Raw genomic sequence first — 55534 nt, forward strand, 5'->3', positions numbered from 1 at the left:
TTCACCCTGGCCTGCGCCAACAACCTCGGCATCTACCTGCGCGGCAGCGGCGACGTCCAGGGCGCCATCGAACGCGGCCGGCTCACCGTCGAGGGACTGACGCGCTCGGTCGGGCCCGAGCACCCGTACACCCTCAACGCGATGATCAACCTGGCCAACGCCTACGGCGACGACGGGCAGCTGGCGCTCGCCGAACAACTCGGCCGGGCCGCCCACCAGGGCCTGTGCGAGCGCTACTCGGCGCAGCACCCGGATCGCTCGCTCTCCACTACCAACCTGGCCGTCACCCTCCGGAAACTGGGCAGGAACACCGAAGCCGACTCCCTGCGGTCACTCGGACTGACCATGCTGATCCGGCAGTTCGGGGCCGAGCACCCCTACGTGGTGTCGGCGCGCAACTGGCAGCCGATCAACCGCGATCTGGAGCACCAGCCGATCTGATCCATGGCGTCGAGACCGGCAACCGCTTCGCCTCGCGTCACCACAACGTGCGGTCAGAACACCACCCAAGGAGCAATCGTCCCCGTCTCCGCCCGGCGGTCGTCCTACCGGACCCGTAAGCCCGGCAGGGTGACCGTCACGGCTCGACCGTCAGCTGTCGGCCCGAAACGTCCCGTGGACGAGCAGGACGGCGGCCCGGCTGGTCGAGGCCGCGGCAACCGGTGTCCGCCGCATCAGGGCGAAGATGGCCGACGTTGTCGCGCTCGCCAAGCTCTACGGGACCGCCGACGTCGACCACGCACTCAGCGCTGCGGCGACGGCCGGTCGGTTCACAGACGGTGATTTGCTGTCAGTCCGCGGCCACCAGGGCGAGCGCGATCGCGCCGAGCCGATCCGCCGCAGCGAGACCCACAGCCTGCCACCGGGCACATCCGCCTGGTCAGGCATCGGCTCGACCTGAGTCCCTGCGCTCCTCTTCGACAAGACCGCAGGAGAAGGGGAAGGCTTCCAAGAACCCCCGCCGGCCCGGGTCCTGCTCGGCCCCGGCCAGGTCCGCCAGCACCGTCAGGAACCGCTCACGCTGGTCCTGCGGCAGCCGCCCCAGCACCCAGCTCACGCTCTCCGTCATCTTCACCGCGGAGTCAGGGTCGACCTCGTCGTCCTCGCAGCTGTCGAGGAACCAGAGAACGTCGACGACAAGTCCGGCGAGGACGGGCACCAGCGGGTCCGTGTCATTCATCCGGGCAACCTATCCGACCCCAGCGACAGCGACTCCACCCCCGCGACTCCGGACCGGATGGCCGGCCTGTGGACCGGTGACCCGTCCCCGAAGCCACCACGCGGTCAGCGGTCGCCGACCTGGGCCTGGTCGTGCTCCCCATCCCGTTCGAACTACCTTCGGCGCTGATATACCTGTCATGACATCAGCGCTACGACACCGCCCACGCCCACGCCTGGCTGCGCGCTCTGGCGCGACCCGCGCTGGCCATGGGCGGAACGTCGTCGTAGTCGGCGCCGTCCGGCCGCAGTACGCACTCCCCGGCGGGAGGCAGGGCGGCGCGGCGGCGATCTGCTCCGACGTCAGCAGCGGCTTGTCCGTGCGGGTGCCGGCCGCGGGGGTGACCAGACCGACGCCTGCGGCTCACGATCGCGGTTCCGGGGCCCTGCTCACTCGGTCGGCTCCAGGCCGGTGAGCAGGTCGAGCAAGCCGGCGGGGGCGTTGTCGCCGAAGATGAGCCGGTGGTTCCTGTCGGATTCGGCGGCGAACCGGGCGCTGCGGGGGAAGAGAGCCTGCTCGTACTCCGCGAGGGCGGCTTCGATGTCGTCGGGGTGTGCGGCGATGGCTTTGCCGAGTTCGGCGCCGTCGAACATGGCGAGGTTGGCTCCCTCCCCGGCGAACGGTGACATGAGGTGGGCGGCGTCGCCCAGCAGCGTCACTCCGGGAACGCGGTCCCAGCGGTGGCCGATCGGCAGGGCACTGATCGGGCGCGGGGCGAGGGCGGTTTCACCGTCAGTGATGAGTGCGGTGAGCTCCGGCGCCCATCCGGTGAATTCTGCCGCGACCTGGGCCGCCGCCGTTTCGGGGCTGGCGAGGACGGCGGCGATCCACTCCTGCGGCTTGGTGAGCGCGACGTAGGTGTGAAGAACGGCATGGGCCTCTCGATGGCCGAGGATCCCCTTGCCGGCCGTGACGGCGAACAGGGAACCGTCGCCGGTGGCCTTGGCCGCGGCGGGGTGGCGTTCGTCGGCGTCGTACAGGTACGTCTCGATGAACGACGTGCCGACGTACTCGGGCTTCGCGTCGGAGAGCAGCGGCCGGATCCTCGACCAGGCGCCGTCCGCGCCGACGAGGAGGCCGGTCGTCACGGTCGGCCCGTCGGCGAAGGCCAGCTCGTGCCTTCCGTCTCCGAGGGAGCGGACACTGGTGACCTTGTGTCCCCATCGGATCATCTCGTCGGGCAGCGAGTCGAGCAGGATCCGACGCAGGTCTGCGCGGAGAACCTCGGGGCGACCGCCCGTGCCCTCGTCGGGCTGGTCGAGCAGTACCGCGCCGTGCTGGTCGAGCACGCGCAGGGCCTCGCCGCCTTCGTGGATGATCGCGCGGAACTCGTCGGTGAGGCCGGCCGCTTCGAGGGCGAGCTGCCCGTTGTACTCGTGGATGTCGAGCTGACCGCCCTGGGGGCGGGCGTCCGCCGATGTCTCGGCTTCGTAGACGGTCGCCGGGATGCCGCGCAGGTACAGGACCCGCGCGAGGGTAAGGCCGCCGAGCCCGGCGCCGACGATCGTGACGGGAGTGGTCATGGTGGTTTCCCTTCGCTTGGACACCGCTCTACCGCGATACAGTGTTCGCAGTAACAACGCCACAGTAGCACTACTGCGAACAGTGAGCGCAGTAGCGAGGAGGAACATCCATGGACGACGCTCACACCGTGATCTGGAACCGGCCGGAGCGGGCCGCGAAAGGCCCCGCGCCGTCACGCACCCGGGCGGAGATCACCAGCGCCGCCATCGCGATCGCCGACGCCGAGGGCATCGAGGCACTGTCCATGCGGCGCGTCGCCAAGGAACTGGGAACGGGCACAGCCTCGCTCTACCGCTACCTGGCGTCCAAAGACGACCTGCTCGATCTCATGCTCGACGCCGTGACGGCCGAAGACGGCGGTCCGCCCGCCCCCACCGGCGACTGGCGCAGCGACCTGCGAAGCCTGGCCCGTCGTTCCCGAGCCACCATCCACCGGCACCCCTGGATGACCTCCCTCGCAGCAGGGCGCCCATCACTCGGACCGAACTCCCTCGATGCCACCGAACACGCACTCGCCGCCCTCGATCCCCTCGGCTTCGACATCGACGTCATGATCACCATCGTCAAGACGCTGCAGGCCTTCGTCCGCGGCTACGCCATCGGCGAGCTCGCCGAACAGGAAGCCGTCCGACGCTCCGGAGTCGGCGTCCAGGAATGGATGGACGCCCACAAGCCCTACCTCGACAAGGTCGTCAAGGACGGGCGCCACCCACTCCTCACCCGGGTCATTCGTGATGCCGAGCTCCCCCACGCGGCCGACAGCGCCGAACGCGGGTTTGAACTGGGGCTCGAACGACTCCTCGACGGATGGGAAGCCAACCTCCCCGGCCGGTCCTGACGATCCGGCAACGCCGACCAGTGACCTGAGTCGGAGATTCGCCGGCAGCAGGCGGCGACCCCGGCGGGGTCCCGGCCTACGGTCGGTCGACCATCCACACGTCCGGCGTCTCCGCAACTCTGCTGGCGAGGCACATTGCTCCGCCACATCGGCCGCAGCTGGCCGAGGCCGGTCTCGGAGGCGAGATTGCTGCCGCGCTCCTCCTGCCGCCAGTGCTGTCGTCCGACGAACAATGCGCCACGGGCCCTCCCCGGCGGTCATGGCCATGCTCGCCGCCCAGTCGACGTGCTCTGTCCAGGACGGTACAGGCTTCGGGCGCATCGGCCCTGGGGGGCGGCACCGAAAGGATCACCAGGGCATCGTCGGACGCGATCACCCTCGACCACCTCGCCGAAGAACACCACCGCCCCACCCACCGGTCCGACGCCGACCGCCCGGCCCGAGGTGACCGTCGCGTCCGGGCGGTTTTCGTCAGGCCGGATTGCGCTTGTTGATGGCTGCCAACGCTGCGACGATCATGGGATGGATGGCATGGATGGCATCGACAGTCGAGACGTCGACCGGGCTGTGGACGAGATGGTTCGGGTCCTCGGCCCGCACGGTTCCGCGGACTGGCAGGCCCGCGCGGGGTCGCTGGAGTGGAGTTGCCGGCAGACCGCCGCGCACGTCGCGCACGACCTGCTGGCCTATGCCGGGCAGTTGGCGGCCCGTCCGACGGACACCTATCTGCCTTTTGACCTCGCCGTCGACGCCGACGCCCCGGTGCATGAGGTGCTCAGGGTGGTGACCGCCTGCGGAAGGCTGCTGAGTGCTGCGGTCGCCGCAGCCGCACCCGATGATCGCGCTTGGCACTGGGGGCCTTGCGATCCGGCAGGGTTCGCCGCGATGGGGGTCGCGGAGACGCTCCTTCACACGCATGACATCACCCAGGGGCTGGGGATTCCGTGGCGGCCCCCGGAGGATCTCTGTGCCGCGGTGCTCAGCCGGTTGTTCCCTGATGCTCCGTCTGGTGACCCTGTCCAGGTCCTGCTGTGGTCCACCGGCCGGGGCGAGCTCGCTGACCGGCCGCGCGTCACCTCGTGGGTCTGGAAAGCCGCGGTCTCGTAAGGAGGAGCTGGGGCTCGGCCCCCACGGGACGGACCGCCTCGAAGCCTTGTCGGGACCGGAGCCCGCGGCGCGGCAGGGCAGCGGGGCGATGACGGCAACGGCCGGGAAGGGCGGGCCGGGTGAAGACGGCGCAGCCGGGGCGGGGCAGAGGGTGCAACCGGCCGCAGCAGGCGTCCTCACGCTGACAGAGCTCACCGCCGCAGACGTCGCCGACCCCATCGACGTCGATGGTTCAGGTCAGCGCTGCCGCTACCGCGGACGTCCAGGTGGCTGTGGCGCGGCGGGCCAGCCGGCTGGTCGGGGCGTAGCCCTCGAAGAGGTGGAAAGCGCCGGGGACTACGTGGAGTTCGGTGTGGATGCCGGCGGCGATCAGGCGGTTCGCGTAGACGAGGGCCTCGTCGCGGAGGGCGTCGGCCTGGCAGATCTCCAGGTAGGCGGGCGGGAGGGCGCTGAGGTCCTCGGCGCGGGCGGGGGCGGCGTAGGGGTCGGCTTCGGTGGAGGCCAGGTAGGGCTTCCACATGTTGCGCACGACGCGACCGTCGACGATCCGGTTGTCGGTGCACTCGTCGACGGAGGTGTGGGCGCAGCGGTCGTCGAGGGCCGGGACGAGCAGGAGTTGGTAGGCGAGGGCGGGGCCGCCTCGGTCGCGGGCGGCGAGGGTGACGGCCGCCGCGAGTGCGCCGCCGGCGGAGCGGCCGGCGACGGCGAGGCGGGTGGGGTCCACGCCCAGGTGGGCGGCGTTGGCGGCGGTCCAGCACAGGGCCGCGTAGCAGTCGTCGAAGGCGGCGGGGTAGGGGTGTTCGGGGGCCAGGCGGTAGTCGACGGAGACGACCACCGCGCCCGCGGCCAGGCAGAGGTCGCGGCAGTTGCCGTCGCCGGTGTCGAGGTCGCCGGAGATGAAGGCGCCGCCGTGGAAGTAGAGGATGCCGGGGCGCGCGCCCGTCGCCTCGGTCGGCTGGTAGATGCGGACGGTGAGGTCGCCGGCCGGGCCGGGGATCGCGGTGTGGCGCACGGTGATGCGTGGGTCGTTCGCCGGGGGCTTCGCGGCGAGCAGTGACCGCAGGTAGGCCCGGGTGGCCGCCGGGTCGGCCAGCGGGTCGAAGGGCGGGACGCCGTCCAGGACGTCGGCTATCTCGGGGTGCAGGCGCATCACGGCTCCACGACTCCATAGTCTCATTGATATGGTTGCAGCGCGATGACGGTAATGGTCTCAGTGATATGGTGTCAATTGGTAAAGTGAGGGAGGAAACGCCATGGCGAAGGACCTGACGCCGTCGCAACTCGTCGTGCTCGGGCTGATCGCCCGGAACGGGCCGATGACGCCGTACGACCTGAAGGCCAAGGTCGAGGGATCCGTCGGCCACTACTGGCCCATCCCGCACGCCCAGCTCTACCGCGACCCGCCCCGCCTGGCCGAGCTGGGGCTGCTGCGCGAGGCAGCGGAGGACCACGGCCGCCGACGCCGGGTGTTCCACCTCACCGACGCCGGCCGGCGTGCGCTCCGGGACTGGCTCGCCGACCCCGCGACGCCCGAGCCGGAGACCCGGAATCCCGCCCTGCTCAAGCTGACCTTCGCCGACCTGGGCGCGCCGGGCCAGGTCGCGGAGCTCGCGGCGGCCCAGGCCGCGCAGCACCGGCGATCCCGGGACACCTACCAAGAGCTTCGCGACCGCCTCGATCCCGACGCCCCGGACACCCCGGCCCGCACCCGGCTGATCACGCTCGGCATCGCTCACGAGCAGAGCTACGTCACGTTCTGGGAAACGCTGGCGGCCGATCCGGACGGGACCGGCACACCGCCCTCCTAGTCAGTCGACCGGCCGACCTTCCCGGCTTGTCGGCCGGTCCGATCAGGCTGTTTGGTCATCGGTCAGCAGCGGCTCAGGCCCTGGTGCTCCAGCCGCGCCTCTGCCTTCCTGCCGGTCGACGCCCGCGGAGCGGGGAGTGCCCTGGCGCCGAGGAGGGCGGGGGGCCGTCTTCGCCGGGCCCTCCCACCATCGGGTGACCCACCGCGTCGCACGCAGTGGCCTGGCGGGCCTGGCGGGAGAGCAGAAGAATCTTGGCCTTCTCCTCCCGGGCCTTCTGCCGCTCGTCGTGGGGGGCGGGGTTGTGGGGCTGCCACATCGCGTTTGTGCCGAGTGCTGTACCCCGGCCATGATGTGCCCTCCCTCCCGAACAAAGGAACGACCATGAACGTCCAGGTGGAGTACGAGGCAGCACCCGAGGAGCTCGCCACTGCGGTGAGGGCCAACTTCCCCGCACCCGCGATTCGCTGGGCCGTCGCCGGCGTGTGGTTGCTGCTCGCACTGCTCTGCCTCGCTGCGGGGGGCGTCCTGTTCGCGATCGCCGCGCTCATCGCCTGTCTGATCCAGGTCCAGAACATCACGGTGGTCGCCAAGAAGCTCGCCGCCCGTGCCGCCCAGCGCCAGGCGGGTCCCACATCGGTCGCGATGACCGATCAGGAGGCTGTCATCCGTACGGTGTCCGGGGAGTTGAGGTTTCCGTGGACGTCGGTCACCCGAGCCACGGACACCCCCCTGGCCTGGTCGATCCTGGTGAAGAGACCGGGCGGAGCGCCCGTTTCCGCGACCATCCTCAAGACCGCCTTCACCGACGCTCAGGCCGCCGAGGTCACGGCCGCGCTCACGCGGTTGACCAAGGCCAAGGTCAAGGTCCGCAGGTCGAATGCCACCGGCGTCGCGTCCGGAGCCCCGACCCCGACCCGGTAGCAGGAGGCCCTGCCCGTTCAGGCCACACGCGCCGACCGTTGTTCACCGCGTCATACGTCGCGCGCAGCACCCGACCAGGGATCATCCGGGACGCAGACGTGCTCGCGCGTAGCCGGGACGGGCAGCACCAGGCGGGCCCGGATCTCCTGGCGGCACGGGCCCGCTCGCTCTGGACCCGCCAACCACAGCGGAGCGCGCGGCCACCGACGCGTTCCTCCCCCGTTCCACGGCGGCTCCGCCGGAATCAGGCAGGCCCGGTAGTGGCTGACCCGGCTCCAGGCCGAGGGCCTGGCAGAGTTCGTGGCCCTGCCGCAGGCCGGCCGGGCGAAGGCCTGACACCTCACCGCAAGCCGGCCCCGCCATCACCGCCACCTTCCCCGAAGCCCTCCGCCAGACCGCCCCGGTGCCCGGCACGGAGAAGCCCGCGGTGAGGCGCGGACGCGAGCACCTGCTCGACACCGGCCGGATCCACGCCGCCTTCGTCACCGACGCCCGCACCCGCACCCGCGGCGAGGGTGGAGGCGTGCTTCGTCACGCCTGGTGGAGATGGGGCCCGAGCAGGCCGGGCGGGCCTGGATCGCCTCCTGCAGGGCGGCGAAGGCCTGTTCGGCATGGGGGCGGGGCCGGGATTGCGGAGCCATCGGGTACGGTCACGGTTTCACGTCCGCTCAGTTCCGGTGACGTTCCGTCCGGATCGCCACCGGGAGAGCGGTGAGTCCCACCCGAACCGTGTACAACTCCTAGGGAGCTTCCTCGTGCACCAACTCCTGCGCCGGAGCCTTCCGGCCCTCGCCGCCCTCGGCATAGCCGTCGGCGCTCCGCTGCTCACCGCCGGCACCGCCCAGGCCCACTCCGAGCACGGGTGCGGCGCCGTCGGCGTCGAGTTCTCCGTCGACGGCGGCAAGGGCTGGATCTCCGACGGCCGGATGTCCCAGCCGCACGGCGTCATCCAGGTCCGCCTGGCCGGCGACGTCGCGGACGGCTGCGACTACCGGGTCTCGCTGGCCTCCTACGAGACCCAGGGGCCGACCTGGGCCACCTCGGGCAAGCAGACCTTCCTCGGCTGGGCGACCACGACGCTGCGCAGCGGGAACCGCCAGGCGACCCTGGACGTCTCCGCCCACCTGCCGAAGTGCTACGGCCAGATCGACCTGTACAACGGCGACAAGAAGTTCGACGGCGTCGCCAACCCCGCGCCGAGGTACCCGGACGGCGTCTTCCCGGACAACCTGATCTCGGCCTGGAACGGCGGCAAGGCCTGCGCGCCGACCCCGACCGGCACGCCGACCGTCCCGGTGCCGACCTCCTCGGCGTCGCCCACGGCCACCGCGACCCTGCACCCGACCGGGACGCCCACCGCCACGACGACGCCTTCGGCCACGGCCACCGCGACGGCCACCGCCTCGCCCTCCACCACCGCCAAGCCGTCGGCGCCGTCCACCACCGGGACGCCGTCGACCGCCCCGGCCGTGCCGGCGCCGTCCGCCCCGGCGGACACGACCGGCCCGGTCGGCAAGCCGACCGCCAATCCGGTCTCGACCACGCCGGCCAGCACCCTGGCCAGCACGGGTGGCAACAGCAGCCAGATGATCGTCTACGGCGCCGGTGGGGCCGCGCTGCTCGCCGTCGGCGGGGGCGCGCTGGTGATCGCCCGCCGTCGGGGCGCCCGCCGCTGACGCGGCACCGCTGAGGTACCCAGGACGCCCGCGCTCCCCCGGACCGCGGGCGTCCGTCGTCCGTTCACCCCCGGACGGTCCGCAACCGGCGCCGGTACTCCCCCGGCGCCACGCGGACGGCGGCGGGCGGCGCCCAGGACGGCGCCGGACCGGGCGGCAGTTTTACGGCCGTAAAACTGCCGCGCAGCGGGAACGGGCATCGGACAGAGGCCCGGACGGGAGGCGACGACGGGGGCGAGGCGGCGACACCGAGCAGGACCCCGCGGGGCCGAACGGGGCAGGAGTGGCGCCGTGTGGCCGGAAGGCCGGCTGAATCATCTGCTGGGCGAGTGGGAGGTTCCGGCCTCGCCGAAGCCGACGCCGGCCGCCGTGGTCAGCGGAGTGGCCGGCGGAGAGGCCGGCGGGCCCGGGCCCGGTGGGGCGGGCGGTCACGCGTGGGCGGGCGGTGGTGCGCCGGGGGTTGCCGGGGGTGGTGCGCGGTCGCCGCCGGGGCCGGTGTCGAGGACTTCCCGGATGGCGAAGCCGAGGACCACGAAGAAGGTGATCCACAGCACCACGGCCCAGGTCGGGTAGGACCAGGTGGCCAGGACCACGGCGGCGATCAGCAGGATCGCCGCGCCGATCCAACGCTTGAAGCGGTGCACGAAGGGCCCGACCGGGCCGAGCTTCATGCCGAGCGAGTACAGCGCGTCGCGCAGCGAGCCGAGGATGCGCCGGCAGGCCGTACGGACGGCGACGGCGGGCCGGGACGGGCCGATCAGGAAGGCGCCGACGGCGGTGACCACGGCGACCGCGCCGACCGCCCGGATGCCGGCCCGCATGAAACGGATCAGGGTGTCGTAGAACGTGCCCGCGGCCGCCTGGTTGGCGCCCGGTGGCAGGTGGTCGAGGTAGAACGAGCGGAAGACCGTCAGCACGAGGCCGAGCAGCAGCATCGCCAGCGCCACCCCGACGGCGGCGCCGATCAGCGCGCGGCGCCGGTTGACGGCCAGGAACACGCCGCCCGCCGCGATCAGCACGGTGACGACCGGCAGCCAGGCCCCCATGATCTCCAGCAGCCGGAAGTACGTCCTGACCTTGCCGATGTCCTTGGACTGGAACACCACGAAGTTGGTGTGGACGTCGGGGATCTTGGCGGCCGGGGCGAAGCCGGCGTTGACGAGTTCGTCCTTCGCCTTGGCGACGATCGGTGCGATGTCGATGGAGACCTGGTTGTTCTCCAGGACGACTGCGCCGCCGCCCTTGCCGGTCAGTGCCTTGTCGAGGGCGGTGTGGATGAGCCGGTTGGCGTCGACCCACAGGGTGGCGAACTGGTCGCTGGTGACGACCTTGTTGACGACGGTGCTCACCAGCTGGGTGAGGCCGCTCTTGATCGGCCCGCTCAGATTGTTGATCAGATTGGCGGCGTTCTGCGGCACGCCCTGTTCGGCGGCGGCGTCGGAGAGCTGCTTGACCAGGGCGTTGACGTCGATCTGGTCGAGCACGACGGTGGTGACGCGGTTGGTGACGGCCTGCTGGATGTCGGGATCGGTGGCCAGCGGTGCCATGGTCTGGACGTAGCGGTCGGTGTTGCCGACGAAGTCGGACGTCCAGACCGCCAGCACGGACAGCAGGGACAGCAGGGAGGCGATCACGATCAGCACCACCGCACCGGAGGTCCGCCAGCGGTGGTGCTCCCGCTTCTTCGGGGCGGCCTCCAGCACGGCAATCCGCTCGTGCAGCCGGGCGAGCTCGTCCGCGTCCCCGGCCGCCGGTGCCGCGGGCCGTCCGGGTTCAGGCGGTGCCGCGGGACGGTCGGGGGCAGGCGGTGGCGCGGGACGGTCGGGGGCAGGAGGCGGTGTCGGGGACGGCTCAGACGGACCCGCGTGCTCCCCGCCGCCGGCGGATTCGCCCGGGCCGGATTCGCCCGGGCCGGGCTCGCCTGCGCCGGGCTCGGGTGGGGTCGCCGCCATCGCTCCTCCTCGGGTGGGCGGCCGGCCGTCGGCTGCCGAATGCCCTTCCAGGAGAAGCGGGGTCCGGCACGCGCACCACCGGGAGTCGGCACTACGGGTGGTCCACCCCGGCCGGCCGGGCGACAGCACACCCGTCCGCGGCCGATTACGGGCGCCTGACGACGCGGCAGCCTGGACAGATCTCCGGAGCGGTCCGAGGCAGGACGGCAACACCGCGACGGACGACGGCAGGCGGTGCTCCGGGGGAAGGAGCGCGACCCGGCCGCGCGCCCGCCCCGGCGACCGGCCCGGGGTGCGGCCGGTCACCGGGCCCGGGGTGCGGCGGCGCCCCCGGCGCGGGCCACGGCGGCGCACAACTCCCCCGTGCGCCCGTGTGTTTCCGATCGCCGGCCGATCCGGCAGGGCGGTCTGCCTGCGGGAACGTCCCCGCCCGTGCCTGCCCCGCCGCACCGGCGGTTCGGACGGCGCCGCACGGGGGAACCCCGGGCCTGCGCGGCCGCGTCGGTCGCAGCGGCCGCGGTCCGGTCGGCGGCCACCGGACGGGACGAGGCGTGGGGGTCGGCGATGGACGACGAGGCGGTACGGGAACCCGGCGACTGGCAGCTGCCGGACTACACCCACCTGCGGGAGCTCGGCGCGGGAGCCGCCGGTCGCGTGGTGCTCGCCCACCACGACCTCACCGGCACGCCCGTCGCCATCAAGTACCTGCACGACGCGGCCGCCGGCCCCGCCCTGCGCACCGAGGCGCAGACGCTGGCCCGGCTCGACTCCCCGTACGTCACCCGGCTCTACGAGTACGTCGAGGGCGGGCCGCACGCGGCCCTGGTGATGGAGCTGGTCGACGGCGTCTCGCTGCGCACGCTGCTCAAGGAGGAGGGGGCGACCACGCCCGAGGCGGCGCTGGTCGTCCTCAAGGGCTCCCTCCTGGGGCTGGCGGCCGCCCACGCGGCCGGGCTGGTGCACCGGGACTACAAGCCCGCCAACGTCCTGGTCGCCACCGACGGCACCTCCAAGCTGGTCGACTTCGGCATCGCCGTCCCCCGCGGATCCGACCGCGACGTCTCCGGCACCCCCGCCTACCTGGCGCCCGAGCAGTGGGCCGGCGCCCCGGCCTCGCCCGCCGCCGACGTCTACGCGGCCACCGTCACCTTCTTCGAGTGCCTGACCGGCGAGCGGCCCTTCACCGGACGGACGATCGGCGCGCTCGCCGTGCAGCACCAGGAGTCCCGGATCCCCGACGAGCTGGTGCCCGACCACGTCCGCCCGCTGGTCCTGGCCGGGCTCGCCAAACGGCCGCAGGACCGGCCGGCCGGCGCGGCCGAGTTCGTCCGGCTGCTCGACCGGGCCGCGACGGCCGGTTACGGCGAGCGGTGGGAGGAACGCGGCCACGAGGACCTCGCCGCGCTGGTCGCCCTACTGGCCCTGCTGCTGCCCCGGGGCCCCGGCGGCCCCGCGCCCGCCGGGACGACGGCGCTCGCGCACACCCGGCTCGTCGGAGCCGTCGTCGCGCCCGCCGGCCCCTCGGCTCCCACCGCTCCCACCGCCGTACGGCGACCGCTCCTGCGAAGACGGGCCCGGCTGACGGTGGGCGTGGTAGCCGGCGGCCTGGCGCTGGCCGTCATCGGCGGGGTCGCGCTGGCCGGCGTCACCGACCGGGGCGAGCGGACGCTGACGGGCAGTCCGATGCCCTGGATCACCACCTCCCTGGACCCGACCCGGTCGAGCGCCCCGCCGCCCGGCCCGACACCCTCCCCCACCGGGCGGCCCTCTCCCTCGCGCTCGTCGTCGCCCTCGCCCTCGCCGACCCTCTCCCCCACGCCCTCCCCCTCCGGCCCGCCCACCACCGACCCGGCGCCCGGCCCCACCCCCACGACGGGCCCCGGCCCGGGCCCCGGTCCCGGCCCCAGCGGGCGGCCCGCCCCCACGCCGTCACGTGCGCCCACCGGTCCCACGACCGCCGCGCCCCCGCCGCCACCGCCCCGGACCGCCCCGACCAGCCCCCCTCCGAGCCGCTCCACCCCGCCCACCACGCCCCCGGCCGGCACGCCGCCCACCACGACCCCGCCGCCGGTCCGGGTGGCGTCGGTGAACGTCGACTCGACCGCCTGCGACGGCGGCTACGGCATTCAGGCCACCGTCACCGTGGTCGCCTCCGGCCCGCCGGGCGCCACGCTCGTCCTCAGCTGGATGCACAATTCGGCGCCCGCGTTCCCGAGCGAGACCGTCGCCACCGACATCGTGAAACTCGGCACCGGCCGCGCCACACTGACCGTCCGCCACCAGTTCGGCACCGGCGACAGCCGCCTCCAGTGGGGCGTCCGGGTGTCCACCACACCGGCGGCCGGGAGCACCCCGACGGCCTACCGGGAGCTGTACTCCCCGTCCTGCCACGAGCCCGGCTGATCCGCACGCCACCGTCCCAGGAGGTCTCCCCGTGCCACCGTCCGGATCCGCACCCGACCAGGACCCGACCGAGCGCCTCTCCCCGGGCGCGCCCGGCCGCACCCCACCGGTCGTCCGAGGCGGACCCGCCCCGGACGACCACGAGAGCGCCACCTTCCTCGACCCCACCGTCTGGGGCACCACCCCCGCCCGGCCCGCCCCCGTGCAGCCGCCCCCCGCACTCGCAGACGACGACCACGAGAGCGCCACCTTCCTGGACCCCACCGTCTGGGACTCCGCCCCCGCCCCCGCCCCGCCGGCCCCCGCACCTTCCGTACCTCCACCTCCCGCACCTTCCGCACCTGCCGCACCTCCCACGCCCGCGCCGGAGCTGCGCCGCATGGGCCCCGGCGTGCCACCGCAGGCCGCCGCGGTGTGGCGCGGCCCGGCGTCGACCGGAGGGCCGGTACCGCCGGCCCGCCGACGCCGGGCCTTCGGCTGGCTGGTCTGGGCCGCCGTCCTGCTCGTCCTGCTGGCCGTGCTGCTCACCCGCTGCCACGTCGATCCTCCGCTCGACCTCACCGGTGTCTCCGTCACCGCCGCCCCGGTGGCCGGACCGACCTGCGGTGGGACGGCCGTCCTCACCGCGTCGGTCACCACGAACGGCAACCCCGGCACCATCCGCTACCGCTGGCTGCGCAGCGACGGGACGTCCTCCGGCGAACTCGTGCAGCCGGTGCAGTCCGGCGAGCGCCGGGTGGACCTGGTGCTGCGCTGGACCTTCGACGGCCCGGGCACCCTGCGCGCGACCGCCACCGTCGAGGTCCTGGCCCCCCAGCGGCTCAGCGGGTCGACCACCTTCGGCTACAGCTGCGCCGGCTGAGCGGTCGCCGTCGGGGGCGGTCGCCGGCGGTGTCCTGGCTCGCCGACCGCGTCTACCAGCAGACACTGTCCAGCGACCGGACCTTGGCGGCCACCGCCGGCATGAAGATCACCGACGACCACGCCGTTCCCGGCCTGGGGGAGAAGGCAACCCTCCTCTACACCACCATCAGCGGCTTCGGCCACGTCGACCTCGTGGTGCTCCAGCGCAACGCGCTCATCACCATCCGCTACGAAGCACACACCCTGTCCGGGTTCACCCTGAAGGACATCCCGCCCACCGACGCCGAAGCCGCCGCCACCGCCTGCGCCCAGGACGCCCTGGCCACGCTCACCACCTCGTGAAACCGCGACGCAGGTCCGGTCCCGTTCGGAGGCCACGAAGGACGCCGAGCGGTGACGCCGCCCGCTACCCGCGGTACCGGGTGGAGGCGTGGTGCCAGTCATGGGCGCCGCGGATGGTGGTCTGCAGCGCATCCGTGCAGTAGCGCCGGAGCAGGTCGCGTCCGGCCGGGTCGAGGTGGCCCGTCGCCGTGTCGCCGAGCAGGGCCCGGTGGGCACCGGTGAACAGTTCCAGGGCGTCGGCCTGGCGGCGGAGGGCCCGGTCGATCGCCTCCGGCCGGGAGAGCCCGTGGTCCCGTTCCAGGCAGAGCACCAGGTTGTTCTGCTCACCCAGTGCCGCGTCCTTGCCGAGGGAGACGATGTCGTTGTCGCAGATGATGAAGGTCTTCGTCATCTCGCGCATGACCGACAGGTGCGGCAGCGCGTACAGGTGGTCCGGCAGGACGCACGAGGACAGGCGCTCGGCGAGGTCGATGACCGGTGCCACGCCGATGGTGTGCCGCCGGATGCGCAGGTACGCACTCAGCGACAGGGGCGTGCCGGTCTGCCGGCTGCGCGCCTCGTGGACGTGGTGGTCGAGGTAGGAGGCCCAGTGGGCCGCCGATCGCCGGATCCAGTCCTCGGGCATGTCCCGGCAGCTGCGCCGCCGCATGTCGGCGAAGGCACCGGCCAGGGGCAGCGGCGCCACCTCGCCGGTGGTGCCCTCCTTGACGAGTCCGACGAGGTGGCGGACCCGCTCGGGCGACCGGCCCCACTGTTCGTCGAGTGCGTCGTCGAAGAGGAAGTACCAGCTCTGCTGGTCGACTCCGATGTCCAGTTCGCTTCCGGTCGCGTTCGGATAGAACATGGCCGCGATCAGCGGGAACTGGCCCTTGAGGTGGTGGGCCTCCGCCGCCGCCGAGGTCAGGAGGCCGAAGGACTTCGGCCAGACGAGGTGACGGTCGTGGGCCGCCCGGAAGTCCGAACTGATCCGGTGCGGGAAGGGGAGGGGATCCGGCGCCGGTGCCGGGGCCGGTGGCCCCGGATCCACGGACGAGGGCTCTGGCGTCGAGGTCATGGTGTGGTGCACTCCGGGGAAACGGGGCCGGTGCGGTCGGCCGGCCAGGGTGAGACTCGCATGGGCAGCGCATCGGGCCGGATCAGCGCCTGGACCACCGGCCGGACCCGGTGCCCCTCGACCGGGCGGGGCCGCCACCGCGAGACGATCGAGCGGAGGACGACCAGCATCTCCGTCATCGCGAAGTGGTCGCCGATGCACTTCCGGTTGCCCAGGGCGAACGGGACGTAGGCTCCCGGCGGAAGGTCCTTCTCGGTACGGCCGAGCCACCGGTCCGGGTCGAACCGCAGCGGGTCCGGGTAGTACGCCGGGTCCCGGTGCATCGTCACCGCGCTGTAGACCAGCTCGGCCCCCTGTGGGAGCTCGACTCCGCAGACCCGCACCGGCTCCAGCGCGCGCCGCATGAGCAGCCAGTTGGGCTGGTGCAGCCGGAGCACCTCCCGCAGGAACCGATCGGTGAAGGGGAGCGTCGCGGCGCCGGGCAGGGCGCCCTCGGGCAGTGCGTCGCACTCGGCCCTGATCCGCCGGGTGATCTCCGGCCGCCGGCCGAGTTCGTGGAGCGCCCAGGACAGGGTGGTCGACGTGGTCTCGGCACCGGCCATGAGCAGGGACAGCAGCTCGTCGCGGGCCTCCGCGTCGGTCATCCCCTGCGGATTCCCGGGCGTGCCCGCGAACATGATCGACAGCAGGTCTCCGCGGTCGGTGGGGTCCAGCCGGGCCTGCCGGACGGCGGTGTCCGCGAGCTCGCCCAGCGCCGCCGCCGCGGCCAGGTACTTGCGGTGCCCCAACGCCGGTGAGGAGGCGATCGGCGCGGGCAGCACCGTGCCCACGAAGACCCCGCGCATCACCGTCGTCAGGTGCTCGGCGACCTGTTCCCCCAGTTCGGCGACGGCCGCGGCACCGTCCGGGCGTTCGGTGCTGAACAGGGTCGCCACGAGCATGACCGTCATCATCCGGCGCATCACCAGATCCATGGCGATCACCTCGCCCGGGCGCCAGGCCGACACCTGCTCCTCGGCGATGTCGGTCATCGTGCCGACGAACGCGGCGATGCTGTCCCGGTGGAAGGCCGGTTGGAGCGCGCGCCGTTGGCGACGGTGGAAGTCCCGCTCGGACGTGATGATGCCGTTGCCGATGAAGGGCCGCGCGACGTCGAACAGCAGGCCTTTGGCGAACTTCCTGCTCTGGGTCAGGAGGACGTCGTGGACGGCCTCCGGTGAGTTCAGGACGAAGACCGGTCGAGTTCCGAGGAAGATCCTGACGATGTCGCCCTGTGACCTGACCGATTGCAGGAACTCCACCCGCTTGACGGCCAGTTGCGGCAGGTGGCCGAGCAGGGGAAAGCGCCCGGACGCAATGGGTGCCGTCACTGGACCGGTGATGGAACGCACAGCCCTGCTCCTCCTTGAGGTGTGAGTCGGAAGGGTTCACTCGTCCGCGACGCCCGGTGACCATCGGCGGCGGGTTGCCGGAGATCCGAGGGCCTGACCGACAGCGCACCACCGGAGTACGAGCGGCGCTGCGGGCGCCGTCGGCCGGTTCGGCCGCGGCTCCAAATCTGACGGACCGGCATGCGCACGGAATCAGTCATCTGACTGCTGTCGGGTCCGTCCTCGACTTCCGTCATCCCGGGAGGCTCCGTCGATCGTCGCGGCGACGGGCCGGCGGCGGACGGTGATCCAGTCACCGGTCAGAAGTGGGGAGGAATCCCCGTTTTGATAGGGTCGACCCACATCCGGGGATCCCTCCCCGTTTCCAGAGGGGACGCACATGCCTGCTCCGACGCTCCAGGACCTGGCCCCCGCGGGCCTCGACGTCACCACCGACCCGTACCCCGTCTACGCGGCGCTCCGCGCGAAGGGGCCGGTGCACCGGGTGCTCGTCCCGGGGTCCGGCGAGGCGTGGCTGGTCGTCGCCCGTGACGAGGCCCGGGCCGCGCTCACCGATCCCCGGCTCAGCAACGACATCCGGCACTCCTCCTCGTGGGCCGACGACGGCGGCCACGCCATCGGCGTCAACATGCTCCAGAGCGACGCGCCCCGGCACACCCGACTGCGCGGGCTGGTCGCCCGGGAGTTCACTGCCGGCCGGATCCGGGCACTGCGCCCGCGCATCCGGGAGATCGCCGACACGCTGCTCGGGGCGCTGCCCGCCGCCGCGGGCTCCGTCGACCTCGTCGCCTCGTACGCACTGCCGCTGCCGATGACCGTCATCTGCGAACTGCTCGGCGTACCGGAGACGGACCGCGACGGCTTCCACGCCTGGTCGACCGAGCTGGTCGCGCCCAGCTCCGCCGAGGCCGCCGGCGCCGCGGTCGGAGCCATGACCGACCGCCTCACCGCGCTCATCGAGGAACGCCGGAGCGACCCGCGCGGGGACCTGCTCAGTGCGCTCGTCTCCGCGCCGGCCGACGGACTGTCCGCCGAGGAACTGCTCGGGATGGCATTCCTCCTCCTCGTCGCGGGCCACGAGACCACCGTGAACCTCATCTCGGGCACGGTCCTCGCCCTGCTCGCCCACCCCGAGCAGTTCGCCGCCGTACGCGCCGATCCCGGCCTCGTCGACGCCGCCATCGAGGAGACGCTCCGCCACGACGGCCCGGTGGAGTCCACCGCGTTCCGCTTCGCCACCGAACCGGTGCGGATCGGCGACACCACCGTCCCGGCAGGTGACAGCGTCCTGGTCTCCCTCGCGGCGGCCTCGCGCGACCCGCGCCACTTCCCCGACCCGGACCGGTTCGACCTCCACCGCAAACCCGCCGGGCACCTCGCGTTCGGCCACGGGATCCACCACTGCCTCGGCGCCCCGCTCGCCCGCGTCGAAGCCGCCATCGCGCTCCGCACCCTGATCGAGCGACACCCCGGTCTCGCCCTCGACGCCGACCCGGCCGACCTCGTGTGGCGGCCGAGCACCATGCTGCGGGGGCTGACGCGCCTGCCGGTGCGGCTCCGCGGCTGAGCGCGCAGGTCCGGCCGGGCTCCTGGGCCCGGAGGCGGGCCCAGGAGCGGCGGTCTACCGGGACGCGTCGGGATACGCGGCGGTCGCGCGGATCTCGACGAGGAGTCCCGGGCTGGCGAGGCCGCTGACCCCGATGATCGTCCAGGTCGGGTAGGGCGCCTTGACGAGGCGCTGTTTGGCCTCGACGAAGCCGGGCAGGTGCCGGCGGATGTCGACGTGGTAGCTGGTGACGTCGACGAGGGCGGACGTGTCGAGGTTCTCCAGTCGAAGGATCTCCTCGATCTTCCGGACGGCGATCTCGGTCTGCTCTTCGACGGTGTCCGGGATGGTTCCGTCGGCTCGGCGACCGATCGTTCCGGCGATGAACAGGAGGCCGTGCGCGCGGACCGCGGCGGAATAGCCGAAGCTTGCGAAGGCGCTGGTGGTCTGCCCGAAGACCGGGTTGTCCGCGGGAACCGCGACGGTGTGGACGGTCATGTGCAGTGCTTCCTTGCTCGTGGTTGACGGGGTCGTGGGTCGTGGAGTCCTGGGATCAGTTGCCCCAGCGGGACGAACGGCAGGCGTGCTCCAGCCGGGTCCGGCCGAAGGTCTCGCGTTCCCGGAGGAATTCGCCGGGGCTGGCGTACCGGGGTGCGTTCTTCGGGTTCTTCGCGGCCTGCGCGACGATCGCGTCGGTGAGCGAGCGGATCATGTCCAGCCGTGGATAGGCCGCGTGCACGGCGTCGGCCTGCTCGTCGGTGACGGCGTCGACGTGGTCGGCGCCCAGCGGGCCGCCGAAGTCGAGCGCGACGCCTTCGCGGACGAGCACGCACAGAGTGCCGCGGCGTTCCGCGATACCCGGGCATCGCTGTCCGGTACCCGCGGATGGGCCCTGCAGCGGCTCGGCGAGCCGCTCACACTGCGCGTGCTCGCCCGGCACGCGGACCTCTCGCAGCGCACCTTCATGCGCCGCTTCACCGACGAGACGGGCACGACCCCTTTGCAGTGGATGCTCAACGCCCGGCTCGGCAGGGCGCGGGAACTGCTGGAAACCACGGACCGCTCGGTGGAGCAGGTGGCGCGGGACTGCGGGCCGGGCACGGCAGCCAACCTGCGGCTGCACTTCCGGCGCGCACTGGACACCACCCCCACCGCCTACCGTCGCACCTTCGCGCACTCGGCGTCACGCAGTCCGGCCGGTTCACCGACAGTCCCGAACTCGGACTGAGAACGGCCCGGCCAGGGCTGCTGGTTGCCCCATGAGCGCCTTGCCATGGCGCCGGGTCCTCTCCAGGAACACGGCGCCAGAGCGGCCATCCAGGCCGACTCGCCGGGGCTACGGTCCGTCGAGCAAGCGGTGGCGACGTTCAGGCCGCCCAGGAGAACGGCGCCGAGAAGGCGTTCTTCCCTTCGTTTTCGAACACGAGACCGAAGGCGTTCACCCGCGACCTGGTCGCGACCCCGGCCGCGAGGGTGTCCGCCGGGAAGCCCACCCCGCTGACCCTGATGCCCTTGCCGGTCGCGTCCAGAGGTGAGACGAAGTCCTCGACTTCCATGTCGACCGCGTCGCCGATCCTCACCCGGTGACGCCGGCCGTCATCGACGTAGTCGATCCGGACGACCTCCATCCCGAGCATCTCGCCGACCAGCGGGCTGAGCCCCTCCATCGGGCCACCTCGCTGACCGGAGAAGACCGCCCCGAGCGCCTCGGCCTGCTCCGGCGAGGCCGTCTCGTCCATGAACATGCCCATGCGCCAGTTGCCCTCGCTCATGAGCGGCGGCGTGTCGGCCACGACGGCGACCGTCAGGCCGCTCACGTCGACGTCATCGACCTGACCGGAACCGATGTGGAAGGCCAGGAGCACATGGCAGCGGTCGTAGTCCGCCGGAGCCGTCAATCCGGAGGTGGAGCAAGGGCACACCATGTTGCAGTTGCAGTTCTCGAAATACGTCCCCTCGATTCGCCAAGTCATCGGAAGATCCTTCCCGAGGCACACTTCCCATGCCCATTTTCCGCTCCCCACGATCACCCGGCAACGCTGGGCACTGGCCGCTGTCAGGAACAGCCGGGTTCCCGGTGTCCGCCACAACGTCGTACTCGTCCATCCGTACGACTGCCCGCCGTACCTCATCGCGGTCTGCCACACCGGCCCGCTCACAGACGCCTCCGATCGCACCGACCCGGCCGCCGCTTGCCGGCCCGCGCAGCGAGGACGCCCCCGACCGGGCGGACGCCGAGGCCCCGGGAAGGCACACGAGGCCGCCACCCACAGGGGCGGCCTCCCGGCATCTCGGATTCGCGAACCGGCCGTCACAGGGCTGGGCCCGCGGGTCAGCCCTCCAGTTGCGCGTACAGGCCACGGCCCGGGCGCTGCGCCCGGCCGGCCTTGGCCAGGCGCTCCAGCATGGTGCGCACCGCCTTCACGTTGTCCGCCGACTCCACGATTCCCAGCCGGGCGGTCACCTCCCGGGCGCGCAGCGCTTCCTGGGCGTCGGCCAGCACGGCCAGAACGGTCCCGGAGGTGGCACCGGTCGTTCGCCGCCCGGGCACGGAAGCAGCCGTTTCGTTCATCTCAGGGGCCGGTTCGACGCCGGTCCGCACCGGCTCGGTGTTCCCGGGCGCGGCCGCCTTCTTCGCCGTGGTGCGCTGTCGCGCGCCGCCGGCGGTCTTCTTGGCGGCGGCTTTCCTCGCGGTGGCTTTCTTCGCGGGCGCCGCCTTCTTCGCGGTGGTCTTCTTCGCGGACGCAGCCCTCTTGGCGGTGGCCTTCTTCGCCGTCTTCGTGACCGTGTCCGTGCCCGTGGCGGTCTTCTCGGCCTGCTCCCGGCCCCCGTCCGGCGCCGCCCCGGCTTCAGTCGCCATCTGCTGCGGCTGGTCCCCGGTGATGGCGTCCGCCGCTGCCCGAATGCTGCCCACCGGCGTGATGTCCGGCGAGGCCGACAGTCCCGCCAGGGCCTGCAAGCTCTGGATGGCACCGCGTACGGCGTTCTCGCGCGCCACCGCGGCGGTCAGCTCGTCCTCCAGGCGCCGCCGCCGGGCCTCGATGCCGGGAAGCTCCGCCTCCAGCTGGGCGATGGTCTCACTGAAACGGCTGTCTGCCACGGTTCCTCCGCTCCTCGGCCCACGCGATCTGTCACAGGGCCTGGGGGATCTTTACCCCGCCGCAGCGTCCGCCAACAAGAAATCGCACCGAGTCGCGGCCTGCACCGACACTCCCCCCTCGACCGGTACTCCCGGCGTCCTCCAGGGCGAAGCGGGTGTCCTTCGGGCGCCGGATCCCCGCCCCGGAGCGGCCGGTGGGTGGGCGGGTTCCGGGCATTGTCCGGATTCGCAGGCCGCTTCGGAGGCATACATCCCGCCGATCGGGTCACCAGCATGTACGTCCTCAACAGACAACAGACAACAGACGAAGGAGATGACCGATCCATGGGTGCTCTTCTGCTCGTACTGCTGCTCGCCGTCGTGCTCTTCGGCCTGGGGTTCGCGCTGAAGGTGTTGTGGTGGGTGGCTCTGTTCGTCCTGGCGGTGTGGCTTCTCGGCTTCGTGGTCCGCACCGTCGACGATGCCGGCGGCCGACGCCGCTGGTACCGGTGGTGACAACCGCGTTTGCACGGCGGTGACTTCGGCACCGCCGTCGAGGAGGAACTCCCGGTGCCGTACCGTGCCGACCGTCCGCCCGGAACGGCGCGCGCCGTCCCCGCCTGCCCCCGCCCGCGCCCCGCCGCCGACCACGGCACGCTGCGGTGGCCGACTCCCCGGCCACGATGCGGCGGCCCGGGGGCCCGGTGTGACCGGCAGTCAAATGACTGATGCGGGCCGGAGAGGGCGTCGGCGAGCGTGGTGTGTGACCGAGATCGTGAACGTCCACCTCATCAGCCCGCAGTGGCAGGACGTCTACAGCGGCCAGTGCCGCGCCCAGGAGGACCTCCGGAACGCGGTCAAGGCACAGCTCGCCTGCACGCTGGGCTGAACCACGGCCCGGCGTCCCGCCGTTCTCTCCGCGAGAACCCGCGACCGCGACGGCGCCGTACGGTCGCACCACCAGCCGGTGACGGTGCCGAACGCCCGAGCGCCCCGGGTCACACCCGGGGCGGTGACGTCCTGGCCGAGCGCCGCCCGATCCCGCGTGGTGGCGCTCCGGGCCGGGGCGCCCGCCTGTCACGAAGCCGTCGGCTGTGGGCTCATCGCACGCTCGTACAGCTTCTCCCGCGCCCCCTTGAGGAGTTCGGCGGCCTTCTTCCGCGACGCCGCCTCCGCCTTGTCGAGCGCGCCCGGGTAGTCCGCGGACATCCCCGAGCCCGCGCCGTAGTCGATGTCGACCGTCAGGCTCAGATTGCCGTCGCAGAAGGCCGACTTGAAGGTCAGTTGGTCGACCGGCCCGGGGACGGTGTCGGTGAGCGGGTGCCGGACCGCCGACTGGTAACCCTCCTGGCCGAGCCCACCGCCGTCGGTCATCTCGAACTTCCGCGTCTCGGTCGGCTTGGGGCCGTCGAGCGGGGACTTGGCGATGTCCGCATCGACCTCCAGCCAGTGGCAGGCGTGGGCCGCCTCGAAGACCACCGCATCGACGGTCACCCGCCAGTCCTCCGTTGCCGGACCGGCGTCGTAGCTGCAGCTGAGCGTCGTGGACGGGTCGCTCTCGATCCCCTCGCTCGTCACCGGTATGGAGCGCCTCAGCTGTCCCGGGAGGCCCGGATCGCCCATCACCGCGCAGAGGTCGCCGACCGTGCGGTACCAGCCGACTTGCCTCGCCTTGCTGTCACTACTGCTACTGCTACTGGCACTGGCGCCGCCGCCACCACCGCCACCACCGCCACCACAGCCGGTGAGGAACACGAGACCGGCGGCCACGAGGACGGCTGCGCCGGTACGGGAGGTTCGATTTCGACTCATCACAGCGCCAGGCTAAGCCCACACCCTGTCAACGCCCCCGCCCGGGAAGGCGATCACCGCCCGCCACGCGGGCTTCACCCGGCGGTCGGTACACGTCCCGGTCCCGCGACGGATCGTGGGGCCGGGGTGCCCGGCGCGACGGATCGTGGCGCCGGGGTGGCCGGCCCCTCAGCAGGCGGCCATCCACAGGGCCACCGGCATCGGGACGGCGGGGTTGCGGGCGGCGTCCTCGGCCGTGGCGGGGTCACGGAGCAGGGCGGCCAGGGTCGCAGCGGGCAGCGCCGGGTGGCGGGCGGCGACCCGACGGACCGTCGGGTCTGGGTCGTCGAGCAGGGTGAGGGCCGAGGCCGACGGCAGGCGCAGGTCCTCGGCGGCGCGGGTGCGGACCTCCCGGTCGGGGTCGGCGGCGAGGCGGACGGCCAGCGCGGGCGGCGCGGCCGGGTCGTCCAGGGCGAGCAGCCGCACCCGGGGGCGGGGATCGTCCGCGTGGCGGCGCAGGCCCTCGCGCGGGAAGTTGGGGTGGTTGCGGGGCCGGCCGGGGAAGGTGAAGCTTCCGGATCACCAGCTCCACACGTCCAGCAGGGTCTCGGCGGGGGCGTCCGCGCAGGACTCGGTGAGGAACAGTCGCACCACCCGGTCCTCGTCCTGCCCGAGCCGGGCGGCGACGTCGGCGGGCAGCCGGGGCGCGCGGGCCACGCTGCGGCGGACCCACCGGTTCGGGTGGGCGGCCAACTGCCGCATCGCGTCCGGGTCGTGGAACAGCGCGCCGACCCACCAGAGCGCGTACGTCCGGTCCTCGGCGGGGATCTCGGGGACGGTGTCGGCCAGCTCGGCGATCTCCGCGGGCGTTCGGGGCGGCACCGCGTCCGGACCGGGCGGACGCTCCACCCCGACCCCGGTGCGCTCTCCGCGCGCAACGAAGTCGTCCCGCGGCTCGCGCACGAGCGCGAGCAGTGCTCCGCTCGCCCCGCGCCCGGCGAGCGCGTCCAGCAGCCGCTCCCACTGCCCGGGTGACAGCGCCCCGGAGTCGGCCACCCGCCCCCACACCCTCCTGGACGGGTGCACGACCGCCGCGTCCAGCACCGGCGCGGGCAGCCCGCTTCGGTACAGGAAGTGCAGCTCGTCGCCCTCCAGCAGGGCGAGCAGCACCTCTGCCGGCGCGTCCGGCCGGCCCCCGAGCCCGGACCGCCACCGCCTGCGCAACTCGGCCCCCGGCTCCGCCCCCGCCAGGAACATCTCCCACACCCCGTCGCTCATCGGGCCAGCCTAGGCAGCTCGCCGGACGGGCGGGGAGCCGGGCCGGGGCGGTTCCACCGGTCTCGGTGCAGCAACGCTGCGAGTTCCCGGCCCGGCGGCAGGAGCGCATGATCGGATGCGGCGACGCCGGAAGGAGGGATGCCGATGATCATCGAACCGGTGACGATGGACCCGGCCCGGCCGGTCGGCATTCCGCTGCTGTCCCCGTACTGGCGCCACGTCCTCGTCCGTCACCCCGTGTCCGGTCCGCGGCAAGGGTCCGGGACGCGTACGGCACCGCGGGGCCCGCGATGAACGGCAAGCCGTCCGGCCCGACGGTGGTCCCCGCAGCGGGACTGTTCACACCCGACTCGGTGTCCTGGACCGTGCACGCCGACCCGTCCATGGTCCTGGGCGGTCTACGGGCCCTGCTCCTGCAGGCACTGCACCCCCTCGCCATGGCCGCGGTGGCGCAGCACTCGGCGTTCCGCGAGGACCCGTGGGGCCGGCTCTACCGGACGGCGCACTTCGTCGGCGCGGTGACCTACGGCAACGGCGGGGAAGTCCGCGAGGCCGTCCAGCGGGTTCGGCTGATCCACGAACACGTGCGCGGGACCGATCCGGAAACCGGCCGGTCCTACCGGGCCGACGACCCGGAGCTGCTGATCTGGGTCCACTGCGCGGAGGTCGGCTCGTTCCTGACCGTGGCCCGGCGCAGCGGGCTGGCCCTCAGCGAGGCCGAAGCGGACCGCTATCTCGCCGAGCAGGCGCGGGTGGCTCACCTCGTCGGCGTTCCGCAGGACTTCCCGGTTCCCACCGGCGTGAGGGAGCTGGACGCCTACATGGTGGCGGTGCGCCCGCTGCTGCGGGTGACGCCGGCCGCTCGGGAGGCGATGCGGTTCGCCGTGCTGCCGCCCCTGCACGGTTGGGCCCGTCTCGCCGGCCCGCTTCGTCCGGCCTGGGCGGCGCTGGTCGGCTGCGCGGTGGGCCTGCTGCCGCCGTGGGCGCGCCGCATGTACGGCCTGCCCGTCTGCCCGGCCACGGAGCCCCTGGTGACGGCGCAGGCCAGGCTGCTCCGACAGGCTGCCCTGCGCCTGCCCCGGTCCTGGCGGGAGGGCCCGCACCTGGCCGCGGCCCGGCGGCGGCACGACCCGGACCTGTGGACGCCCCCGGTGAGAACGTCCCAGGACCCGTGAGAACGTCGAAGGCCCGAACGTCCAAGGCCCGTGAGAACGTCCAAGGCCCGTGACGGCCAGGGCGCGGGCGCACGGCCTGCGCACCGCCGGAAGACGGCATGCCGGGGCCGCCGGTGTGCCGGGTACTCGGCCACGGCAGCCATCCGCGGAGGTGTCCGCATCGAACAGGAGGGCGGCGGCCCGCAGAGGCCGCGGGCCGCGACGGAAAGGCGAGCTGATGATCAGCGTGGAACGCGGCATGGTGGTCGGGCGCCCTGCCGGGGAGGTGGTGGGGTACCTGGCGGACTTCGGCAACACGGTGGAGTGGGATCCGGGCACCGTGGCCTGCGTGCGCGTGGACCCTGGTCCGCTCGTGGCGGGAGCGCGCTGGCGCAACACCTCGCGGTTTCGAGGGCGGCAGACCGACCTGGGCTACCGCCTGGAGGAGTACCGGCCCGACCGGCTGGTGTTCGTCGGACGCAACCGTACCGTCACGGCCACGGACGACATCACGGTCCGCGCCTCGGAGGGCCGCGCGCTGGTGGTCTACCGCGCGTCGCTGCGCTTTCACGGCCTGGCTCGCCTCGCGGCGCCGTTCCTGCGGGCCGAGTTCGAGCGTCTCGCGGACGCGGTCGCCGAGCGGCTTCCCCGGGTGCTGGCACAGCGGTGACCCACGGCGCCGTGCCCGGTGCGTGCGGGTCGGCCGCGCGCCGGGCGGCCCCGGCCCGGTGAACCGCGCGGCAGGGATCCCGTGAGTGTCGCCCGCTCTCGCCGGCCGAGGTCAGCCGACCTGGTGGATCTGATCTGCCGGGCGGTGGCGGCGGGCAACGGTCCTCTGCTCGATGTGCTGCTGGCGATCCTGGACGCCGTCGCCGACACCGACATGCTCGACCGGCTCACTGCGGCGCTGACCCCGCAGGCGCCCGCGGGGCACGCGGCCCCGCCCGGCGGGTGCGGGCCGCGGACACCGTCGCCCGCACCACCCCACCTCCCTCCCGTCGGACCACCGACCTGCCAGCGAGGAGTGACGATGAGCAGCACCGCCCGAGCGAACACATCCGACCCGGCCGGCGCCACGGCCGCCGGTCCGCGCCGCTGGTGGGGTCTCGTGGCGATCAGCCTCGGCGTGGCCCTCATCATCGTCGACTCCACGATCGTCAACGTCGCCATCCCCAGCATCGTCGACGACCTGCACATCACCTCCAGCGACGCCCAGTGGGTGCAGGAGACCTACACCCTCGTCTTCGCCGCCCTCCTGCTCCTGGCCGGGCGCACCGGTGACCGCCTCGGGCGCCGCCGGGTCTTCCTGACCGGAGTCGCCGTCTTCACCGCCGCCAGCCTCGCCGCCGCGACGGCCACCGGCGGCCCCGCCCTGATCGGCGCCCGCCTCGTCCAGGGCGCGGGCGGCGCGATGATGCTCCCGACATCGCTGGCGCTGATCAACGCCGGCTTCCGCGGGCGGCAACGCGCGCAGGCCTTCGCCGTCTGGGGCTCCACCATCGGCGGCACCGCCGCCCTCGGACCCCTGCTCGGCGGTTACCTGACCACCCACCTGTCGTGGCGCTGGGCCTTCGCCATCAACCTGCCGCTGGGGGCCCTCGTCGCCGCCGGTGTGCTCGTGTTCGTCACCGAGAGCCGCAGCGAACGAGCCGAACGCGGCGTCGACCTCGCCGGGGCCGCCCTGTCGGTCCTCGGGTTCACCGGCATCGTGTTCGCCCTGATCGAGGGCCGCACCTACGGCTGGTGGGCCCCGCTCAAGCCCTTCCCGCTGCTCGGCCGGCACCTCTCGCCCGTCCCCGTCGCCCTGGCGGGCGGGCTGGCCTGCCTGGTGGCCTTCATCGTGGTGGAACGGCACCGCAACCGCCACGGCAGGACCGCGCTCCTGGACCTGCGGCTCTTCTCCATCCCCTCGTTCCGCAACGGCAACATCGTGGCCGGCATCGTCAGCCTCGGAGAATTCGGCATCCTCTTCTCGCTGCCCCTGTGGTTCCAGAACGTCCTCGGCTACTCGGCGTTCGACGCCGGCCTGGCCCTCCTGCCACTCGCCGTCGGCAGCTTCGCCGCCAGCGGCCTGAGCGCCGTCCTCGCCCCCCGCATCGGCACCCTGAACCTCGTCATCGCCGGCATCGCCTGCGAGCTGGTGGGTGTCGCCGGCATCGGCCTCGTGCTCTCCCCGCACGGCAACGGCTGGCAGGTCACCCCCTTCCTCCTCGTCTACGGCATCGGCGTCGGCTGGGCCACCGCCCAGATCACCGGGATCGTCCTCACCGACGTCCCCGTCACCCAGTCCGGCCAGGGATCGGGGATCCAGAGCACCACCCGCCAGATCGGCTCCGCGCTCGGCATCGCCCTGCTCGGCACCGTGCTCTTCACCACCCTCTCCTCCGACCTCACCCACGCCCTGCGCACAGAGGGCCTCCCGCCTGCCCGGGCCCACGCCATCGCCACCGCCGTCCAGCGCAGCGGCGGCACCGGCATCCGGCCTCTCCTCGACCGGAGCGCGACCCGCACCGCCGGCCAACGCGCGCAGGAATCCTTCACGTCCGCGACCTCCCTGGCCGCCTACACCGCCGCCGGCGCCCTGACCCTGGGGCTGCTCAGCGCCCTCCGCCTCAAAGCCACCATGACCCGAACGGCGGCCGACCCCACTCCCCCGAACACCGCCGCGCCCCCGCCATGACCACACGACCACGGCGTCCTCGCGCCCACCGGGCGTACGGGTAGCCGAGAATCAGGTGGTCGCGATGCCGTTGGCCTCAGCGCTGCCTGCCCGGGCTGCCGATGCGCAGCAGGTTGCCGCTGCGGTCGACCAGCGCGAACTCCCGCATCCGGTAGGCGGTTTCGACGGGCGACGTCAGCCGGCTGCCGGTGGCCCGGTCGGTGGGCACGCCGAGCCGTGCCCAGTCGCGGTGGAGCGCGTCCGCGTCACGGACCTGCAGGTAGCAGCTGCCGGCCGTGGCCAGCGGGTCCACGTCGGGATCGTGGCGGAAGTGCAGTTCGAGCGTGCCCCGGACGACGATCAGGTAGCCGTCCTCCCCGTCCCAGCGCCCACGCTCCTCGAAGCCCAGGCGGGAGTAGAACTCCGAGGTCTCCCCCAGGTCCCGGCTCGGCAGGACCGGCACCGCGTACTCGACGCACTCCTCGCGCTCGTCCATGACGCCACCCTAGGGCAACCCCGACTCCGATCCGTGGTGAATACGCGTCAGACGGCCTTCGAATGCCCACCGGCCCGCCTCGGCATTCGAAGCCGTGTGGGCACGCGCCCTCCCCCGCGAGGACCTCCGGCTGACCTGACGCCGCGCCCGCCGCTTCACCCGATCGTCGATCCGGTGAAGCGACCTTCTTCTCGACCGATCGACAGGTGATCTCGGTTTCCCGGCGCTGGGGTCGGGTTCGGGGTCGGGAAACACTCTCGGGACCCGGCCGTCAGGACAGTGGACCGGCCAGCAACTGGGCGGCCAGGTGGTGCAGTTCGGCCACCAGATCCTTCGTCAGCCCGCCGCAGTGCTCCTGTTGGTCCTCCGCGCGGTACAGCCATCCGCGGACCGGCCGCAGTGGCGAGCCGGGGTCGTCCGCGGGGCACAGCTCATAGCCGATCCGCTCGGCCGCTGCCAACGGGTCGAGTCGGCCGTCCAGCAGGTCCCGCAGACAGTACCGGGCCAACGCCCGGTCACGACCCTCAACGGTGGTGGGCAGCCGCAGCAACGGCCAGAGTTCCTGCTCCAGTTCGAACAGCAGCCGACGCGCCTCCGAAGCGTCCGACTCGGACAGCACACCGAGCTCCCACAGGCTCAAGGTGTCCACCCCACCGGCCAACGCCGTCCGGGCGGCCTCCACCGCCGCGGAAACCGTCCCCGGACAACCACCCAGATCGCGCTCCAGCAACACCCGGCGCAGCGGCTCCAGGGCCTCGTTCTCCTCCATGGCGCGAGCCTAGCCAACCACTCCAGCCCCGAGCGACGCGTACGGCGCTGGTCCGGCGAGGGACGCCGCCACCGGGGCGGTACGGGACACCGGGGGTGCTGCTGCGTCCCGGCGCGGGTCCGCGGCGGAAGAAGTCGCCGGCCATCGCCATGGCGCCGGCCGGCTGGGGCCAGGTCGCCGTCCGGGAGCGCGGGTCGGGCGTCCTGTACCTGGAGGACGTCCAGGACACCGGCGGCCACGGCGGCTGGACCCGCGAGGCCATCGGCTTCGCCTCGGCGTACGGACCGCGGCTCATCATGGACGCCTTCCGGGCCTACCTCGTCGCCACGAACCTGAACGGGTACGTCCAGTGGAAGCAGTCCCGCCAGTACTGAGCGCGGCGGGCGCCCCGGGCCACCGGCCCGTGCTTCCTGGCAGCCATCGAGCTGATCACGGTCAACGGTCAATGGAACCGGCCGCAGGACTCATTCCTCCTCGTAGTACCGGTCGTACCCGGCAGAAAGCTCCTCCACCGAGAAGCCCTCGAATGCGCCCAGGGATTCGAGCGCGCGGAGTCGGGCCAGCGCTTCCGCTGCGGATGGTGAGGGGTGGGTCGACAGGTGGGTCTTCGTCGCCTCCAGTCCGTGGCCGAGGAGGAGTTCGACGTCGATCGAGCAGGCTGCGTCGAAGCCGGCTTGCTTCGCGCTCCAGATGAGGAGGGCGTCGTCGGGGTCGCCGCCGTTGAACAGTTGGACGCAGCAGAGCTTCATGAGCTCGGTGTCGCCCTCGCCCTGGGCGTGCTTCTCGCGTGCCGTGTGCTCGCCGAGCAGTGCGCGGATCTCGCCGAGGTGCGTGCGGTCGGGGCGGAGATCGAAACGGCGCAGGCCGGCGTCCTCGTCCATCGGGTGGTCTCTCATGGTCGTCCGGCAGTGGCCGTGACCAATCGTCGCTCATGGCACCGGCCGCGGCCGGGGAGCCGCAACGCGCCTGCGGGCGGCGGAGGTTGACGGGGCAGGCTCCGGGGGCCCGGCAGCGTGGGGGCGGGGCGCTTCGGGCTGCGGCCCGGTGGTGGGGGAGTCGGGGTGGGACCGTAGTGTCACCTGCATGGAGAAGACCGTCACGTACCTGGAAATGACCGACCCGGGCCAGCTGCGGCCGTCGCCGGCCGTGGATGCGCTGGGCCTCGTCGCGGCCGACGGGGCGTCCCCGGGGGTGCAGGCCGTGCAGGCGCGGGTCGGGGCGCCGCACGGCTGGCGCAGTACCGCCCGTACCGCTGCCGACTGGGCGGCGCACCTCGCCGAGCATCCCCGGCGCCGGTACTGGCTGCTGACGTACGAGGGAGAGCCCGCCGGGGTCGCCAACCTGGAGCCGCATCCGGGCGGCGAGGTGGAGATCACCACGTTCGGGCTCGTCCCGGAGTACGTCGGGCGCGGGCTCGGCGGCTACGCGCTGACGCTCGCGCTGCGCCAGGCGTGGGCCACCGAGCCGCTCGACGCCGGGGCCGTGCGGCGGGTCTGGCTGCACACCGACACCGAGGACCACCCGAACGCGCTGCGCAACTACGAGAGCCGGGGCCTGCGCGCGTACCGGACCGAGACCGTCGGCACGGCCAGGGACGGGTGCTGAACCGACGGGCGACGGCGGGGGTGGCGGCGGTGGGGTGTGGCTACTGCGTGTCGGCGTCGATCACGGTCCAGGCCCTGGCCGAGGTGTCGTCCAGCCGCAGGTCGAAGGTGAAGGCGATCGGCCTGCGCTTGTGGGCGTCACCGCGCAGTACCTCTTCGGTGCGGCGGTCGACTTCGTAGTAGACGCCCTGCGCGTCGACCGCGACGCGGAAGACGACCGGGTCGCGTGAGACCAGCGAGCGCACGGTGACCGCCGTGACGGTGGCCTCGCGCAGGACGGTCCGGCGGGCCGTGCGGACGGCGGTGAAGTCGAGGCTGCCGTCGTTCATGACCCATTCCTCAAGGAACCGCTCGACGGCGACCTCCAGAACCGCCCTGTCGAACCGGCCGTCGAGGACACTCAGATCGCCGGCGGCACGGTCGGCGTCCGTGCTCCACGAGATGTTGGTGAGGGAGAGGATGTCGCTCGCCCCGGTGACCGTGCTCTTCTGCGCGACCTCAAGCACCGCGTCCCGGGCGACCTCCTTCTGGTCCCAGCCGTCGGTCTCGATGGCGTTGCTCAGGTGGTGCGCTCCCTCGGCGGCCTGCTCGATCGAGGACACGATCCACTCGCCGGCCGCACTCTTGCGCAGCGTCCAGTACTCGACCGGGCGCGTCGAGCCGTCCTTGCGCACGGCCTGCCGGCCGTCGCCACGGCGTACGTAGTCGCGCAGCGTCGCGGTGATCCGGAAGGTGACGGTGTCGTTCACCTCACCCGCCCGGTTGGCGACGTCGACCAGCTCGACGGCGGGGCCGTCGACGATCTCCACGACGTTGACCTCGCCACGCGACTCGTAGTCGCGCAGTTCCTCGGACCACTTGCCGTACAGCACCGGGGACAGGATCCGCTGCAGCGTCGCGTGGTCGTGTCCGGTCCACGCCCGCTGGGCCGTCACGTACAGCCACACCGCGCGCTGCTCCAGCGCCGCGCGGTCGAAGGTCGCATCGGTGTCGGCGATCGCATCGACCCGGGCCGAGACCTGGGCGGAGCGCTCGCGCGCCTGCTCGTCCGCACGGTGCGCCGTACGGTCCGAGACCGTGTTCAGGCCGCCCGCAAACGCCGCCTTGCGGCGCCGGGACCTGAGCCACAGGATCAGCAGGACCACGGCCACGATCACCAGCACGGCGACGAGCCCGCCGCTACCGGCGACGAAACCGGTCCCGAAGCCGACTCCGGAGCCGCCACCGGACCCGTGGAAGCCGCCTCCGCCACCGCCACCGCCGTGGCTGCCCCCGCCACCGCCGCCACCGCCGAACCCGTGACCGCCACCCCCACCGCGGGCATAGGCGACCGTCGGGCTGCTCAGCGCGACGGCTCCCGCGACCACACATATCCACCGGCGGACGCGCACCGGGGCCTCCCTCCAAAAACCGCAGACCTTCCAGGCGAACAAGCGTACTAGCCGAGGGTGTACCGGAAACATAGAGACCCACAGGTCACCTGGCAGCGGGCAACGGCGGACCCGCCAGGGCAGGGATCCCGGCCCCGTACAACGTCCGGGCACCCGCCCGCGCCCTGTCCCGGGACGGGCGTTGCGTTGAGGTGCCGTGAAGAGTTCCGGCCGCTCGATCAGTCCTCCGGCCGAAGCCGCTGACGAGCGGCTTCAAGCCGCTCGTGATAGTCAGATGCGAACAGCCCAGGAAATGCTTTGTCCAGCGTTCCGGCGATTCGATGGATCGGTGCCCACAGCGCCGGATCGTCGACAACGCGGCTGAGATCCGTCATCTGCAACTTCTCCAGCCAGTGCGACAGCACCAGTGCCTCGTCACGCGTGAGCTTGATCGTGACCTGGCTATCACTCATGCGCACCCCCTACTGCTCGCCCCACCCCGACCACACGAACCTACTGGCTCTTCGCCCTTGACCCCACCCATGGGGGCGGCCGCGAGGAGCGCGGCTTCGGGCAGGCGAGCGTGTCCAGTGACCGCGGGCCGATCTGGCGGATCACCCCGATGCCCTTCTCCGACAGGCGCCTGTCGCCGGCCGTCACCGGGGGCAAGAACACGAGCACCGCTCACCCGACCTTGATGGTCGAGGAGATGGACCCCTGCCACCTCTCCCCGGTCATGCACGCCACCGGCTGCCGTCTGCGGCGCATCCCCCTGACCGGCGTCGAGATCGAGCACGTCCCGCAGAGCGAAGCCCGCACCCTCCACGGCTTCCCCGGGGCACTCTAGGAAGCGACACCAAACCCCCCTCTCCTCCCGACCGTTGTGCCGGGAGGCACCGCCGGGCTACATCCGGTCCGGCCACGTCCACCGAGGAGATCCACACCCATGAGCACCACCGAAGCGACGACCGAGAAGCCGTTCAGCAGGATCAAGGTCCGGGTGACCGGCCTGGTCTTCTGCGGCGACGACGTCGCGCTGCTGCGTCGGGACCGCACCGACTCGACGCACTACACCACCATCGGCGGAAACGTCGCCGCCGGCGAGGACTTCCGCGCCGCCGCTGTCCGGGAACTGCAGGAGGAGCTCGGGCTCGCGCCGGACCAGGCCGGCGACCTGGAGCTGGTCGCGATGGCGGACGCCCGGGTCTCCCGGCCCGGGCCGACCGCTCCGCCCCGGAAGATCCACCTGATCTACCGCACCCACGTCACCCCGGAGGTCCGTGCCACCCTGGCGACCCAGGAGTTCGACGAGCTGCCCGACGGTGGCCACGAGGTCGGCACCATCGAGTGGATCGACTACCGCAAGGTCGGCGACCTGCCGCTGTTCCCGCCGATCGGCAAGGTCCTCGCCCAGCTGCCCTCGCCGCACGCGCCGCTGCCGGCGTTCGAGCTGGAGCCGGTCACCGACCAGAACTACACCTGGATCTGACCGCTCCATGGTGTGGGCCCGCGCCGCTGGGTGTCCCGGGCCCACCCGCGCGTCACGACGTCCGGCGGGAGAAGTCGTTCCCCGCCGGGTCCGGCAGCCGGTACGGTCCTGACCTCGGCAACGCGGCGACCAGACCCCATCCGAACGAGAGAGGGGATGGGCGAAGAACTCGGCGAAGCCCCGTGCTGGCGCGTCCTGCACCGGGTCACCTACGTCAGCCGGGTGCTCGCGCCCGTTCCGCCGCACGGGGCGCCGCCACCAGCAGCGCCGCCCTGGCCGCCGCCACCCGCAGCGCCCTCGCCACGCAGCGGCCCGAGCTCCTCCCCCAGGCTCCCGAGATCATCGACTACCTCACCCGCTCCTTCGGAATCCCGGAAGAGCGAACCGACATCCGCCCGGCCCTCCGGCAGACCGGAGGGCCGGGCCTCCACAGCTCCCCCGCCCATCGGACAGGGTCACCTGCGCGGCCCCGGTACGGGACGGCTTCCAGGCACTGCTCGGCCTTCGTGCCCGGATCGGACGCCGTGCCCGCGTCGGCCGGCGCCGACGGCCCATGCCACATATCTATACGAACCATGGCAAACTGGTCGCAAGTGATCGTGCTCTACAGAGGAAAATCACCCATGACCCATGGAGCCCACCCCCATGCTCCTACCGTCCGCGCAAACATCGACCGGGCCCGCGGCTGCGAAGAATGCCTCAGCTGGGGCACCGTGATCACACCCGAGGGCCGCCACGTGCTGTGCCCCAAGTGTCAGCACCCTGATTGAGCACGCGACCTCCGCTCCCCGGCCGGCGGCCTCCGGGCCGTCTCCGGGCCGCCTCCGACGATTACGGCCGGTAGCCAAGCCACCCCCGCACGCCCGAGCGGTCGCCACCAGGCACGACCATCGCGGCTGCGCCTGCCTCGGCGAGGTCACCGCAGCCGCCCTCCTCATCCGGCTCCGCACGTGATCGACCGGACGAGTTCCGGGTGGCGTCAGACCTGCAACCAGAGGGCGGTGTCCTCGGGGAGCTCGCCGGCCGGGCCGAGCGGTCCGCCCGGCCGGGGTCGGCCGGGTTGCGGCCCTTGCGCTCCCACATCGGGTCCTGGCGCAGCTCGTCGGGGATCTCCTCGACCTCCCACAGGCCCAGTTCCTCGCCCTGGTAGAGGTAGACCGAGCCGGGCAGCGCCTGGGTGAGCAGCGCGGCCGCGCGGGCCAGCGGGTGCCGAGCGGCAGGTCGCCCGGGCGGCAGGTCGCCCGGGCGGCCGTGGCGACGCGCGTAGATGGCGAAGGAGGTGCCCTCGCGGCCGTAGCGGGTCACCACCCGGTCCACGTCGTGGTTGGAGAGCACCCAGGTGGCCGGCGCGTGCACGGCCCGGTGCAGCCGCAGCGTGTCGTCGATCACGGTGCGCAGCGCCTTGGCGTCCCAGGCGCACTCCAGGTACGAGAAGTTGAAGATGGTGTGCAGTTCGCCGGGGCGCAGGTAGCGGGCGAGCCGTTCGGCGTCGGGCAGCCAGACCTCGCCGATCAGCACCCGGCCGCCGGAGTAGGAGTCGGCCACCCGGCGCCAGGAGCGGTAGACCTGGTGCACCTCCTCGCGGTCGGTGTAGGCGTGCTCCTCGGGGTCGTCCACCGGCAGCGCCAGGTCCTTGATCAGCAGGGCTGCCGAGTCGACCCGGAAGCCGTCGGCGCCGCGGTCGAACCAGAACCGCAGCACCGACTCGAACTCCTCCCGCACCTCGGGGTGGTCCCAGTTGAAGTCGGGCTGCTCCCCCGTCGATCCACTGGGGCTCAACGCCCTCCCCATCCGCCCCGCCCACTGACCCGGAGCGTCCGGGCCCGAGCCCGGGCGGGCCGCCGGGGCCGAACGGAGCCGAGACAGGGGGCGGGGCGCAGCCGCCGCGTGGCGGACCGAGGCAGGCCGACCCGGCAGGCCGGGGCGGGCCACCGAGCGGACACCGCCGGACGGCGGGCCGGGGGTCAGCTGCCGGCCGGTCCCCTCAGGGTGGCGTCGCGGCCTCCGTCGGTCAGCTCCGCCCACCGCTCGTACTCCTGGCGCACGTACGGCCGGGCCGATGCTTCCCACGTGGACAGGGCGGGCCCGGCCGGGCCGAGGACGAACCGCCCGTCGGCCAGGTCGAAGGCGAGCAGCTCGTACGCGGTGCGCGCGGCCTCGGTGGCGTCGCTCTCGTCCCCGCTGCGCAGGGCCAGGCGGTCGGCCAGAGCGGCCCGGCGCAGCCGGAACTCCCGCTCCAGGGAGGCCCGCGGGTACTCGCCGTCGTGCCGGAGCGCGGTCCGTAGCCGGGTCACCGCCGCGTCCTCGGCCGCCGGCCCCAGCGCAGCGGCGTACGCGCTCTCCGGCGCCGGGGCGTCGAAACCCTCGCCGGCATGTGAGTGGTGACCGGTCACGTGTGTGTCATCTCCTCGGGTCATGGCTGAAGTCCGGTGCGTACCAATCCCCTTGGTGCCGGAGATGGTCCGCCCTCGCTTCGCCGGGGCGCCAGACTACCGTCTGCGCACGCGTGATGACGGCATGTCTACCCGGCAGTAGGGACGGGGACCGGCACCCCGCCACGCAGGGCACGGACGGCGCGCATCGGGTGGCGGCGGCTCCGGCCGTTTCGTCACCGCACGACGGCGGGGGCGAGGGCTGCGGGGGCGAGCACGGTCGGGGTGCCGGTGCCGTCGGCGGGGACGGTCCACAGGTCGCTGCCGTCGTCGCTGGGGAGGGAGTAGGCGAGTGTGTGGTCGTCGAGCCACAGGGCCTGGTCGTCGAGGGAGCGGTCCTCGGCGGTCGCGGTCTCGGCCATGGTCGTCAGGTCGAGGACGTAGAGCCGCCAGGGCGCGTCCTCGCTCAGGCCGGGAACGCGCTTCTTGTAGGCGACGCGGGTGCCGTCCGGCGACAGGGACGGGCACTCGACGTTGTCGTGCAGTGTGGTGAGGGTGTGCCGGACGGCGTCACCCGCGACCAGGTGGGTCCGTCCGCCCGTGGCGAGGGTGGCGTAGAAGTGCTCGTCGTCGGCGAAGGTGACGCCCCAGATGTTGGTGTCGGCGGCCCGGTAGGGCTTGCCGTCCAGGGTGACGGCGTAGGTCTCCAGGTCCTCCTGGAGGGTCCAGGTGCGGGTGTCCAGGATCGAGGTCCGGGTGGAGAAGTCGGTGCCGGCGTAGGAGTCGCCGCCGACGAAGACCGTCCAGGCGACGAGGTTGCCCGAGGGGGACACCCGTGACCGGGTGGGGATGCCGGCGAGGTCGTAGTGGCGGCGCTCGTGCAGGTCGGCGTCGAGGACGACCGCGCGGTAGGTGTCCGCCAGGACGCCGTGGACGGCCTGGAGGCAGATCCCGGTACCGGCGGCGGCGTGGAAGCGCAGGCAAGCGGGCGCCGCCACCGTCCGGGTGCCCCGGGGATCGTCGAGGGGGACCGCGGCGAGGTGGTCGCGCTGGGTGCCCCAGGTCATGCTGCGGAACACCAGCCGGGCCCCGTCGCCGTGCGGGCCCAGGCTGACGGCGCCCGCCCGGGCCGGCGGCCCGTCGCCCGTCCGGCCCGCGCCCCGGGCCTGGTCACCGGCGTGCAGGACGGTCCAGACGCCGGCCGCCGCGAGGACGGCGGCGGCGGTGCACAGGACGAGGAGACGGCGGCCGAAAGTCATGTACGGGTCCTCTTCGACAGGGTTCTTCGACGGGCAACTGGCGGACGACGGGCAACAGGCGGACGGCGGATGGGGCGGGCAAAAGGCGCGGGGCGGACAACAGGCGGACGCGGAGGAGCAAGCGCAGGGCGGGTGGTGGTCAGTCGGCCGGATGCGCCCCGCCCTCGGCGGCCCGGCCCACCAGGCGGGTGGCGACCGCGACGGCGGCGGTGAGGGCCGCGGCCATCGCGGCCAGGGCGACGGTGTCGCCCCAGCGGCTCCAGAGCGCGCCGACCGCGATCGAGCAAACGAAGCGGCCGGCCGCCTGACCGGTGCCGACCAGGGCGAGGCCCGCGCCGCGCCGTCCTGCGGGTACGGCGCTCGCCACGGCAGCGGCCAGGACGCCGTCGGTGGCGGCGTAGAAGAGGCCGTGCAGGGCTAGGACGACGGCGGCGAGGACCGCGCCGCCGCCGGGCCGGGCGAGCAGCAGGCCGTAGCCGGCCAGCAGGGCGCCGTGCCCCAGGACGAACAGGCGCCGGCGCCCGATCCGGTCGGCGAGCGCGCCGACCGGGACGGCGGCCAGCAGGTAGACGGCGGCGGTCCCGAGCGGCAGCAGCGGGAACCAGGAGGCGGGGAGGTCGAGTCGGCGCTGGAGCAGCAGGTAGACGAAGGAGTCGCTGACCGTGGCGAGGCCGAGGAGGGCGGCGCCCGCGGTGATCCTGCGCAGCGCCGGGAGGCGGAGCAGCTCGCGCAGGCGCAGCCGTGCCACGACGGCCCGCGGCGCCGGGCGCAGGCTGCGGCCGGGGACGAGGACGACCAGGACCAGCACGCCGAGGGCGGCGACGTACGAGCTGACGAGGAACACGGCGTGGAAGCCGCCGGGGGCGCCGCGCAGGAGGAGGAATGCGAGGAGGGGGCCGCTCAGGGCGCCGGCGGTGTCCATCGCCCGGTGGACGCCGAAGGCGCGGCCGCGGTGCTCGGGCGGGGTGGCGAGGGAGATCATGGCGTCGCGGGGCGCGGTGCGCAGTCCCTTGCCCACCCGGTCGACGGCGAGGACGAGGCCGATCAGCGGCGCCGTGCGGACGAGGAGGAGCGCGGGGCGGCAGAGCGCGGAGAGGCCGTAGCCGGCGGCGGCGACGGCCTTGTGGCGTCCGCCGCCGCGGTCGCCGAGGAAGCCGCCGAGCAGCCGCAGGACGGCGGAGGCGCCGTTGAAGACGCCGTCCAGCAGGCCGAAGCCGAGCGGGGTGACGCCGAGGGCGGTGACGAGGTAGAGCGGGAGGACGGCGGTGACCATCTCGGAGGAGACGTCGGTGATCAGGCTGACCGTGCCGAGGGCCAGGACGGTGGGGGCGATCCGCGCGGACCGCCCCGGCCCGGGGGCCGGGGCGGCGGCGGACGCCGCGGGGCGGCGGTTGTCCGCGAGGTACACGCGTCAGCTCCAGACGCCGGCGATGTCGGTGGCGTCGGCGGCCTTGCCGGCGTGCTTGCCGACCCCGGCGAGGTCCTCCAGGGTGCGGAGCATGTCGTAGTGGTTGTACTTGGTGGTCGGCGCGCTGCCGGCCTTGACGGGCTGTCCGTACAGCACGGTGGGGATCTGGTTGCCGCTCTGCTTGTCGTCCTCGTCGTAGGTGACGACCAGCAGGCTGTTGTGGGTCTTGGCCCAGGAGGCGTACGCGCCGAGGTTGTTCTTGATCCAGCTGTCGCCGGTGCCGACGGAGCAGTTGTGCATGTCGCTGCAGAGGTTGGGGGTGACGAAGGAGACCGTCGGCAGCTTGGCGAAGTCCGTGGGGAACTGGCCGAAGGTGTGGCCGGTGCTGGTCGGCACGTTCTTGAACGCGAACCAGGGGTTGTGCTTCTGGGCGTAGTTGCCGCTCTTGCAGGTGGTGGAGCCCTCGCTGGGCAGCGACTCGTTGTAGCTGCCCCAGGTCTTCCCGGCCGCGGTCAGTTCGGAGGCCAGGTTGGCGGCCGACATGGAGCCGACCTTGTAGCAGTCGTCGCTGGTGATGCCCTGGGTGCTGCCGGAGAAGACGGCGAAGTAGTTGGGCTGGCTGGGGTGGGTGATGCCGTAGGAGGCCTTGAGGACCGCGCCGCCCGTCGCGAGCGAGTTCAGGTACGGCGCATCCTTGCTGCCGATGATCTGCTTGTAGGCGTGGTTCTCCATCATGACGACGACGACGTGGTCCGGCTTGGGCACGGCCACCGCCGCGGAGGCGGAACCGATGCTCACCGTGGCGGTGGCGGTGCCCGCCGCCAGGGCCGTCGGCAGGGCGACGGCGAGCAGGAGCTTCTTCCGGGAACGGCGGTGACGACGGGGGGTGACGGCGGACATGTGTGTCTCCTGTCTGGGGAGGGGGGTGGGGAGGGGGGACGGCGACCGGTACCGGAGCGTGGTGTCCCTGCGCCCGGGACGGACGGGGAACGGGACACCCGGATTGCCGGTACCGGGCCGGGCTACGGAGGGGGCGGTTGCTTCAGGGGCCCCGAGCCGTGGTCATCGGCGAGGCTCCGGCTACTTGGCGGCGTTTGCCGGCCCGCCGACGTAGAGGAGCCGGTTGGGGGTGCCGGTCCCGGCGTTGCCGATCTTGCCGGGGGTGGCGGCCTTGATCAGCGCGTCCTGGACCTGGGCGGGGGTGGCCGTGGGGTGGGCCGACAGGTAGAGGGCCGCGGCACCGGTGACGTGCGGTGCCGCCATCGAGGTGCCCGTCAGCTTGTGGCTGTCGTTGTCGCCGGTGTTCCAGGCGGAGGTGATGCCGGTGCCGGGGGCGAACAGGTCGGTGCACGTACCCCAGTCGGAGTCCGAGCGGCGCTGGTCGTCGGACGTGGAGTTGTTCACCACGATGGCCTCGCCGATGTCACCGGGCGAGTTCCTGCACGCGTCGGCGTTGCCGTTGCCGGAGGAGACCACCCAGGTGACCCCGGAGGCGATGGAGTTGCGGATCGCCTTGTCCTCGGCGGCGCTGACGCCGCCGTTGATGCTCATGTTGACCACGGCCGGCTTGACGGCGTGCTTGGTGATCCAGTCGGCGGCGGACACGATGGCCGAGGTCGGGATGGAGTCGTTGCAGGGGGTGACGCGGACGGAGACCAGCTTCACGCCCTTGGCCACGCCGTAGTCCCTGCCGCCGATGGTGCCCGCGACGTGGGTGCCGTGCCCGATGCAGTCGGCGCCGTTGCGGCCGTCGCCGACCAGGTCCACCCCGATGACGGCCCGCCCGCCGAACTGGCTGTGCGTGGTGCGCAGTCCGCTGTCGACCAGGTAGACGGTGACGTTGGAGGCGGTGTTCGGCGCGGTGTAGCTGTTGTCCAGCGGCAGATTGCGCTGGTCGATCCGGTCCAGACCCCAACTGGCCACCGAGGAAGCCCGGGTGGCCTCCGGAGCCGACCCCGAGTGCCGGACGCTGTCCTGCTCCACGGACTCGACCGCCGGGTCCGACGCCACCGACTTCGCCTGGGCCGGTGTCATCTCGGCGACGTAGCCCTGCAGCGCCGTGTCGAAGACGGTGCGGACGGAGCCGCCGTGGGCGTTCGCCAGCCGGCCGGCGACGGAGGCGGCCGACGTCTGCGCGGCCTGCACCCCTTGGGCGGTGGCCGTCCGGCCGGCTGCTGCGGCGGCTCCCTGGGCGACGTCCGAGGACGCCACCGCGCCGTCCTTGAACACCACCAGGTAGCGGCCGGCTATGGGTTCTGCAGCCGTCCGCGCCTCGTCGGTGGCGTGCGGGGCGGCGTTCGCCGGGCTGATCACCACGGCGGCCGCTGCGGCGGCGACGACGGTGGCGGCGACGATCACGGTCGTCGGCTTCGTCCCGCGGGCGTGACGGCGGGTGCGACGGGTGCGGTACAGGGACAAGGCAACCTCTTGGGGGAGTGCGGCGAGGGTTCGCCGGTTCGGGAACGTGGACGGGGACGCGTGCCGGCCGACGACGCGGAGGCTGTCGCCGTTCGAGCGGATCCATGACGGTCGGGCTCATCCGGCCTGCGGCACGCGGGTGGGACGGCGAGTGGGGACGACGGGTGGGACGGCGGGCGGCCCGGGTGACGCTGCGGCGCGTCGGGTCGCGCGGACCCGGGGCGTTGTCCGGAGGTGGGGGGCGAGGGCCCGGGGCCTCTGCGACTGGCCTGCGGAAGCCCGGCCCGTCACGCCCTCGTCGTCACGGAGCTCACGTCGGACTCCGACCGCTTCTCGCCGGGCAGCGAGGCGGTGGAGGCCTGGGCACCGGCGGGGACGAGCGCGGCGACGCAGACCACGGTGTCGGCGCCGGGGGCGAACTTCTTGGGCATGGACGTTCTCCTGCTGTGGGGTCAGGGAGGTGGTGGTGCTGAGCGGGGGCTGCTCACCCCGGCCCGGTCGTGGGGGGCACGATCGAATCCCGGGGAACGGGCCCGCCCACCGCACCGTGCGGAGGATTCGCGCTCCGGCCGGTGGGGGGCCGTGGGGAATAGAAATACCGTCAGAAATACTCCGCCAGGCGCCACTTGCCGCCATTGGCGCGTTGTGGCCACAAAGGTCGGATACGGCCGGTCGCGCGGCGAGTGCGGGCGCCCACCCACCGGAACCGCTCGCGACCTGGTCAGATCCAGCCGTTGCGCGCCGCGTGCAGCGCCATCTGGAAGCGGGTGACCGATCCGGCGCGGGAGTTGAGCTGTTCGAGGTGGCGCGAGAGGGTGCGGCGGCTGACACCCAGCAGTTCGGCGATGGTGTCGTCGGTGACCCCGGTGGCGAGCAGCTCGATGATGCGCCGGTGGATCGGGGCGAGTGCCGACGGCACGCGGCCGCTCAGGTGCATCGGCAACGCCGTCCGCCAGGACGCCTCGAACAGCCCCGTGAGCGCGGACAACAGGCTCGACGGGCGGACCAGCAGCAGGGAGTCGTTGACCTCCGCCTCGACGAACGACATCGACACGATGGCCAGTCTGCCGTCGAAGATGGTGAGCTTCACCGGGACGGTGGGCAGGATCCGGGCCTGTTCCCCGGCGGCGATGCACGGCTTGATGTTGACGGCGTAGTAGGCGGCGTCCTGGACGGCGGACCTGGAGTACACGACCCGGTACGCCACGCCCTGCCGGAGGTTCTCGATCTGGATCGGGTTGGCCGCCCGGTTCGTGTGGTACGGCGGCGAGTCGAAGCGCAGGACCTCGCTCTCGGCGGCCGCTTCGATGGTCTCGATGCGCTCCACGATGGAGTCGCCGGTGACGACCTCGACCAGGTTCTCGGTCGGCTGGGGACTGACCGAACGCCGGTACCCGCCATAGGCGTTGACGGCTGCCTGCTGGGCCTCGCGGAGCTCCGCGGCGCGGCTGTGCGCCAGGAACTCCAGCGCGACGGTGGGCTCCACGGGCACGTGCCGACGCCCCCCGGTCTCCGAGACGGTGACCAGGCCCAGTCTGCGCAGCTGTGCGAGGTTCTCGTCGAGTGCCGGGTCCCCGTCCGGGCCACCGTCCCCGGGGGCTTCCCGGTCACGCCCCGGGTTCCGGGCCGGCTGCTCGCCGTCGCCGGACCGGACGGCGAGCAGCGCCGTGTAGGCCTCCGCTTCACGGCGCGTCAGTCCCAGACGACACAGGTGCGTCGGCAGGTCCTCGTCGGTCATCAGCGTTCCTCCCGGTGAGGGCAGGCCGACTCGCGCGTGCACCGGAAACGGCACGGCCGCTCCGGCCCGTCGCTGCCGGCTGCGTGCGGTGTGCCCGGAATCGTGACACGTACCAATCGGTAGGTGTCGGTCGGGACCACCCCGAACCAAGATCCACACCGGGCCCGACCGAGATCCACACCACCCGGCCGGCCCCCGGACCGGCACGGCATCCGGAAGGAGGCCCGCACCCGCGAACCGGCGGACCTCGCGCACCGTACCCACGGTCAGGTGGCCGTCCCGACCGCGGTGTTGCTCATCCTGGTGGCCGCCTTCCTCACCTGGTGCGTGCGACGGGGCGAGTCGCCCGGGCCCCGGGTAACGACGTTACCCATGGGATACAGTGTTACCGTGAACACGTCTTACCAGGACGCTCAACGCGCCGGCCAAGCAGCCGTACGCACCGTGATCCTCGACCACGCCATCGACCTGCTGGTCACGGAGGGGCCCGCCGCGCTGACGATGCGGCGGATCGCGACCGGGATCGGCGCCTCGACCAAGGTCCTGTACACCATGTTCGGCGGCAAGGAAGGGCTGGTCGACGCGCTGTACCGGGAGGGGTTCGCCCGCCTGCGGCGCGTGCAGCAGCAAGTCCCCCGGGCGGAGGACCCGTTGACCCACCTCAACGATCTCGCGGCCGCCTACCGTGCACACGCACTGGCCGAACCGGCCTACTACCGGGTGATGTTCGAGCAGACGATGCCCGGCTTCCGGCCGAGTGCCGAAGCCCTGGGCGCAGCCGAGGGCGCCTTCGACGCCTCCGTGGCGGCCGTTCAGGCATGCATCGATTCCGGCGTGTTCGGGCCGGGAGACGCGCACGAGATCTCGAAGCTCCTCTGGGCGGCGGCACATGGGGCGGTGAGCCTGGAGATCGCCGGCCACTTCCCGCCGGAGGCCGCAGCTCGCCGCTTCACCACACTGATGGCGGCGGTGGGACAGGCGTTCCTCGCCGACGAGCAGGGACAAGGACGGACGTCATGACGATCAACCGCTATCTGTCGGGGAGTTTCGCGCCGGTCACCGAGGAGGTCACTGCGTTAGACCTGCCGGTCACCGGCCGGATCCCGGCCCACCTCAACGGCCGCTATCTGCGGAACGGCCCCAACCCGCTCGGCATCGAGGACCCCGCCGCCCACATCTGGACGCTCGGTGCCGGCATGGTGCACGGCGTCCGCATCCGCGACGGCCGTGCCGAGTGGTACCGCAACCGCTGGGTGCGCTCATCGGCCGTCGCCGACCGGCTGGGGGAACCACGGCGCGGGACTCCCGTCGACGAGCGACTGGACATGGCACCGAACGTCCAGGTCGCGGGACTCGCGGGCCGCACGTTCGCCCTGTTGGAGGGCGGGATACGCCCGTACGAACTCAGCTACGACCTCGACACGGTGGGCCCCTGCGATCTCGGAGCGACTCCTGAGGGCTACAGCTCCAATGCCCATTCCGTCTTCGACCCGCACACCCGGGAGCTGCACTCGCTCGCCTTCCTGTACGGCTCGCCGCACGTCCAGCACATCGTGATGAACGAATCCGGCACGGTGGTGCGGACCACGCTGATCCATACGCCCGGAAATCCCTACATGCACGACTTCGCGCTGACGGAACACCATGTGGTCCTCTTCGACGCACCGGTGGTGTTCAGTGCCGCTCAGCTGCCGACCGGAGTCCCCTTCGTCTGGGACGAATCCCACCAGGCGCGGGTGGGAGTGATGCCACGCACGGGCGGCGAGGTGCGCTGGTTCGAGGTCGCCCCCAGCCTGGTGGGCCACACGCTCAACGCCTACGACGACGGCACGGACGTGGTCATCGACATCGTCCGACACCCCGAGGGCTTCGACATCAGGGACTTCGGCACCAGCCGTCCCACTCTGGACCGCTGGCGGGTCGACCTGGTCACCGGAAAGGTCCGCGAAGACCGGCTGGACGACCGCATTCAGGAGTTTCCCCGGGTCAACTCCCTTTGCGTCGGACGCCCTCACCGATACGGGTACTCGGCCGCGGTCGAGCTCTACGCACCGCCCACCGGTCCGGGCGACCCGCGGCCGAACGAGGGGTTCAGCAGTGCGCTGCTCAAGCACGACCTGGTACGCGGTACGACCGAGGCACACGAGTTCGGCCGGTTCGGGGCCGTGGGCGAGGGCGTGTTCGTCCCCACGGAGTCGCCCGTCGCCGAGGACGACGGATATGTGATGGCTTATGTGCACGACCCCGAGCGCGGCGCGGCGGATCTGGTGATCCTGTCCGCCCGGGACTTCACGGGCGAGCCGGTCGCCCGCGTCCACCTTCCCGTGCGGGTCCCCCTCGGCCTCCACGGCAACTGGGTCCCGGGGGACCCATGGAGCGGCGCCCGTCCCTAGGGACCGATGCCTGGCCGAGGGGCGAACAGCCGGATGTCGCCGGGACCCCTCGGCTCCCGGCGAGCGGGGTGGCCGTCGGGCCGACGGCATCGTCTTCAGGTGATCAGCGACCGGACGGTGGAGCTACTGGAGGCGTGTCGCGGTCCGGACGAGGTCGGCAACGGCCCTGGACCGGCTGTGCGGCGGCCAGGCGATCACGGTGGTGACCTTCGGCGCGTCCAGTACGGGCACGGCAGCGAGATCGTCGTGCAGTTGGGACCGGCACGACTCCGGTGCGACCGAGCAGGCCCGGCCGAGCGCGACGAGCTGCAACAACTGCGCGTGGTCGCGGACCTGGGGGCCGGGCCCGGGCGGGTAGGTGCCGTCGGGGTCGGGCCAACGGGGCAGGGGCAGACCCGGGAGCCCGGTGATGTCGGCCATGTGCACATGGGCCCGGGCGGTGAGCGGGTGCCCGGCCGGCAGGACCACCACCTGGCCCTCCGTGCCGAGTTCCTCGATGTGGAGCCCGGCCGTCGAGTCGAACGGCCGGTGCAGCAGCGCCACATCGGCCTGACCCTGGCGCAGGAGCCGCCCCTGCTCGGCCGGTCCGCACAGGATGACCTCCACGGGCACCGCGCCGGGTTCGGCGGCGTACGCGTCGAGCAGGTTCGCCAGCAGTTCACGGGACGCGCTGGCCTTCGTGACCAGGATCAGGCCGGGGCCGTCGGTCGCGGAAAGGGCCGCGCGACGGGTCCGGCGTTCGGCGGCCTCGACCGCTCCCAGGGCCGCCCGGCCCTCGACCAGCAGCACCGCGCCGGCCTCGGTCAGCGCGACGGTTCGGCTGGTCCGGTCCAGAAGCAGTACCCCGAGCCGCCGTTCGAGCTGCTGGATCGCCCGTGACAGGGGTGGCTGTGCGATGCCGAGGCGCTGGGCGGCACGCCCGAAGTGCAGCTCCTCGGCGACAGCGACGAAGTACTGCAGTTCCCGCGTCTCCATGCGGTCACGCTACCCCGGATCAATACCCGGACGGTATCGGTGTCCACCTGATCGGTCTTGGACCACGGCCCCGGGTCGGGAGCAGCATGGTTCCCATGAGCGAACGAACGATCGCGCTGGTGACCGGCGCGAACAAGGGAATCGGCTACGAGATCGCCACAGGTCTGGGCGCCCTCGGCTGGAGCGTCGGAGTCGGCGCCCGCGACACCCAGCGCCGCCAGGCCGCGGTGGACCGACTGCGCGCGGCCGGCGTCGACGCGTTCGGTATCCCCCTGGACGTGACCGACGACGCGAGCGTGACCGCTGCCGCACGGCTGATCGAGGACCGTGCCGGGCACCTCGACGTGCTCGTCAACAACGCCGCCATCACCGGCGGCATGCCGCAGGAACCCACCCGGGTCGATCCCGCCACGATCCGAACGGTCGTGGAGACCAACGTGATCGGCGTCATCCGCGTCACCAACGCGATGCTGCCGCTGCTGCACCGCTCCGCCTCACCGCGGATCGTGAACATGTCCAGCAGCGTCGGCTCCCTCGCCCGGCAGTCCGGAGCCGACGGCGAGCAGGCGATCGGCCCGGTGGCCGCGGCGTACTCGCCGTCGAAGACGTTCCTGAACGCCGTCACACTCCAGTACGTCCGGGAGCTGAGCGGTACGAACATCCTGATCAACGTCGGCTGCCCCGGCTACGTCGCGACCGACCTCAACGGCTTCCGCGGGGTGCGCACCCCCGAACAGGGCGCGGCGATTGCCGTCAAGCTCGCAACACTGCCCGACGGCGGCCCGACCGGTCAGTTCTTCGAGGACGCCGGCTCAGTGCCCTGGTGAGGGGCAGGGCGGCCGTCCCGCACTGGTTCCCCCGCCCTTGCCGTGCAGCGGACCGGAGCCGTCCCTGACCGCCGGTCAACCAGGGTGTGACGCAGGCCGGCTGCCGGCCGGTTGCCGACCGGTTGCCGACCGGTTGCCGGCGTGGGGCCCGGCACGCCCGGGGAGGTCGGTGGCCACCGGCGACGAGCCCGCCGGCACCCTCACTCGCACGGGTGACGCACGGAGTGGCGTCACCCGTGTCGGGGGCGGGTGCGCGGGAGGCTTGCCGCCCGCGCACCTCGGTGGAAGGTCTGTGATGGCGTTCGGCGTCCGCTCCGAGCTCGCTTCGATCCGGTTGGCGCCGGGGGCCCGGCCGGTGCTGGGGCACACCCCGGCCATGGTGCGGGATCCGCTGGCCTTCCTGGACGGACTGCCCGGTGACCGGCCGTTGCTGCGGCTGCGGTTGGGGCCGAGCACCCTGGTCCTGGTCTGCGACCCTCAGCTGGTCCGCCAGGTCTTCCTGGACGACCGGACCTTCGACAAGGGCGGTCCGCTGTACGAGCGGGTCCGCGAGGTCGTCGGCAACGGGCTCGTCACGTGCGCGCACCGCGACCACCGGCGCCAGCGGCGTCTGTGCCAGCCGTCCTTCCACTCCGACCGGCTGCCCAACGTCGTCGCCGCAGCGATCGGTGCCGCGCAGGAGACGACCGGGTCCTGGCGCGACGGACAGGTTCTCGACGTCATCGCCCAGTCCGTGGCGTTCGCGACCCGCGGCATCCTGGGGAGCCTGTTCAGCACCTCGCTGCCCGATACCACCGGCGAGCGGATCCGCCGAATGCTCGCCGTCCTCGATGACGGGATCTTCCGACGCGCCTTCAGCCCCGCTCTCCTCAACCGGCTACCGCTGCCTGCCAACCGGCGCTACCGGGACGCCGCGGCCGGGCTTCGCCGCGAGGTCGCCGCGATCATCCGCGCCCGCCGTGCGGAGCGGCGCGACCACGGGGACCTGCTCTCCGCTCTCCTGGGCGTCGCCGGCTCCGAGGCCGGCGGCCACGGCGCGCAGGCCTTGTCCGAGACGGAGATCGTCGACCAGGTCCAGATCTTCCTGCACGCGGGCGTGGAAGCCAATGCCGTCACCCTGGCCTGGTCGCTGCACCTTCTGGCCGAGCATCCGGCCGTCGCCGAGGGCGTGCGTGCAGAGTGCGATGCCGTCGTGGGCGACGCCGCCTGCGCACCGGAACACCTGCCCCGCCTCGTCCTGACCCGGGCCGTGGTGACCGAGGCTCTGCGGCTCTACCCGCCGGCCTGGCTCCTGACCCGCTCGGTGGCGCAGAGCACGGACCTCGGCGGCGCCCGGCTGCCCGCGGGCACCGCCGTCGCCCTCAGCCCCTACCTCCTGCACCGCCGTCCCGAGCTCCACCCCCGGCCCGAGCTCTTCGACCCGGAGCGCTGGCGCGACGGCCCGCCCGACCGCACCGCCTTCGTGCCCTTCGGGGCCGGGGCCCGCAAGTGCATCGGCGACCGCCAGGGCGTGGAGAGCGTCGTGACCGGGCTCGCCGTCATCACCCGGAACTGGCAACTGGCCTCCTCCACCCGGGCGTCGCCGCGGCCCCGCGCCCTCCTGATGCCGCGTGGCCTGCAGTTGCGGGCGAGCGCCCGGTGAGCGGCACCACCCCGAGGAGCCGGGACTCGCGGCGAACCGAGCCGATGACCGAGGACCTCCCCGTCCTCCCGGACATCCCCTGCCCGTTCCCCTCCACCTTCGGTGCCCACCCGCACCCGCACCCGCACGCCGAGACGGCCGAGAACGACGTCCTGGCACTCCTGGAGGGCATCGACGCCCCGGCCGGGCTGCGACGCAGGCTCGCCGACATCGGCCTCGGGCCCCTCACTGGCCGGCTCTACCCCGGTACCTCCCGTCACGGACTGCGCCTGGCCATGCTCTACTACGCCCAGTTCTGCCTGCACGAGGACTGGATCACCCGCCAGGACCCCGCCGCCCTCACCCGCGTCTACGACCGCGTCCTGGCCGCCTTCGACGGGGAGCCCGTCACCCCGGACGACCTGCCGCTCACCCGGCTCACCGCCCGCCTCGCCCGGCACCTGCGCGCCTTCCGCCTGCCCGAGCACACCGGGCGCTTCCGCACCGCACTGAGCGACTACCTGGGCGCCCACCTGTGGGAGGCAGACCTCCAACGCCACTTGCGCTCACCCACGCTGGCCGAGTACCGGCACCTGCGGCCCGTCGTCCTGGGCGTGCGCCCGCTGCACGAGCTGTACCCGCTCATCCACGAACGGCCCGTACCCGCGCACCTGCTGGGCCACCCCGTGGTCGAGGCCCTGGGCGCCATGATGGTCAACTTCCACGTCCTGGCCAACGACGTGCACTCCCTGGCCAAGGAACTGCGCGGGGAGAGGCACCCCCTCAACACCGTGCTCGTCCTGCGCGCCGAGAGGGGCCTGACCCTGCAACAGGGCATCGACGCCACCGCCCGCGCCGCCGCAAAGGAACTTGCCGCCTACCAGCAGCTCAAGGCGGCCCTGCCGCGCCTGGGCCTGGATCACCCGGCGCTCGCCGCCCACCTGGCCGACGTGGAACGCCTCGCCGCGGACACCGTCGCCTGGCACCTCGCCACCCCCCGCTACCAGGCCGCCTCCCGCCACCAGGCCGCCCCCGACGGAGGGACCGGCTCGTGAGCGCCCGCGGCTCCGCCCACGACCACGCCCTGCACCGGCTGCGGGCCCTCGTCGACGAACTCGGCGCAGGCGGCGGAGCCATCACCCCCGCCGTCTACGACACCGCCCGCACCGCGGCCCTCCTGCCGCACCGCCCCCGCACCGGCGAGATGCTCCACTGGCTCACCACCCGGCAGCAGCCCGACGGCGGCTGGGGCGACCCGCTGACCCCCCACGCCCGCGACCTTCCCACGCTCGCAGCCGTCCTCGCCCTCACCCCCCACCCCGCCCACCGGCCGGCCACCGAAGACGGCATCGCCTTCCTGCACCGGCACGCCGCGCAGGTGTGGAACGGACCGGTGCCCCAGGACATCCCGGTCGGACTGGAACTGCTCCTGCCTCCGCTCCTCGCCGAAGCCCGCACCGCCCATCCCACGCTGCCCACCGCCCCGTACGACGCGCTGCGCGTCCTGGGCAAGCGGCGTCGGCAGCTGATCGCTCAGGGCGCACCGCACGCCGCCGGCACCGCGGCCGTCCACTCCTGGGAGGGCTGGGGCCGCGCCACGCCTCCGCTACCGCTCGACGGCAGCGGAGGCGTCGGCCACAGCCCGGCCGCCACCGCGACCGCCCTCCACCACCTCGAACGCCAGGCCCCGGCCGCCCACCACCTCGGACGCCAGGCCCCGGCCGACACCCTGCGCACCTATCTCGCGCGGGCCACCGCCAACCGGCCGCCCCTCCTGCCCACGGTCTGGCCCATCGACGTCTTCGAACGGACCTGGGCCCTGCACGCCCTGGCCCTGGCCGGCCTGCTCGACCACCCGCACCTCGCGACCTCGTGCGCCCGCCAGCTCGACGTCCTCCAGGCGGCGTACACCCCCGCAGGCCTGGGCATGAGCGAGCACTTCATGCCGGACGGGGACATCACCGCCACCGCGAGCCTCACGCTCGCCCTCGCGGGCCGCCCCAGCGACCCCGCCGTGGTCGAACGCTTCCGCCACGACGACCACTACCGCACCTACCCGGGCGAACTCCAGCCCTCGCTGACCACCACCGCCCACGCCCTCCACGCCCGGACGCACGCCGACCCGGCCGGGCCCACCGGCCCCGCCCACCGCTTCCTGCGCGAGCGCCAGGACGCGGACGGCCGCTGGAGCGGCGACAAGTGGCACACCTCCTGGATCTACACCACCGCCCAGGTCATGTTCGCCCTACCTGCCGGCACCGCGGCCCGGCGTGGCGCCGAAGCCCTCCTGGGCGCCCAACGACCCGACGGCGGGTGGGGCGCCCACCATCGCGCCACCGCCGGCGAGACCGGGTACGCCGTCCTCGCCCTCCTGACCCACCGCACCCCCGGCACCGCCCCCGCCCTCGCCCGTGCCGCCCACTGGCTCGCCCGCTGGCAGGAATCCGGCGGGGTCTGCGACTGCCACCTGTGGACGGGGAAGGAGACCTACTGCCCCCAACGCATCGACCGCGTCGTCGCCCACGCCGCCTTCCTCGCCGCCGCCCGGAGCTCACGGACCCGGCCGGCGGTCCCCACACCTACCGACCCCGCCCGGGAGGCGACGTTCAGGCGGTGACGGTGCCACCGCACGTGGCGAGAAGGTCCCCGGGTGCGACGGAGCCGGCTCCGAAAGCCTCGTTGACGGCGTCGGCGAACTCGGGTTGGACCGAGAGGCGCGCGTCGGAGAGGGCCAGGTTCACCCGCGGTGGGACGACGGAGCGTACGTCGGGGGTGATCGTCGGTCGGGCGGCGACGTTCAGGACCGGCATGCGGGTGCCGGCAGGATCCACGGTCGTCTGGACGACGAAGGTGGTGTCGCCGGTGAGACTGCCGTCGCTGTTCGAGATCTGGACGTAGTGACCGGCGGCGTCGGTGAGGGCGAACCCGCCCTTCGTCGTCGCGCGGATGTAGACCGAGTTCGCCAACGCGACGGGGTTCCCGACCGAAGCCAGGTCGATGGTGGCGGTGCCGGTCGCGTCGACCAGTCGAAACGCCGTCGGACTGCTCCCGGGCGTGAGGGCCCTGAAGGTGACGCCGTCCTTCTTCCAGGCGAGCTCGCACTCCGCCCCGCCGCTGCCCAACGGCAGCGTGACCGAGGTGCCGGCGAAGCAGAACGGAGCCGCAGCCGCAGCAGCGGTCAGAACGGTGGCGGAGACGACGACGAGGATCGTCCTGCGTGACATGGGAAGGAACTCCTTGCTCGGGTTGCGCTTCCCCCACTGGTGGCCCGCCTTCACCGTGCTGGTCCGGGGTTGGTCGCGACAACCCCTCCGGTCCGACCAGCCGTACGCATACACCCGTTCGGCTCGGTGGGACGAGCGACACGGGCCGGCCCGTACCTCCTACCTGAGGGACGACAGGCGGTTCCCTCACCCTCCGCCGCCCGGCTGCCGGGTCGCATCCGGCCCCCGAAGCGGGCGGGCGCGGCGCCGCAGCGCTCCACGCGCGGGCGGGCCTGCTGGTCCGGGTGACCGGCCCCGGTCACCCGGACCACTCGGGGAAGAGCAGGAACCGGTCGAGCCGGTCCAGGCGAACCGACTCCCCCGTCCCGATCATCCGCACGATCTCCCCCGGGAGCCGTTCCTGGTCGAGGCCGAGCAAGGAGCCGGGCAGGGCGGCCGGTTCGCCACCACCGGCGTCGCGCCCCCGGCGTCGCCGTCGCGGAGCAGCAGGCTGGGCGCCGTGTCGCAGCAGCCAGGCCAGGTCGGCGAACGGAGGTGATCGGGGCCGGGATCCAGCGGGGTCTACTCAGGACGCCGATCACGCGTCACGCGTGCGGCTGCCGCCTGCACCGCCTCTTACTCCTGCTGGTTCGGTCCGCACTCGGACCTCGGGCGCCCCGGCGACGCTTCTTGAAGCGACTCGCCGATTCTTCCGTATCCGGCCCAGCGGAGGCCAGACCGATCGCGGTGTCCCTCTGTCCCACTCGGACCGACTCGCCGTCACCTCGTCACGGAAGTTGGATCAGAACCGCTTGGGTCGGCCGCCGTCAGCTGGCGGGCGCTCTGGGTGGTGAAGGAGGGAGTCACCCCTCTCACCCATGGGAGCTGCGGGAGGACCGAGCCGACGAGCGGTAGCCCCCCGGTGTCTGACCGACCAGTTCGGTGAAGGCGTCGATGAAGCTGCCGGGGTTCGACCAGCCCAACCGGATCGCCGTGTCGGTGACCGAGGCACCGTCGCTGAGCTCGATCAGCGCCCGTTGGATGCGCAGCAGGGTGCGCCAGTGGCGGAAGCTCATCGACAGCTCGCTGCCGAACAGTCGGCTCAGGGTGCGTTCGCCGGTGCCGGTGCGGTGGCCCAGCTCGGCCAGCGTCGCCGGGCTTGCCGGGTCCGCATGGAGCAGGTCGGTGACCGCCTTGAGACGCCGGTCGCTCGGCTCCGGGAGGCGCAGCGGCTCCTGTGCGGCGCGGGCGAGCTCGGCGAGTACGACGTCGATCAGCAGCCGCGAACGGGGGCTCTCCAGCGGCTCGCCCTCGCTCATCAGCGCCAGATAGGCCTCGCGCAGCAACGCGCTCGCCACGAAGACCGACGGCTCGGCCGGCAGTTGTCCAGTCAGCGTCACGGGCAGCGACAGCACCCGGATGTCCGTCTCGCCGTACGCCTTGCTGCTGTGCACCGCGAAGGGCGGCACCCACATGATCCGACTGGCCGGCGCCACCCAGGTGCCCACCTGGGTCGCTGTGACCAGGGCCCCACGCGCGGCGTAGCGGAGCTGGCCGTAGTCGTGGAAGTGCGCGGCCACGTCGGCGCCATGGGCCAGCGGCGCCGACAACGGCGCATCGTCGGTGCAGAAGCTCGGCTCGCCTCGGGGGTCGGACACGCGATCGAGGCTACCCGCCGCTGGCGGGTTATCGGAAGATCCTGGCGTGATACCGGTGGTGCGCCTGGCACCGCAGACCGCATCGTGGAGACATGTCACAACAGATCAAGCTTGAGACCGCTGGTGAAGCGGTGGCAGCGATGAACACCCGGACGACCGGCACGATCGCCGTTTTCGGCGCGACGGGGCAACAGGGCGGGGCGGTGGTCGACGCGCTGCTGGACCACAACGCGCGGGTGCGGGCTCTGGTTCGCAACCCGCAGTCCGACCGGGCTCGGGCGCTGGCCGCCCGCGGCGTCGAGCTGGCGGCCGTCCGGGCCGACGACCCGGCGTCGCTGACCACCGCGCTGGCGACGGTCGGGGGGTTCTCCTTCATGACCCCGGAAGCGAACAGCCTCGAAGAGGTCGAGGCGGAGATCCGCATCGGTACCGCGCTCGTCGACGCGGCAGTTGAGGCGGGCGTCCCGCACGTCGTGTTCAACTCGGTCTTCGGGGCGGACCGGGAGTCGGGTGTGCCGCACCACGACTCGAAGCAGTCGATCGAGGAGCACCTGAGGCAGTCCGGCCTCAGGGCCTCGGTGGTTCGCGCGACCGCCTTCATGGAGAACTTCGCGAGCGTGATGGCACCGAGCCTGGAGCATGGGGAGATCGTGCTGAGGATGCCGCTGCCGGAGGACGTCGCCCTGAAGATGATCTCGGTCCGGGACATCGGCCGGGTCGCCGCCGCGCTCCTGCTCGACACCGCGGTGGCGACCGGCGGAGTCGTCGAGCTCGTCGGCGACGAGCTGACGGGCCCCCAGATCGCCGAGGCGTTCGGCGCGCACGCCGGGCTCCCGGCACGGTACGAGGCCCTCCCGTTGAGCGTGCTTCCCAACGACCTCGACAAGGCGATGTTCCGCGAGTTCGCGAAGGCGAGGGAAGACCCTTCGGACCTCACGGTGGTGCGCTCGATCGAACCGGCCACCCTGGACCTGGTCGAGTGGATCCGAGCTACCGGCTGGACCGCGCCCGCAAACGTGGCTGGTTCCTGAGCCTCCGGCGAGCGTTCACCTTTTCCGCCTACGGCAGGCCGGAAGTCCAACAACTGTCCGAGGTCCCGGTGCCGGCACCGGCCCGGGGCAGGAGCGGCTGGTGAATGTCGACGTGGACGTGGAGTCGGTGAACGTGAGGGTCAAGGCCGCGGCGGCGGGGCACAGATGTCCGGGGTTCGGGCGCTGGTCGACCCGGGGCGGACTTTCGTCGAGCCGATCGAAGGGCTGACGCGACGCCACGGCCGGTGGACCGAGCGCCTGCGGTCGACGCTCGCCTCGGTCGGCCTGGCACTGGCC

General features: G+C 72.8%; 56 protein-coding genes and 1 pseudogene. 28 read left to right on the plus strand and 29 right to left on the minus strand.

Features of this window, described 5'->3' with window-relative positions:
• Together ACIRST_RS14045 and ACIRST_RS14050 are read left to right on the plus strand one after the other, a co-directional pair.
• On the plus strand, positions 1-441 hold a 441-nt coding region (locus ACIRST_RS14045; protein ID WP_402802444.1), incomplete at its 5' end, for a tetratricopeptide repeat protein.
• A 244-nt stretch (positions 442-685) separates the two neighbouring features.
• On the plus strand, positions 686-901 hold the full coding sequence (locus tag ACIRST_RS14050; RefSeq protein ID WP_402802445.1) for a hypothetical protein: 216 nt from the start codon (positions 686-688) through the stop codon (positions 899-901).
• Here ACIRST_RS14050 and ACIRST_RS14055 read toward each other — a convergent pair.
• Both ACIRST_RS14055 and ACIRST_RS14060 read right to left on the minus strand, forming a co-directional pair.
• Positions 881-1180: a hypothetical protein gene (locus tag ACIRST_RS14055; RefSeq protein WP_402802446.1), complete on the minus strand. Its 300-nt coding sequence runs from the start codon at positions 1178-1180 to the stop codon at positions 881-883. The genes ACIRST_RS14050 and ACIRST_RS14055 overlap by 21 nt on opposite strands.
• A 428-nt stretch (positions 1181-1608) precedes the next feature.
• On the minus strand, positions 1609-2742 hold the full coding sequence (locus ACIRST_RS14060) for an FAD-dependent oxidoreductase (protein ID WP_402802447.1): 1134 nt from the start codon (positions 2740-2742) through the stop codon (positions 1609-1611).
• 110 nt (positions 2743-2852) lie between these two features.
• Between ACIRST_RS14060 and ACIRST_RS14065 the strand changes: the two genes are divergently transcribed.
• Positions 2853-3581: a TetR/AcrR family transcriptional regulator gene (locus ACIRST_RS14065; RefSeq protein ID WP_402802448.1), complete on the plus strand. Its 729-nt coding sequence runs from the start codon at positions 2853-2855 to the stop codon at positions 3579-3581.
• 522 nt (positions 3582-4103) lie between these two features.
• On the plus strand, positions 4104-4688 hold the full coding sequence (locus ACIRST_RS14070; RefSeq protein ID WP_402802450.1) for a maleylpyruvate isomerase N-terminal domain-containing protein: 585 nt from the start codon (positions 4104-4106) through the stop codon (positions 4686-4688).
• Between the two features lie 232 nt (positions 4689-4920).
• Here ACIRST_RS14070 and ACIRST_RS14075 read toward each other — a convergent pair whose 3' ends face one another.
• Positions 4921-5838, minus strand: a complete 918-nt coding sequence (locus ACIRST_RS14075; RefSeq protein ID WP_402802451.1) for an alpha/beta hydrolase — start codon at positions 5836-5838, stop codon at positions 4921-4923.
• A gap of 103 nt (positions 5839-5941) precedes the next feature.
• On the opposite strand from ACIRST_RS14075, the gene ACIRST_RS14080 reads away from it, so the two are divergent.
• The 3 genes from ACIRST_RS14080 to ACIRST_RS14090 all read left to right on the plus strand — a co-directional run bounded on the left by ACIRST_RS14080 (position 5942) and on the right by ACIRST_RS14090 (position 9093).
• A complete protein-coding gene (locus ACIRST_RS14080; protein WP_350524484.1) occupies positions 5942-6496 on the plus strand; it encodes a PadR family transcriptional regulator in 555 nt (184 codons plus the stop codon).
• Between the two features lie 381 nt (positions 6497-6877).
• Positions 6878-7417 (plus strand): hypothetical protein, encoded by a 540-nt coding sequence (locus ACIRST_RS14085; RefSeq protein WP_402802452.1) that lies wholly within the window; start codon positions 6878-6880, stop codon positions 7415-7417.
• Positions 7418-8172: 755 nt separating this feature from the next.
• Positions 8173-9093 carry a hypothetical protein gene (locus ACIRST_RS14090; RefSeq protein ID WP_402802453.1) on the plus strand — a complete coding sequence of 307 codons (921 nt, stop codon included), beginning with the start codon at positions 8173-8175 and terminating at the stop codon, positions 9091-9093.
• Between the two features lie 428 nt (positions 9094-9521).
• Here ACIRST_RS14090 and ACIRST_RS14095 read toward each other — a convergent pair whose 3' ends face one another.
• A complete protein-coding gene (locus ACIRST_RS14095; RefSeq protein ID WP_402802454.1) occupies positions 9522-10796 on the minus strand; it encodes a hypothetical protein in 1275 nt (424 codons plus the stop codon).
• A gap of 813 nt (positions 10797-11609) precedes the next feature.
• On the opposite strand from ACIRST_RS14095, the gene ACIRST_RS14100 reads away from it, so the two are divergent.
• The 3 genes from ACIRST_RS14100 to ACIRST_RS14110 are packed head-to-tail and all read left to right on the plus strand — an operon-like array spanning position 11610 to position 14654.
• Positions 11610-13448, plus strand: a complete 1839-nt coding sequence (locus ACIRST_RS14100; RefSeq protein ID WP_402802455.1) for a serine/threonine-protein kinase — start codon at positions 11610-11612, stop codon at positions 13446-13448.
• A 31-nt stretch (positions 13449-13479) separates the two neighbouring features.
• The gene (locus ACIRST_RS14105; protein ID WP_402802456.1) at positions 13480-14310 is read left to right on the plus strand and encodes a hypothetical protein; all 831 of its coding nucleotides are present in this window, start codon (positions 13480-13482) and stop codon (positions 14308-14310) included.
• A 29-nt stretch (positions 14311-14339) separates the two neighbouring features.
• The gene (locus ACIRST_RS14110; protein ID WP_402802457.1) at positions 14340-14654 is read left to right on the plus strand and encodes a hypothetical protein; all 315 of its coding nucleotides are present in this window, start codon (positions 14340-14342) and stop codon (positions 14652-14654) included.
• A gap of 64 nt (positions 14655-14718) precedes the next feature.
• On the opposite strand, the gene ACIRST_RS14115 is transcribed toward ACIRST_RS14110, so the two are convergent.
• Together ACIRST_RS14115 and ACIRST_RS14120 are read right to left on the minus strand one after the other, a co-directional pair.
• Positions 14719-15708 (minus strand): pentalenene synthase, encoded by a 990-nt coding sequence (locus tag ACIRST_RS14115; protein ID WP_402802458.1) that lies wholly within the window; start codon positions 15706-15708, stop codon positions 14719-14721.
• On the minus strand, positions 15705-17078 hold the full coding sequence (locus ACIRST_RS14120) for a cytochrome P450 (RefSeq protein WP_402802459.1): 1374 nt from the start codon (positions 17076-17078) through the stop codon (positions 15705-15707). Before ACIRST_RS14120 ends, ACIRST_RS14115 begins: the two co-directional genes overlap by 4 nt.
• A 400-nt stretch (positions 17079-17478) precedes the next feature.
• Between ACIRST_RS14120 and ACIRST_RS14125 the strand changes: the two genes are divergently transcribed.
• Complete coding sequence (locus ACIRST_RS14125; protein ID WP_402802460.1) at positions 17479-18666, plus strand: cytochrome P450; 1188 nt, start codon at positions 17479-17481, stop codon at positions 18664-18666.
• Positions 18667-18720: 54 nt separating this feature from the next.
• On the opposite strand, the gene ACIRST_RS14130 is transcribed toward ACIRST_RS14125, so the two are convergent.
• Complete coding sequence (locus ACIRST_RS14130; protein ID WP_402802461.1) at positions 18721-19143, minus strand: RidA family protein; 423 nt, start codon at positions 19141-19143, stop codon at positions 18721-18723.
• A gap of 55 nt (positions 19144-19198) precedes the next feature.
• Positions 19199-19474: a hypothetical protein gene (locus tag ACIRST_RS14135; RefSeq protein ID WP_402802759.1), complete on the minus strand. Its 276-nt coding sequence runs from the start codon at positions 19472-19474 to the stop codon at positions 19199-19201.
• Positions 19475-19516: 42 nt separating this feature from the next.
• Between ACIRST_RS14135 and ACIRST_RS14140 the strand changes: the two are divergent.
• A pseudogene (locus tag ACIRST_RS14140) lies at positions 19517-19873 on the plus strand (helix-turn-helix domain-containing protein); the annotation flags it as partial.
• A gap of 139 nt (positions 19874-20012) precedes the next feature.
• On the opposite strand, the gene ACIRST_RS14145 reads toward ACIRST_RS14140, so the two are convergent.
• The gene (locus tag ACIRST_RS14145) at positions 20013-20675 is read right to left on the minus strand and encodes a DUF1326 domain-containing protein (RefSeq protein ID WP_402802462.1); all 663 of its coding nucleotides are present in this window, start codon (positions 20673-20675) and stop codon (positions 20013-20015) included.
• A gap of 302 nt (positions 20676-20977) precedes the next feature.
• A complete protein-coding gene (locus tag ACIRST_RS14150; RefSeq protein WP_402802463.1) occupies positions 20978-21745 on the minus strand; it encodes a hypothetical protein in 768 nt (255 codons plus the stop codon).
• A gap of 324 nt (positions 21746-22069) precedes the next feature.
• Between ACIRST_RS14150 and ACIRST_RS14155 the strand changes: the two genes are divergently transcribed.
• Entirely contained in the window at positions 22070-22240 is a 171-nt protein-coding gene (locus ACIRST_RS14155; protein ID WP_350524502.1) for a hydrophobic protein, read from the plus strand.
• 247 nt (positions 22241-22487) lie between these two features.
• Positions 22488-22613, plus strand: a complete 126-nt coding sequence (locus ACIRST_RS14160; protein ID WP_402802464.1) for a hypothetical protein — start codon at positions 22488-22490, stop codon at positions 22611-22613.
• A 188-nt stretch (positions 22614-22801) separates the two neighbouring features.
• Here the strand turns inward: ACIRST_RS14160 and ACIRST_RS14165 are convergent, their stop codons facing one another.
• The 3 genes from ACIRST_RS14165 to ACIRST_RS14175 form a co-directional block, all read right to left on the minus strand.
• On the minus strand, positions 22802-23536 hold the full coding sequence (locus ACIRST_RS14165) for a hypothetical protein (RefSeq protein WP_402802465.1): 735 nt from the start codon (positions 23534-23536) through the stop codon (positions 22802-22804).
• Between the two features lie 168 nt (positions 23537-23704).
• Positions 23705-24001: a hypothetical protein gene (locus ACIRST_RS14170; protein ID WP_402802466.1), complete on the minus strand. Its 297-nt coding sequence runs from the start codon at positions 23999-24001 to the stop codon at positions 23705-23707.
• A 93-nt stretch (positions 24002-24094) separates the two neighbouring features.
• Positions 24095-24793 carry a hypothetical protein gene (locus ACIRST_RS14175; RefSeq protein WP_402802467.1) on the minus strand — a complete coding sequence of 233 codons (699 nt, stop codon included), beginning with the start codon at positions 24791-24793 and terminating at the stop codon, positions 24095-24097.
• 290 nt (positions 24794-25083) lie between these two features.
• Here ACIRST_RS14175 and ACIRST_RS14180 point away from each other — a divergent pair, with 290 nt between their 5' ends.
• From ACIRST_RS14180 to ACIRST_RS14190, 3 genes are all read left to right on the plus strand, one after another.
• Positions 25084-25968, plus strand: coding sequence for an oxygenase MpaB family protein (locus ACIRST_RS14180; RefSeq protein WP_402802468.1), 885 nt, complete (start codon positions 25084-25086; stop codon positions 25966-25968).
• Positions 25969-26185: 217 nt separating this feature from the next.
• Positions 26186-26617, plus strand: coding sequence for an SRPBCC family protein (locus tag ACIRST_RS14185; protein WP_402802469.1), 432 nt, complete (start codon positions 26186-26188; stop codon positions 26615-26617).
• Positions 26618-26977: 360 nt separating this feature from the next.
• A complete protein-coding gene (locus ACIRST_RS14190) occupies positions 26978-28627 on the plus strand; it encodes a DHA2 family efflux MFS transporter permease subunit (RefSeq protein WP_402802470.1) in 1650 nt (549 codons plus the stop codon).
• A 76-nt stretch (positions 28628-28703) separates the two neighbouring features.
• Here ACIRST_RS14190 and ACIRST_RS14195 read toward each other — a convergent pair whose 3' ends face one another.
• Both ACIRST_RS14195 and ACIRST_RS14200 read right to left on the minus strand, forming a co-directional pair.
• Entirely contained in the window at positions 28704-29102 is a 399-nt protein-coding gene (locus ACIRST_RS14195; protein WP_402802471.1) for a bleomycin resistance protein, read from the minus strand.
• A 271-nt stretch (positions 29103-29373) separates the two neighbouring features.
• On the minus strand, positions 29374-29871 hold the full coding sequence (locus tag ACIRST_RS14200; protein WP_402802472.1) for a hypothetical protein: 498 nt from the start codon (positions 29869-29871) through the stop codon (positions 29374-29376).
• Between the two features lie 95 nt (positions 29872-29966).
• Between ACIRST_RS14200 and ACIRST_RS14205 the strand changes: the two genes are divergently transcribed.
• Positions 29967-30245: a hypothetical protein gene (locus ACIRST_RS14205; protein ID WP_402802473.1), complete on the plus strand. Its 279-nt coding sequence runs from the start codon at positions 29967-29969 to the stop codon at positions 30243-30245.
• A 90-nt stretch (positions 30246-30335) separates the two neighbouring features.
• Here the strand turns inward: ACIRST_RS14205 and ACIRST_RS14210 are convergent, their stop codons facing one another.
• Entirely contained in the window at positions 30336-30752 is a 417-nt protein-coding gene (locus ACIRST_RS14210; protein WP_402802474.1) for a hypothetical protein, read from the minus strand.
• A 202-nt stretch (positions 30753-30954) separates the two neighbouring features.
• On the opposite strand from ACIRST_RS14210, the gene ACIRST_RS14215 reads away from it, so the two are divergent.
• Complete coding sequence (locus ACIRST_RS14215) at positions 30955-31476, plus strand: GNAT family N-acetyltransferase (RefSeq protein WP_402802475.1); 522 nt, start codon at positions 30955-30957, stop codon at positions 31474-31476.
• Positions 31477-31516: 40 nt separating this feature from the next.
• Here the strand turns inward: ACIRST_RS14215 and ACIRST_RS14220 are convergent, their stop codons facing one another.
• Both ACIRST_RS14220 and ACIRST_RS14225 read right to left on the minus strand, forming a co-directional pair.
• Positions 31517-32866 carry a Tim44-like domain-containing protein gene (locus ACIRST_RS14220; RefSeq protein ID WP_402802476.1) on the minus strand — a complete coding sequence of 450 codons (1350 nt, stop codon included), beginning with the start codon at positions 32864-32866 and terminating at the stop codon, positions 31517-31519.
• 218 nt (positions 32867-33084) lie between these two features.
• On the minus strand, positions 33085-33318 hold the full coding sequence (locus ACIRST_RS14225; RefSeq protein WP_402802477.1) for a hypothetical protein: 234 nt from the start codon (positions 33316-33318) through the stop codon (positions 33085-33087).
• A gap of 110 nt (positions 33319-33428) precedes the next feature.
• Here ACIRST_RS14225 and ACIRST_RS14230 point away from each other — a divergent pair, with 110 nt between their 5' ends.
• On the plus strand, positions 33429-33692 hold the full coding sequence (locus tag ACIRST_RS14230) for a hypothetical protein (RefSeq protein WP_402802478.1): 264 nt from the start codon (positions 33429-33431) through the stop codon (positions 33690-33692).
• A gap of 99 nt (positions 33693-33791) precedes the next feature.
• Entirely contained in the window at positions 33792-34334 is a 543-nt protein-coding gene (locus ACIRST_RS14235; RefSeq protein ID WP_402802479.1) for an NUDIX hydrolase, read from the plus strand.
• 831 nt (positions 34335-35165) lie between these two features.
• Here the strand turns inward: ACIRST_RS14235 and ACIRST_RS14240 are convergent.
• The 8 genes from ACIRST_RS14240 to ACIRST_RS14275 all read right to left on the minus strand — a co-directional run bounded on the left by ACIRST_RS14240 (position 35166) and on the right by ACIRST_RS14275 (position 43529).
• Complete coding sequence (locus tag ACIRST_RS14240; RefSeq protein WP_402802480.1) at positions 35166-36113, minus strand: alpha-amylase family glycosyl hydrolase; 948 nt, start codon at positions 36111-36113, stop codon at positions 35166-35168.
• 185 nt (positions 36114-36298) lie between these two features.
• Positions 36299-36727 (minus strand): hypothetical protein, encoded by a 429-nt coding sequence (locus ACIRST_RS14245; RefSeq protein ID WP_402802481.1) that lies wholly within the window; start codon positions 36725-36727, stop codon positions 36299-36301.
• 215 nt (positions 36728-36942) lie between these two features.
• On the minus strand, positions 36943-37965 hold the full coding sequence (locus ACIRST_RS14250; RefSeq protein WP_402802482.1) for a TolB-like translocation protein: 1023 nt from the start codon (positions 37963-37965) through the stop codon (positions 36943-36945).
• A 139-nt stretch (positions 37966-38104) separates the two neighbouring features.
• On the minus strand, positions 38105-39373 hold the full coding sequence (locus tag ACIRST_RS14255) for an MFS transporter (RefSeq protein WP_402802483.1): 1269 nt from the start codon (positions 39371-39373) through the stop codon (positions 38105-38107).
• A gap of 3 nt (positions 39374-39376) precedes the next feature.
• Complete coding sequence (locus ACIRST_RS14260) at positions 39377-40273, minus strand: alkaline phosphatase family protein (protein ID WP_402802484.1); 897 nt, start codon at positions 40271-40273, stop codon at positions 39377-39379.
• 180 nt (positions 40274-40453) lie between these two features.
• On the minus strand, positions 40454-41791 hold the full coding sequence (locus ACIRST_RS14265; protein WP_402802485.1) for a S8 family peptidase: 1338 nt from the start codon (positions 41789-41791) through the stop codon (positions 40454-40456).
• 287 nt (positions 41792-42078) lie between these two features.
• Positions 42079-42222, minus strand: a complete 144-nt coding sequence (locus tag ACIRST_RS14270) for a hypothetical protein (protein ID WP_402802486.1) — start codon at positions 42220-42222, stop codon at positions 42079-42081.
• A 290-nt stretch (positions 42223-42512) separates the two neighbouring features.
• On the minus strand, positions 42513-43529 hold the full coding sequence (locus ACIRST_RS14275; RefSeq protein ID WP_402802487.1) for a helix-turn-helix domain-containing protein: 1017 nt from the start codon (positions 43527-43529) through the stop codon (positions 42513-42515).
• A 270-nt stretch (positions 43530-43799) separates the two neighbouring features.
• Here ACIRST_RS14275 and ACIRST_RS14280 point away from each other — a divergent pair, with 270 nt between their 5' ends.
• A complete protein-coding gene (locus ACIRST_RS14280; protein WP_402802488.1) occupies positions 43800-44549 on the plus strand; it encodes a TetR/AcrR family transcriptional regulator in 750 nt (249 codons plus the stop codon).
• Positions 44546-45922 (plus strand): carotenoid oxygenase family protein, encoded by a 1377-nt coding sequence (locus tag ACIRST_RS14285; RefSeq protein WP_402802489.1) that lies wholly within the window; start codon positions 44546-44548, stop codon positions 45920-45922. The genes ACIRST_RS14280 and ACIRST_RS14285 overlap by 4 nt, the downstream gene beginning before the upstream one ends.
• A 123-nt stretch (positions 45923-46045) precedes the next feature.
• Here ACIRST_RS14285 and ACIRST_RS14290 read toward each other — a convergent pair whose 3' ends face one another.
• Positions 46046-46897 (minus strand): LysR family transcriptional regulator, encoded by an 852-nt coding sequence (locus tag ACIRST_RS14290; protein WP_402802490.1) that lies wholly within the window; start codon positions 46895-46897, stop codon positions 46046-46048.
• 95 nt (positions 46898-46992) lie between these two features.
• Here ACIRST_RS14290 and ACIRST_RS14295 point away from each other — a divergent pair, with 95 nt between their 5' ends.
• From ACIRST_RS14295 to ACIRST_RS14310, 4 genes are all read left to right on the plus strand, one after another.
• A complete protein-coding gene (locus ACIRST_RS14295) occupies positions 46993-47724 on the plus strand; it encodes an SDR family oxidoreductase (protein ID WP_402802491.1) in 732 nt (243 codons plus the stop codon).
• Positions 47725-48019: 295 nt separating this feature from the next.
• Positions 48020-49366, plus strand: coding sequence for a cytochrome P450 (locus ACIRST_RS14300; RefSeq protein ID WP_350524529.1), 1347 nt, complete (start codon positions 48020-48022; stop codon positions 49364-49366).
• A 44-nt stretch (positions 49367-49410) separates the two neighbouring features.
• Positions 49411-50400 (plus strand): terpene synthase family protein, encoded by a 990-nt coding sequence (locus tag ACIRST_RS14305; protein WP_402802492.1) that lies wholly within the window; start codon positions 49411-49413, stop codon positions 50398-50400.
• Positions 50397-51962 carry a prenyltransferase/squalene oxidase repeat-containing protein gene (locus ACIRST_RS14310; protein ID WP_402802493.1) on the plus strand — a complete coding sequence of 522 codons (1566 nt, stop codon included), beginning with the start codon at positions 50397-50399 and terminating at the stop codon, positions 51960-51962. Before ACIRST_RS14305 ends, ACIRST_RS14310 begins: the two co-directional genes overlap by 4 nt.
• Here ACIRST_RS14310 and ACIRST_RS14315 read toward each other — a convergent pair.
• Both ACIRST_RS14315 and ACIRST_RS14320 read right to left on the minus strand, forming a co-directional pair.
• Entirely contained in the window at positions 51952-52569 is a 618-nt protein-coding gene (locus tag ACIRST_RS14315; RefSeq protein WP_402802494.1) for a hypothetical protein, read from the minus strand. The two genes, ACIRST_RS14310 and ACIRST_RS14315, sit on opposite strands and share 11 nt — an antisense overlap.
• Before the next feature lie 851 nt (positions 52570-53420).
• Positions 53421-54206 (minus strand): AraC family transcriptional regulator, encoded by a 786-nt coding sequence (locus ACIRST_RS14320; RefSeq protein WP_402802495.1) that lies wholly within the window; start codon positions 54204-54206, stop codon positions 53421-53423.
• Positions 54207-54346: 140 nt separating this feature from the next.
• Between ACIRST_RS14320 and ACIRST_RS14325 the strand changes: the two genes are divergently transcribed.
• A complete protein-coding gene (locus ACIRST_RS14325; protein ID WP_402802747.1) occupies positions 54347-55237 on the plus strand; it encodes an NmrA/HSCARG family protein in 891 nt (296 codons plus the stop codon).
• The last annotated feature ends 297 nt before the right edge of the window (positions 55238-55534 follow it).

It is taken from the genome of Kitasatospora sp. NPDC101447 (genome assembly GCF_044767225.1).
GTDB lineage: Bacteria > Actinomycetota > Actinomycetes > Streptomycetales > Streptomycetaceae > Kitasatospora.

Excerpts from the sequence above, each read along its gene's own strand:
- ACIRST_RS14060 (WP_402802447.1), bottom strand. The coding sequence starts at position 2,742 with ATGACCACTCCCGTCACGATCGTCGGCGCCGGGCTCGGCGGCCTTACC.
- ACIRST_RS14190 (WP_402802470.1), top strand. The coding sequence starts at position 26,978 with ATGAGCAGCACCGCCCGAGCGAACACATCCGACCCGGCCGGCGCCACG.
- ACIRST_RS14285 (WP_402802489.1), top strand. The coding sequence starts at position 44,546 with ATGACGATCAACCGCTATCTGTCGGGGAGTTTCGCGCCGGTCACCGAG.
- ACIRST_RS14315 (WP_402802494.1), bottom strand. The coding sequence starts at position 52,569 with ATGTCACGCAGGACGATCCTCGTCGTCGTCTCCGCCACCGTTCTGACC.
- ACIRST_RS14065 (WP_402802448.1), top strand. The coding sequence starts at position 2,853 with ATGGACGACGCTCACACCGTGATCTGGAACCGGCCGGAGCGGGCCGCG.
- ACIRST_RS14155 (WP_350524502.1), top strand. The coding sequence starts at position 22,070 with ATGGGTGCTCTTCTGCTCGTACTGCTGCTCGCCGTCGTGCTCTTCGGC.
- ACIRST_RS14325 (WP_402802747.1), top strand. The coding sequence starts at position 54,347 with ATGAACACCCGGACGACCGGCACGATCGCCGTTTTCGGCGCGACGGGG.
- ACIRST_RS14100 (WP_402802455.1), top strand. The coding sequence starts at position 11,610 with ATGGACGACGAGGCGGTACGGGAACCCGGCGACTGGCAGCTGCCGGAC.
- ACIRST_RS14175 (WP_402802467.1), bottom strand. The coding sequence starts at position 24,793 with ATGAGCGACGGGGTGTGGGAGATGTTCCTGGCGGGGGCGGAGCCGGGG.
- ACIRST_RS14215 (WP_402802475.1), top strand. The coding sequence starts at position 30,955 with ATGGAGAAGACCGTCACGTACCTGGAAATGACCGACCCGGGCCAGCTG.
- ACIRST_RS14200 (WP_402802472.1), bottom strand. The coding sequence starts at position 29,871 with ATGGAGGAGAACGAGGCCCTGGAGCCGCTGCGCCGGGTGTTGCTGGAG.
- ACIRST_RS14250 (WP_402802482.1), bottom strand. The coding sequence starts at position 37,965 with ATGACTTTCGGCCGCCGTCTCCTCGTCCTGTGCACCGCCGCCGCCGTC.
- ACIRST_RS14300 (WP_350524529.1), top strand. The coding sequence starts at position 48,020 with ATGGCGTTCGGCGTCCGCTCCGAGCTCGCTTCGATCCGGTTGGCGCCG.
- ACIRST_RS14270 (WP_402802486.1), bottom strand. The coding sequence starts at position 42,222 with ATGCCCAAGAAGTTCGCCCCCGGCGCCGACACCGTGGTCTGCGTCGCC.
- ACIRST_RS14225 (WP_402802477.1), bottom strand. The coding sequence starts at position 33,318 with ATGAGTGATAGCCAGGTCACGATCAAGCTCACGCGTGACGAGGCACTG.
- ACIRST_RS14295 (WP_402802491.1), top strand. The coding sequence starts at position 46,993 with ATGAGCGAACGAACGATCGCGCTGGTGACCGGCGCGAACAAGGGAATC.
- ACIRST_RS14195 (WP_402802471.1), bottom strand. The coding sequence starts at position 29,102 with ATGGACGAGCGCGAGGAGTGCGTCGAGTACGCGGTGCCGGTCCTGCCG.
- ACIRST_RS14165 (WP_402802465.1), bottom strand. The coding sequence starts at position 23,536 with ATGAGTCGAAATCGAACCTCCCGTACCGGCGCAGCCGTCCTCGTGGCC.
- ACIRST_RS14075 (WP_402802451.1), bottom strand. The coding sequence starts at position 5,838 with ATGCGCCTGCACCCCGAGATAGCCGACGTCCTGGACGGCGTCCCGCCC.
- ACIRST_RS14305 (WP_402802492.1), top strand. The coding sequence starts at position 49,411 with ATGACCGAGGACCTCCCCGTCCTCCCGGACATCCCCTGCCCGTTCCCC.
- ACIRST_RS14210 (WP_402802474.1), bottom strand. The coding sequence starts at position 30,752 with ATGGACGAGGACGCCGGCCTGCGCCGTTTCGATCTCCGCCCCGACCGC.
- ACIRST_RS14290 (WP_402802490.1), bottom strand. The coding sequence starts at position 46,897 with ATGGAGACGCGGGAACTGCAGTACTTCGTCGCTGTCGCCGAGGAGCTG.
- ACIRST_RS14185 (WP_402802469.1), top strand. The coding sequence starts at position 26,186 with ATGATCAGCGTGGAACGCGGCATGGTGGTCGGGCGCCCTGCCGGGGAG.
- ACIRST_RS14275 (WP_402802487.1), bottom strand. The coding sequence starts at position 43,529 with ATGACCGACGAGGACCTGCCGACGCACCTGTGTCGTCTGGGACTGACG.
- ACIRST_RS14260 (WP_402802484.1), bottom strand. The coding sequence starts at position 40,273 with ATGTCCGCCGTCACCCCCCGTCGTCACCGCCGTTCCCGGAAGAAGCTC.
- ACIRST_RS14130 (WP_402802461.1), bottom strand. The coding sequence starts at position 19,143 with ATGACCGTCCACACCGTCGCGGTTCCCGCGGACAACCCGGTCTTCGGG.
- ACIRST_RS14125 (WP_402802460.1), top strand. The coding sequence starts at position 17,479 with ATGCCTGCTCCGACGCTCCAGGACCTGGCCCCCGCGGGCCTCGACGTC.
- ACIRST_RS14070 (WP_402802450.1), top strand. The coding sequence starts at position 4,104 with ATGGATGGCATGGATGGCATCGACAGTCGAGACGTCGACCGGGCTGTG.
- ACIRST_RS14115 (WP_402802458.1), bottom strand. The coding sequence starts at position 15,708 with ATGACCTCGACGCCAGAGCCCTCGTCCGTGGATCCGGGGCCACCGGCC.
- ACIRST_RS14055 (WP_402802446.1), bottom strand. The coding sequence starts at position 1,180 with ATGAATGACACGGACCCGCTGGTGCCCGTCCTCGCCGGACTTGTCGTC.
- ACIRST_RS14080 (WP_350524484.1), top strand. The coding sequence starts at position 5,942 with ATGGCGAAGGACCTGACGCCGTCGCAACTCGTCGTGCTCGGGCTGATC.
- ACIRST_RS14180 (WP_402802468.1), top strand. The coding sequence starts at position 25,084 with ATGAACGGCAAGCCGTCCGGCCCGACGGTGGTCCCCGCAGCGGGACTG.
- ACIRST_RS14085 (WP_402802452.1), top strand. The coding sequence starts at position 6,878 with ATGAACGTCCAGGTGGAGTACGAGGCAGCACCCGAGGAGCTCGCCACT.
- ACIRST_RS14050 (WP_402802445.1), top strand. The coding sequence starts at position 686 with ATGGCCGACGTTGTCGCGCTCGCCAAGCTCTACGGGACCGCCGACGTC.
- ACIRST_RS14235 (WP_402802479.1), top strand. The coding sequence starts at position 33,792 with ATGAGCACCACCGAAGCGACGACCGAGAAGCCGTTCAGCAGGATCAAG.